Below are 57,671 nucleotides of genomic sequence, written 5' to 3'. Positions count from 1 at the left end.
CAAGCAGCCCATAAAGAAACTTTATCTCCTGAACAAATATATAGGTTACACATATGCCCGCCCAAGCAGCCATTAGCTGAAATATAAAATTGTCCTTTAGCAATGGGAGCCCTTGATAGTTACCATTTAAAATGTTCATAAACAAAAAGGTAAGAGCGATAACCCACATAATCAATAAACAAGTAGGCTCAAGCAGCGTGCGCGGCACTGTGATTTTCGATGGCTCGGCTATGTCCACTGTTCTTGCTTTATCAGCATGTTTTGTTGGCTTAGCAGTTACAACTGTACCTAACTGCATTTTTAACTGTTGATAACTCACTATCCCCAACAAAAAAACAATCGCGGGCTCAAAATCAGGACTGACGAGGAACCAAACAGCACTCAAAGTCACAGCTATTAACAAAATACCCATTAGATTTGATATTATTTGTTTATTATGATGGCTCACAAACTCCCTCCTTTGCTTTACATGTCAGTTTCTTCAATTAAATCAAACTTAACGATGGCAAGTTACACAGTCGTTTCTGTGCACAATATAAACTACATTAAATATTCAATCTTTGTACACTTACTCAAGTGCGTGCAGCTTACTCAAAGATTGTATAATCTTTGAGTAAGCTGAGCTTTTAATTGATAAATATCGACTTGAGGCCAATTATCCATTTTAAGCCACTTGCAAAGGGACTGTTAACAAAGCGGCTATATGAATTACCTATCAATTAATAAAATACAGGCCTATGGGTAACTTACACTTTTTCCGTGTCTTTTCTATGCTGCGATACGGTTTTTCCGTATTCAGCTTTAAAACAGTGACTAAAATAACTTGGAGATGAAAATCCAACATCTTCAGCAATCTGTGCTATCTGTAACCCAGAATGTATAAGGTTCAATGATTGTCTTAGTCGATATTTTCTTAAATATTCTGAGAAGTTATGATCCAGAAGGTGTGCCAGCTTTCTGTTTAACTGTCGCTCACTAATATGCATCTCAGAGGCAGCCATAGTCCGGCTAAATGCTTCATCTTGATAATGCTGCTCTATCACTTTCTCAAACTTTAATATAAATTCATTATCAAGCTTCATCAGATCATTTTCAGCATCCAATACGGGCTTAGCGGTTCCCAACCCTCTACCTAAGCTTTGGCGCAACATTTTTCGGATAGAAATTAAGTTCTCAATCCGCACAATCAGTTCATGGTTGTCAAATGGCTTACCAATATAGTCGTCTGCATGATGTTTCCAGCCTTCCAACCTGCTTTCACTGTCACTTTTTGCTGTCAACATAATGATCGGAATATGGCAGGTCAGTTGGTTCCCCCTCAAAGCATGGGTAACTTCATAACCGTTTAACTTAGGCATCATGATGTCGGTAATGATCAGGTCAGGGATTGAATCTGTCGCTTTTTCAACGCCTTCCAGTCCATCACTTGCGGATAAGCAATTATATGATGGCGCCAAGAGTTGCTGTAAAAACCCGCTTAATTCTGAATTGTCTTCAATAATTAATACGTTAGATTTGCCTTCCTGATATGCGTATGGCGCTGAATAAGTTTCATTAGGCATGTCATGCATTAATGAAGACATATTTAAGTATGGTTTGGCTCTTTGAGTTTCCTCTTCAATGACACAGTCTCTCGATACTTCACATTCGACTGGAAATTCCAGTGAAAACTGACTGCCTTTACCCTTGGTGCTACGCACTTTAACTTGTCCATGGTTTGCAAGCATGAGCTCTTGTACTATTGATAAACCAATGCCAGAGCCACTAATGAGCTCTTTATTGTCAAACGGTGGCAAACGGTGAAATTTTTCGAAAATGACTGCCTGATCATGCTCATTGATACCAACGCCTTCATCAGATACGGTAAGCACAAATAATGTGTCGTTTTTTTCAAAGCTCACTCGCACCTCACTCCCCTTTGGTGAAAACTTAACTGCATTGGAGAGCAAATTACTCACACAAATTTCCAAACTGTCAGACACCAAACGTAAGTAGACACCACTTATACCCGAACGGGATATTGTCATAGCACGAGCACTAAGTGCCGATGTATAAGTGGCAATAATCTCATCTAAGCTTTTATTGACGTCATATGCATGAAATGTATGTTGTGGCTTAGACTCTAATTTAACCAGCTGTAATAATTGATCTACGAGATTTTGTAAAATCAAAACGTTTCGCTTTGCAATGGACAGTATTGCTGTGTGCTGAGTTTTGTGCATTTGCCCCATCAACTGCTCTATGGGACTTAATATTAAAGTTAATGGCGTCCTCAGCTCATGAGAAATCTGCGTAAACATATTGTTTTTTTCTTTGAGCAAAGACGCTATTACATGGTGCTTTTGCGCTAATTGTTCATTGGCTTCTTTGAGCTGCACTGTTTTTAAATCGACAGCTTGAGATAACTCGTTTGCTTTTAACTTAAGCGCTCTTTGCTTTAAAAATACAATTATCCAAATTAAGCTCAGGCCAATGCCAAAATAAATGGCATATGCTGGCCAAGTTCGCCAGATAGGTGGTAGCATTTTTATATCGAATGAGTGCTCCTCCACTGAATTTGTTGGCGTGACCTCGAATGCATAAATGCCATACTCTGGCCAGTTTTTAAAAGGAGATGGCAGCACTTGTTCATCAGAGCCCTCTTGTTTATCTTCAACTCGCTGAGTGTCAGTTTTATAATGATTCAGTCTACTCAATCGGATCGAAAACCAATCATCTTGATATGTGAGCTCTAAGTCATTAGATTCTTTAAAAGGGAGCTGTTCTTGAACTTCACGATCTGCATTCGTCATTTTATGCTCAGTTAAAACAGATCGAGATTGAATACCAGACTCAATATGTGTTTTTAGTCTGCTCGGGTTGAAATAAGGAACGCCACTATGTGCAGTAAGATAAATACGTTTCTGGCCATCAACCTCAACGGTCTCTGCTCCTTTATCAATATACCCTTGCATTTTTAATATCTCGAGTAAATCAAGGATATCAGGTGATATAAAACGCGGCTCATTAAGTCGAGTATCTTGCACAATCACGCCTTGGTCTGTGCCATACCAAAGTTTATCGCCGCTATCTTGAAATGCTGAACGTGTAAGTGACTGATTTTCGGTTTTCCAATCCTGATGACTAATCAAAGAAGCCGCCGAAGCAGCGGGCAAGGCAGATAGGCATAACAGCCATCTATGGATTATTTTCTTCATATTATTCTTCTTGTTATTTAATTATATTGGGGTAGCCCCACAACAACTTAAACTATCAAATAAATCAAAAAATCCAACCCCTCTAAGCTGATGATTTTAATGTAAAGAAATATCAGTGTCTCGAATCTGCTATTCACAGTCTCAAAATTTATAACTAAATTTCTTTTTCTTCGATAGCTTTATTCCATGCAAACAAGGTGAGTAAGTTCAGCCTCCTTCTGTAAAAGTTAATTTTTCAGACAGTGTGTAGAATTTTAAAATATTGAAAATTTATATTTCACCCTTGTTTTCTAAAAAATCACATGTCAATTTTTATTAAAAAATTGGCTAACATCACCTACAAATTAAAGGTACCAAAAAACCTTTATTAACGTAGATAAAATTAAACCATTAAATATATAAGGCACTATTATGAAACTTAAAATAAAGAAAAAGGCCATTAAATCTCTGTCTAGCAATGCTCGTCTTCAAAATGTACAGACACCGAATGTAGGTGGCGGTGCTGGAGATGCTGTGAACTCAATTTTAAGCGAGTTAAGCTGTTACTGCGACTCACATGACCTAAATGTTTGTTCATACACTTGCTGGTAAGAAATAGATTTTTCATACGCTAAAAAGTTGGGCTTAGGCCCAACTTTTAAATCTGGTGAGGTTTTATTAGCAGGGAATGCTAACGTGAGTCTATTTCGATATATTAAAAATATCTTCTTGGTATAAAAACCTCATCTATATTTTTAACCGCAAACTATTAATGACAATAATTATCTACAAACGTTAAATCATTAATATGCTCCGGTGCATCCATAACATAGGTAGCTGCTGCTGTTTGTGGATCAACGCTATAAATTTTTGCGTTTTCACCTGAAACTCTTCCCGACACATACAATGTACCGTCATCTGAAATAGCTAAACCAGATGCCCAATTAATCCCATGATCTCCTATCCAAGTTAGCGCCATTGAACCATCATCGATTGTATACAAAGATTTACCCGTTAATACGTAAAGAGTGTTGTTATCAGCAGAGTAAGCAATGTCACCATGAGAGAAAGAATCGCCTGAGTAACGCATCTTGCCCAACACGGTTTTTTCACCCGTTTGTAAGTCGTAGTCATACATGTAGGTTTTGCTCGTAGCACGCAAAGTTTGCCCATTGGCTGTGACGGTAGAACGATAAATTGGCCAAGATTTGGCATCAGCCTCAGCAACCTGCACACCGGTTTCTAAATCCAGTGACCAAAGCTTTGAGGCTTTTGTGCCTGAATCTAGCTGCTCCATGAAATACAGTTTGCCATTATGGCTCGCAATATTGGACGCCGTATTTTGGGCACCCGCAACGACACTATACGTGTTTGTCTCTAAATCAAACTTATAGACATACCCCGTTTGGGCAGAGCCATAATTATTAATGCCAAAAATACCCGTGTGGCAAGCTTGCTTTTCGGTTACGGCGACGTCGTCAATAAAGCCCCCTAAACTATCGTTAGTACCGGTGCCCGTGAAACGGATCTCTGAACTGCTTGAAGTCGCTTCTACAGACAAGGTGAAAGATTGCCAACCTCTTTGCGTCGCGTTTAAACTTAATACAGTTGTGCCATTCCACTTAACATCCACCTTATTTGTTTGGCTATTCCCTTTAACTCGTGGTGAGTAGTAAAATGACACTTCATATGTTTTTCCAGCTTCAGTCGCAAGCGATTGAAATACACTGTGATTAGCCGTCGAGTCTAGCTCGATATATTGCTTACCGTTAGCAGCAGTAATGATCCCAAGGCGAGATGTTTGAATTTCAAATTTCGCCCCTTCACTTTGCCACCCTGTCACTGAATCGAGTAATGTCCATTTTGACTTCACGACATCCTGCTCAAACGACCCATTTGTTACTAAATTGCCTGCATTTGCAATTTGCGAAGCAAACAGCGTAGATATTGCAAAAAGAGATAATTTCATAAAGTAGTTCTCCAATTTTTAGCTACATTTAAAACACAATTTAAAGTTAATTTATCTATTAAATTCATAATCTTAAAGTCATAAATAAAGTTCAGTTAAAGCTAGGTTGATATCTTCACTTATAATCAAATTGCACAAATGATGCCTAAACTGAAAGAGGTGTTTATCAATCTGGAGGTTGCCACAAAAGAACAAGATATTGTCTGCAGCCTTGTAATCGCTTTCTCACTTGCAAAAAAGTGCACAGGCCCAGCGAATGTTGACGGTTTTGATATTTAAAAACTGAATAAATATTGGGGGGGCTAAAAATAGGTCAGCGACTTTACAGTCGCTGACCCATCGAGAAAACCGAGCAGATAAAAGAGTCAGCTCTAGTAGCTTGATTTTCCATATTCTTGAAAGTTGATTTCCGTATCAGTTAGATTTACAGAAATAATTGTAATAACATACGTATGCCAGTGATAAGCAACACAATAGAAAATACTTTCTTAAGTTTTACTGCGTCTAATTTAGCTGCGAGTGATGCACCAACTGGCGCAAACAGCACAGTTAAAGGCACAATGCATAGGAACGCGACAAGGTTAACAAGCCCAAACGTACCGATAGGTGCATCAGCAGGTGATTGGCCTAAAATGAGCATGGTCGCAGCGCCTGGCAAAGAGATAATTAACCCGATGGCAGCGGCTGTCCCCACCGCTTTATGAGCTGGATAGTTATAAAGCGTGAGCAATGGCACAGAAATAGTCCCCCCACCAATACCCACCATTGAACTGAATAATCCAATTGAGGTACCCATTGTCGCTTGTCCTGCTTTACCGGGCAGGGATTGAAATAAAGCTGATTTGCCTGTTCGAAACATCATATTCAGCGCTGACAAGGTCGCGATAATACCAAATAATCCAGTCAACCAAGTACCATTGACGCGTGTTACCAACCAACTTCCTACCAAAACACCGATAAAGATAAACACAGCCCAGCGCTTTAACAGATCAAAATCTACATTGCCTTTTTTATTGTGCGAGCGAATTGAGCTGATAGAAGTTGGAATGATTGTCGCTAACGAGGTCGCAGTTGCAATGACCATGGCTGACTCAGGCGATACGCCAAAGCCTTGAAAAACAAAAAATAGTACGGGCACAATAACAATACCGCCGCCTACACCCAGCAAGCCAGCCAAAACCCCTGCAAATGCACCTGTTGCAACCAGCGCGATAAGTGTTGAAATATTATTGCTTAAAAACTCTATCATAGTGTAAATCAACAACGTTTAATTAAAATAAATAAAACCAACAAACGGAGAACCCATTTGTTGGTTATGTGTAAGACAAACGAAAAATTTATGCAGAGAGCTCTTTTCTTACTATTTCTGCTCCAGCGGCTAAAGCCTGTAGTTTACCTCTCGCCACTTCTCGTGATAGCGGTGCCATACCACAGTTAGTACTAGGGTAAAGTTTGTCAGCATCAACATATTTAAGCGCTTCGCGAATGGTATCAGCGACTTCTTCAGGCGTTTCGATGTCATTGGTAGCCACATCAATAGCGCCAACCATCACCTTCTTCCCTTTCAGAAGTGACAACACTTCAAGCGGCACTCGACCGTTATGACATTCTAAAGAAATAATATCGATACTAGATTGCTGAATGGCTGGGAATGTTCTTTCATAGTGACGCCACTCATTGCCTAAGGTTTTCTTCCAGTCGGTATTTGCTTTGATGCCATAGCCATAGCAAATGTGTACAGCTGTTTCGCACTTAAGCCCTTGGGTTGCAATTTCAAGTGCCTCAATGCCCCATTCATTCACTTCATCAAGGAACACATTGAACGCAGGTTCATCAAACTGAATAATATTAACGCCCGCAGCTTCTAGCTCTTTTGCTTCTTCATTCAATGCTTTAGCAAATTCAAACGCAAGGGTTTTACGATCTTGATAATAATCATCATAAAGCGTATCGACCATGGTCATCGGCCCAGGTAGCGCCCATTTGATTGGCTGACTTGTTTGCGATCGCAAAAACTTCGCATCATCAACAAATACTGGCTTTTGACGACTTACTGGACCAATAATACCCGGTACACTGGCGTCGTAGCGGTCACGAATTCTAACGGTCTTTTTATTTTCAAAATCAACACCGCTCAAGTTTTCGATGAATGTGGTGACAAAGTGCTGGCGAGTTTGTTCGCCGTCACTCACGATTTCAATACCCGCATTGTCTTGTTCTTGTAATGTGACTCTCAGTGCGTCTTTTTTACCGGCAATCAGTTCATCGCCTTCTAGTTTCCAAGGTGACCAAAGCTGTTCAGGTTGTGCCAACCAAGACGGTTTTGGCAAGCTGCCAGCGGTAGAAGTTGGGAATAATTTTTTCATAATTAATACATCTATACCTTAAAATCAGAATGACGGCTGAACAAAGTTAGCTGCCCACTTTTCCAGTGTTGACTGGTGTCGCTGAATGAAGTTATCTTCACACCACTTACCTTGCTCAATCGCAAGGCGGGCACGCTCTTCTCGGTCGTAAACCACTTGTGTTAGAGAGCAATCTAAGTTTTTCAGGCTTGGCTTATAAGTTTCACCAGCCGTAGAATTAGCGTTATAAATTTCTGGACGATAAATCTTCTGGAATGTTTCCATGGTGCTCAGCGTGCTGATCAGCTCCAGTGTGCTGTAATCATTTAACAAGTCACCGAAGAAAAAGAATGCATACGGAGCAACACTGTTTTCAGGCATAAAGTAACGTACTTCCATACCCATTGTTTTGAAATACTGCTCTGTCAATGATGATTCATTTGGCGTGTATTCAACACCTAAAATAGGATGTGTATTACTTGTGCGGTGATAAGTTTTGTTGTCTGATACACTTAAGCAAATCACTGGCGGCTTACTGAAGTTCTCTTTGTAAGCACTTGAACTAATGAAGTCTTGGAACATTTTACCGTGTAATTCGCCATAATTTTCTGGCACAGAAAAGTGATCTTTTCCTTCATTGTGTTTACGCAGTAGCACGCTAAAGTCGTAGTCACGGACATACGATGAAAAGTTATTACCCACAATACCTTCGATACGTCTGTTTGTATGATGATCAACAATGTACGTCTTTAGTACTTCGATTGTAGGGAAGGTTTCACCATTGCCCTCAACGTCAATATCAACATGCACAATATCAATTTCAACAGAGTAACGGTCTTTGTTTGGGTTATCCCAATTTGCCAGACTGTTAAAGCAGTTGTTGATCATATTAATTGCTTTACGAAGGTTTTCCTGACGTACTTCACCACGCGCCAAGTTAGCAAAGTTTGTAGTAAGGCGCGTATCGTTTGAAGGTGAATAATGCTCATCAAATCGAATAGTCTTAATTGAATAGGTGAAATCGCTGCTCATAATATTGTGGGTCCTTAGCTTAAAATTAAATCTGACCTGAATGTCTTGAAGCCATTCTATGACGAATGACTTATGATTAATATTGATTTAATTTTATGATTCTATGAGTTTTGCTCATAGTGCTATGTTAACGATTCGAATACAAAAATGCGCAAGAATTGTTAATTACTTTGCGTAATGGACTAAGATGGTAATAAATTCCATGTTTATAGATGCTGTTTTATGAGCAAATAGCATTGATTAGTTGATGTATTTATAAAGCAGTATTTCGAAGTAGCGTATTGTCACTGAAAACGGTTAACTGGGTGATGGGACGTAGCCTAAGCGCATAGAAAAACACCGCGTTTAAGCCACCTATCATTTATCTAATACAGGTAAAGCGAACGCTTTGACCTTTTTGTGCATTTTATTTTGTAGACAAATATAAAAAACAACTTTAGCCATTAGGAAGTGCTAATGGCTGTTGATTTACTCCGGGCTAGTTGCCACCGGATGCTCATAACACTGCGCCATTTTGATAAAGGCGCTGAGGTAGTCAATATTACTATCCCCTTCTCGAGTACCTAAATAAATCTGCTTCGCGATGCCATTTTTACCTAAACGTACAACCGATAATGGCAGTTTTGTGCTGTACTCTTCTGCCAACCAGCGGGGTAATGCAGCAACACCTCGGCCACAGGCAACCATTTGCAACATGATGTCGGTGGTTTCGACCGTTTTGTGTTGCTTAGGGATCACTTGGTCTGGATTGAGGAACTGCGTGTAAATATCAAGGCGATCTTTTGATACAGGATAGGTAAACAACACTTGGTCCCTGAGATCTTCAGCCTGAGCAAATTTTTTAGCCGTTAATTTATGATCTTTAGGAACGACGAGTACTTGCTCATAATCAAATACTGGCTCAAAGACTAAACCACTTTTAAAATAGGGATCAGGTGTTACCAGCAAATCTATTTCATAATCTAGCAAAGCCCCTACTCCGCCAAATTGAAATTTTTGTTTAACATCGACGTCAACACCCGGCCAAGTCTCTAAAAAAGGCGATACCACTTTTAACAGCCATTGATAGCAAGGGTGGCATTCCATACCTATCCGCAATGTCCCGCGCTCGCCCATAGCGATTTGTTTAAGCCTTTCTTCAGCACCGCTTAATAGCGGAAGCGCACGGTTTGCAATATTAAGTAGATAGTGCCCTGCTTGTGTTAGTCTTAAGCTTCTTCCGTCCCTTACCCAAACGGCAGTACCTAGGTTATCTTCCAGTTTACGCATTGTATGGCTTAATGCCGATTGTGTTACACAGAGCTCTTTTGCCGCAGCAGTGAGAGATCCTTGCTGATGGACAGCATGAATGATACGAAGGTGGATGCGTTCTAACATTTTTAATTATGAGTAAAATTAATAGATTGTTTATAATATATCATTTTCTCTCATCGATAAACTCACCTAAACTAGTGTCAATTAAATAATCCATACGATTAAGTGTAAGTTTATAAAATGAAAAACGAAGTTAAAACGTCCTCTACGGCACATTATGATGTGTGTGTAACCAAGATCGAATCACTCAATAAACATACCTTTGAAATTGAGCTGTTTGCCCCAGAGGGAACAGTACTGAACTATAAGTCTGGGCAATATTTGAAGCTCGAACTGGATGTTAATAATGATGGCCAACCATTGTGGCTTTCATATACGATTTCTAGCAGTTTAGATGCTGATAAACCCAATAAAGTGTGCTTAATTATCCAAGTTGCGAGTGACTTTTCAGGCAAAGTGGTTGACTGCTTGTTTGCTGCTAAAGCCAGTAACCAGCCAGTCAAGATCATGCTTGCAATGGGCAAAGCATTTTTACAAACGAACCTCGACCAGCCTCATTTGTTTGTCGCCGCGGGCTCTGGCATATCCAAAATTAAGTGTATAACGGAAGAGGTTTTGCACCGCAACCCTGATGCGAATATCAATATTTACTGGTCTAATCGTCATAGCGATGACTTTTTTCTTTTAGAACAGTTTCAGAATTGGGCGACTACGCATAAAAACGTGAATTTCCATACGGTATTAGAGTCGGCTCAGTCTGATTGGACAGGAAGAACAGGCTTTCTCTACGAAGTCATACAGCAAGACCATGCCGATCTTAAAGAGACACATGCTTATTTATGTGGCTCACCAAAAATGGTTTATGGCACGATTGACCAGCTCAACGCCATAGGCTTAGAAGAGCGAAATTGCTATTCAGATGTTTTTGAGTTTTCACCAAGAGCCGAAGAGCTTGAAGCCTAAAGCTATTCAGATAATTTAAAGATAAATGCCCTTTTAGGCCACCGCCAAATATATTTTTGGCGGTAACTTGAAGCGATGAATACTGGTTAACTGTCATACGCAGCAACGCGTAATCGAGCCAAAGGTTATGGTTCTGACTTTAACGCCTTTTTATATTCAATTAAATAGTCAAAAACCTTATTTGAAATAGCTTCTAACTTTGGTTGAGTATTTTCCTCTGCCAAATTGGTTACAACGAAAATACCAATTTTTTTCTTCGGATAAATGACCAGCCAACTAGATGTGCCCATTGAGCCGCCACTTTGATAGAGCATTAACTCATTCGAGTCATCTTTAGCTGTATACCAATAAAATGCTTTGCCATGACCCGTCCAACTCTCTTCTAAAAGTTGATGAGAAATTGCCACCTCAGGCTCTGAAGAAAATTGATGTCGAATATAGCGCGTAACAGACTCAACGTTTGAAGTTAACCCTCCACCAGCAAACCAATATGGACTCGCCAAGGGCATCTGGTTGCCATTCCCGTCTGAGCCGACTGTCACTTTGCTTACTTCAGACTTTGTACGTCTGAATTTCGTGCTGCGCTCTCCAGACTTACTTGTGATCATTTCAGAAATCAGTAATTCAAAAGGTTTTTGGTAAACAGATTCCAGAATATATCCAGCTAAATTGGTGCCAACACTAGAATATAGATAGTCCTCGCCTGGTGTAGAATTAAGCTTTACGTTTTTAAGATCATCAAAATAGTCATCTCTAGAGTATTTTGATATTTTTTCAAAATATCTGCCTTGCTCAATATCTTCGCGACTGGCAGCAAAATTGCCAGGCAGGCCACTGGTATGCGTCAAAAGGTGTCGTAAAGTTATAAACTGATTGGATAGTTCTAAATTTTTATATTCGTTATTTTTAAGGTAATGGCGGATATCTTTATCAAGCTCAACTTTCCCATCGTGAATAGCCTTAGCGACCGCTAACCCTGTGTAAGTTTTGGTTAACGAGCCAATTTCGTATATTGTTTGGTTGTTAGGCTTATCGCCATTCCTTAAAGTCCCTAAATGATATTGGTAGGTATTTTCTGAATCTACAACCGAAATTGAAACAACTTGCCCAGCATTTCCATCAATAAATTCAATGAGTTCGTTTTTCGTATTAGATTCAAAATTAGTTGCATCATGACTTTTGCAAGAAGCAAGAACTGTTATTAATGAAATAGCCAATACCGATGATATAGTTTGAGTTATTAATCGGCTCATTATTTTCCTTTTAAAATCACTAAAATCATTCTTTAGACGATAATATTGATTAAAAGGTTTAAAGGCTGGTTCAAATAAGGTGCTTAAAGTTGTAAATAAATGACTAAAAATAGTTAGCTATAATTTGTGAGGCAAAGGAAAATTTAACAAATTTTTATCTGCGCTTTTTATATTTAGCTAACTACAACTGATTGGATGTTAAAGTTACACTATAGTTAGTCTGTGTCTAAACAATAACATACGCTGTTAAATCTAAACCAATTAGTCATTCGATACACTTTGCATCGAAATCCAAGTTATTAATCGTTGAACCAGATAACTCAATAAAAGTTAATAAAAGCACAAAGGTAAAAGCTGTTGGTTGAACATAAAATACAATGTTTAAGCGCTTAATTTCATAAAACAATCGATTAATTTATCATGTCCAGATTAACTGGAAATATATTTTCTGATTAGAGTCACAGCAGGCATCTAACACATTTGTGTCAGTACAATATTACCTTTAAAATCAGAAAGAGGGATGCTGATTATAGTGACCAGCCATGATAACAGGAAATACGGCCTTTTCGACCAAACTCTCATTCTCAAGAATGGAAGTTTACTAAGCCACACTATAAATCACAAACAAAATACTGGAATAAATAATGACCCCTGAACACCTAGCGAAATTACTCTCAATGGTAATTATTTTGTTTCTAACAACCAGCAAGGTGCAAAGCTGCGAGTTTGAAGCAGAAAATAATCTGTGTATCCACCAGCAGACAATATCATTACCTTTAAAGCAACCCGTTGGAACCTTTGTTGTTCACCTAGAAGATCACAGTCGCAACAGCCATAGAACGCTTGATTTACGCCCCAGACAGCTAGGCGTTAGGTTTTTTTACCCCGCAGCAGTAATCGATAATAACGATCATAAGGAAACTAAGCTGGCGACTTTGCCAGACAAGTTTGCTCGGGTTAACCAACTTATTTTCGATGAAGCCATAGAGCCATCAGCAGTGGAAAAGTTAAAGTCGTTGAGCTGGGACATCGCTGAAGGAGCCAAAATAGATGACTCTTCGGGCGCTTTACCCCTGATAATTTTATCTCACGGGTATTATCTCAATCCGGAACTGTTTGTCATCACTGCTTCGTATATTGCCAGTAGAGGCTATCTCGTCGCTTCTATCAACCATACTTTTGGCTCATCTCACTACACTTCCCCTAATGCAGAGACTAAGCTGACCATAGAATTGCCCCATGATGACCTAGGAAGTGACTTGGCGATGTGGAGCGCCGATCAGCTCTTTGTTATTGAACACTTACAGCAACAAAACCAAAAATCAGAAAGTGCTTTTTACAACAAAATCTCCGATAAAGTGGGCATTATTGGTCATTCTTATGGTGGTGCAGCAGCTTTTCACAGCGCAGCACAATCGGACAAAGTCGATGCCATCATTAACCTCGACGGCACGGTTTTCAATAGAAAAGGCCTGACTATTAAGCAACCCTTTATGTATGTGCACGCCTACGAGGAATACTTCAGCGAAATTTTCGTCAACGTAAAAAACAAGGGCTATGTTGCCATTTTTGAAGACCTCAATCACGTGTCTTTCACCGACTTTGTCGTCTTCAAGGAAATGATTCAGCAACCGCAATCAACACAGCAAATAGATAATAACTTCAAAGCGATTGTGGATGTGGCCAACCTGAGCACGGGTTTCTTTGAGCATCACCTTGATAACAATAAAGGCTATTTTAGGCCACCAGCAAATTTGTCCAGAGATGATTTTAGCTTCAAAGTTTTTGACTGCAATTCTAAGGAGTCATCGCCACAACCGTTCATGCTCTGTACCTACTATGAATTGAAGGACTGGTTAATACAGAGATTTTGAATCCGGTTTCAAGCGTTTGTTATGTCGGCTACATCTGTGGCTGCGAAATAAACCTTAGAAATTCATCACCAAACTCCGTAGTCAATTTACTTGATAAGCTCTCTGCGCTAGTTGTTCGAGTTTTCCGGTATCGTGTGCTTAACAAACCATTGCTGTAAAGGTTTTCTAAAATTATATTACATAGCTCTTTTTGATCCTTTAGCTCTGGATATGCGCATTCTATTACTGACGCAATCCCTCTAGATCTTCCTCCGGTATCAAATTGTTTTCCCTCTTTAGCCATTTGCACTTTGGGATCTTTAAAAAATTTCAGCAATATTATATGCAAGGAAGTAAATGAATCTATAAAGTTAAGAAATAATCCCTGTTTGGTATCATTTGGGGCTGTTGATAAGGGCGAGTTCAAAACAGCGTTTTTAAAGAATCTAATTTCTCTTTTTCGTGTGTACGTAAAGCCGTATTACTTGCATTTACCAGTGTGGTAAAAAACGTTTCATTCTTTTGCAGCTCTTTTTCAGTCACAATACCTTTTTTATATAGTTCATTTATGGCTTCAGTCACTTGAAGCATCCATTTTTCCTGCCTTTTTTCCATAGGTGGCTGAATAAGGGTGTTGAAGCATTCAAATGCGACTGGACCGAATGCAGGTATGCTTGCGACCGTTGCTCCAATAACCCTATGCAACTTTTCTGAACTGGGCTCAATGGTGGGGTCTATTAACTCCCTATCAACTTTACTCATAAATTCCTCTGGCTTACATTGATACTGATATTACTCACCAAAAATAGACACCGTATTTATGCATGCCTGCTTTCATATTCCGTTGGACTTAATACTATAATGCTGAATGCAATCATACGCGGTTACATTATATTTCTATGTACTCAAATATACTCGCTTTAACTTCCTCAAGCGACTGATATTTCTCGTAACACACTAACCCCCTTTAACCTCAAATAAAAAATTAACAAATAGGACAGGCACTGTTCTTTTGCTTTTCTTGTGTACGTATAACGCCGCCCAAAGTGGTGAGTAATTATTAGCTAAAATGTTTAGAGAAGTGGAACTAAGCCAAGCTTTAGCAGTCCCGCACTTAATTGGCTTGTGATATAGGGTTGGCACTAATCACAGCCCCCTCCACTATTAGAGCCACCACCACACCTATTTGGTGGAACATCAACAGTGACTGTAGAATTATCAACGCCTTTTGATGCAGAACCAATATACCCCAAGCGATTATGAGCTAAAGTTGCGCCAATAATTGGAACAGCCCAAGTCAATAATAACAACCCAAGCTTTTCAGAGCCAAACCTAAAAGGGCAAGTCACAATTGACATTGAGACAACAAATGAAATTAATAAATGAATAGCTAACCGTATTAAATGTATTGCCGAGGTTTCCATACGCTTCCTTAGGAATATAATGCCTTGTTAAGTAGCAGCTAACTACTACTAAACCTAAACAGAGCACCGTACTTAATGAGCTCACATCAAACCAAAGTCGTCGGCTGTCCGCATAAACAATTTATTAGGTATTTTCACACCTCAATAGACGTATTCCGCCAACCTCTGCGGTAAAACCAAACTGCTCATAAAATGGTTCCATATCAGGCAAGCAATAGAGTTCAAAATGACGAACCTTGTTCAGCTTAGGATGATGTTTTATCAACTCCATTAACTTAATTCCAAGACCCTTCCCGCGCTCATCTGGCGCTACAATGACATCAAAAATGACAGCTTTATAGATAAAGTCACTCAATACACGTGCAAAGCCAACTAGTTCACCTTGGTCATTTACGATACCAACACAAACCTGTGAACCAGATACACATGCTTTTGTTTCTGCTAATGTGCGAGTTTTCCCCCACCATACCTGTTGGTACAGCATATGAACTTGTTTTACATGTTCACTCGAAAATTGATCAATTACTTCCATGCTGCCTCTTGATCCCTAAAGCTTGCCTAACCGGCGTAAAATAGCAGGCTAAAATGAGCGACGAAGGAGCGCAAGCCTGCTGTTTTGCGTCCTTTGATTAAAGCGGTTTGTTAGCTGCTATTACACCAAAGCTAATTTGAGATCTTCTAGAAATGAAGGCAAACAAGTTTGGTCCGTTTTAAACTCTACAGCCAAATTTTGAGAATGTTCACTGTACTCTACGAAACAAGCACTGACAATTAAATGCCCTAAGTGATTAAGCTCAAATTTAAGGAAGTGATCGTTATAATCCTCTTTCAATTCAGCAGAACCTTTCATTGTAGAGTTCATAATCTCAAGATCACTAAGAAACTTCTTAGGGTTGTCAAAGTAAACAGCCCCATGAAACCCAAAACCTCGCGAACTTAAAGTTACAGAGCATTTGAAGCCACTGCCTAGAAGTTCAAATTCACTTAACTTTAAAATGACTCGATCATCAATTGTTTTTAATTGGACTGTTTGAGCAAGTTTAGATTTCGTATACATGATTTTATTGGGCAGCTATCGCCTTGATAACTGGCAAATTTATCTGGGGCAATTTTTATGCGCGAAACACAATGCATAAAGCGACACAGCAAATTTAGCCAGTTATCGGATTGTTAGCTATGCCGCGCGTTCAACTCTGAAACTGTAACAACCATAAGCAGCATATCTTGCAATTACAAAGCTTACCTTTTCGTTGCTTAAAAACTCTTCAAGATCTGACTCTGCTTGTTCTGGTGATGTCAATTTTGCGTCTAATATGCGCTCGTTTTCACAGTATGCTCTTAATACAAATGTGTGACCTAAATAATCGGTTGCTGATCCATTTGGCAATGGCAACTTGTTAACATCAAATTCCTGACTATTCGAGTTAGCCAATAAAAAAATGGGACCATACTCTTTATACGGGCCTGCTTTCGTGAAAGGACAATAACTGGCTAATATTAGCTTTTCACCAGGCTTTGCGCCACGAAGCACATCTCGACATGGTTCACCACCTGTAGCTTCCAATACTTCTACAGGTTGGTTTTGATCGTCAATACCTACATTTCTAACTTTATCTAAGAAATCCGATCTTACATGTACAATTTTATATTTCATTTGACTCCCTCAATAGCTGACATTTTTATCAACGAAAAATGCCGCATAACAATGGTTACTCATACACGCACTCTATTACTATCAACCATAACAATAACTTAATTAGATGTCACCAAATCAGAAATGGTAAAAGTAGTAAACAAATAGGGCAGGCACATATTCTCATAGCATGTTGGCTTCCATGTACTCAAGTAACAGTTGGCAAGCAAACGTAATGCGGTTCATCCATGGCAAACTTTTAATGTGCGATTGGCTTATAACGTAATCAAGTAAGGGATCAAATACACCATATTCGCTAAGCAACACTGGTACTTCAATCAATAAGCCTGAATTATCTGTTTTAACTTGCGCAAGAACTTTGACTAACACGGTAACTAAACCAATTAGTGTTGTAGAGTTTTAGTAGATTAGTATAAGAAGTACTATTGATCTAATGAACTGAGAATTAGTTTTTAATTGGGTTTATAAGGGAATTAGTATGTTTTAGTATAGTTTTGAGTACTATTAATAAGACTTACACTTCAAACAATAAATGATGGAGTTTGTAGTAACTTACAAATTTATAGTGGGAAGTATACTAATTACATAATGTATATTAAAAACAAAGGGATATAGTGGTAAAAAGTTGGTAATCTAATAAAAAGGTCAACAACATTTTTATTAGATTACGATGTGACAATCACTTATAATTCCTTATTCAAGGGCAAATTAGGCGCGCAACGAATAATTTATCCGTGCGCAGCAACTTGTTATACAACACCCTCTGAATCAATCTAAATTTACATGCACGCAGTTATCAAAATAGTTCGATATATTCCTCACTTCGTCTAACTCCTCGATAAGCCGTACACAGCGCAAATTTTTCTTTGCTCTTGAGCATGCTACATAAAGTAGTTTTCTAGTTAAGGCTTGCCTAGACGGGTTATCGTCTTCCGCTCTAAAACAACTTCCAAAATCGTATTTATTCCAATTAAACTCATCTAAAACCACAATGACATTTTCGATGCCAGTTCCTTTGGTTTTATGCATTGTCATAAAATTGCTATCGTCATTCTCATATTTGAAAAATGCCATTACCTCTTTAAACTTTATATTTTTACCAAATAGCCCCATAAAGAACGCTTCGCTTTGTACATCCTTTTTGAGCTGTTCGTATTTTTCCTCTACCACCACAGAAGCTAAGTCAATGTCATCATTTTCAGCAAGATAATCACACATCCGCTTTTTCGTATTACATCCATGATCTAGTAATTTTTTGAAAGCATCAAAACTAGTATCTTCAGCAAACCGCTCAAGCTCTCTATCCCTCCGTATAAGAAAAGATTTATGGCTATCTGATAATGAGATCAACCCTGCTTTAATGGCGTGTTCCATAACAACATATGCCGCCTCATCAGACACAGAAAACTCTTCGAGCATGCTGTAAAGTTCTCTTTTATCTTGTTTGTTTTTAATAACAAATCCTTGTTTTTTCAACAATCCAATGAGCTTATTATATGACCGATTATCATTAGAAGATCTATCGAAAAGTTGGAGTATCTCGGTAAGCTGCCCAAATTGCAGTCTATCTAGCTGTTTTCTTATTTCCTCTCTTGTATCGCGAAACCTGCCATCAAAGAGATCATACAAATTACCAAAATTGGCATCGCGCGCAATCGATTTGTTTGGGAGTTTTAGTAATACATGTTCCCCAATATCGGCCTGAGCAAAAGCTGTCAAATTCTCCAATCTACGAGACAAATCAAGCTTATACTCCTTTAATTTAACATCATATTTAGCCTTGGCAATCTTATACGCACTCTTAAGATCATCCGAATCTCTTTTTTTGGGTGATACTGGCTTTTCTGGTGGTAACGGCTTAATTGAATAATAAAAGGTAGCTTCTCCTTCCCGTTCTTCTGGTTCTTCCAATTTTCCATTAACTTCCTTTAACCCTACTTTTTGGACCAAACCATCAGAACGAAATTTATTAGCGACATCAATTACTTGTGGTGAGCATCGATAATTATCTTCCTTTTCAATTAATTTTAATCGCCCATCGTCAATAAATCTTATTGCCGAGCCAATGCCATCATCGTAAATTGCTTGCTCACTATCACCAAATAGACCGATAGTAAGCCCATGTTCAGGAGTAAAGTTAATTAGGGAATCAATGATCTTTTCATCTGTATCCTGATACTCATCGATAAATATACAGTCATATTTATCGCGAACTATTTTTCCGATATTGGAATAGTTTGAGAATAATAGTGCCGCTATTTTAATTAAGCCATCATGCCCAAAAGTGGCATTATTAAAACTATCAAATGGTGTGTCATTATAAGCAACATCTTTGAAATGATGATGCCTGAAAGACTCTCGTACCACGTCATTCAACTCTTCAATTCCAGCGTTTAATGCCGCATTAAACGAACTAGGGGCTTTGTCGTATTCGCGCTTACCTGTAACTTTCTCAGTACTCTCCTGAAGTACAATTAAACGTCTGCTTGCCCAAGTTTCGTGCAATGCTTTGTATCTGTTGTGCTCTTCTGTTTTTCTTACCTTATCATCTCCCCCATAATGCTCGATACATAATTCCTCGAATAAAGGAAGACAGAACAACTCAGGTAGATACTTAAGTAGATTACGCTTATACGGCTTGACAAGACCGCCAACAAACGAATGAATAGTAGATACTTCGACTCCTGTGCCAACACGATCAATTATTTCATCAACGGCCTTATTGGTATGAGTAATACAAACGATTTTCTTGTTAGGAAACCTTTCAGTACAATAATTAACCGCCCGTTTCAATGTCTCTGTCTTACCACTGCCAGCACCGCCCTGTAAAACAAAGGATTGTTCACTCTCTATACATTTTTTTATTTTGTCTAAAGGAGTACTTAGAGGCTGATCCATATTAGCCCCTCTTTGATATATTCAGGTGAAACCCAATTGGCTTTTCCTATCAGGGCCAAATATAGAACAGAAGCGGCAAAGTCTGACTTTTTATCAAGGACATGTTTTGTTAATCCATATATTTCAGATGTTTCTATTTCTTCCAGCACAGATTTATTCTTTAGCCCAAGAAGTTCGTCGTTTAGCTTTTTAATTTCAGATTTATTTGAATTAAAAAATGCATCCTCGAAAGATCTTGCTTGATAACCATGCTCTTTCGTTTGATACACGACTTTAACACCGCTTTTAATATCCTCATGGTTTCCGCTCTTTAGCTTACTAAACCAGTCTATGAAATCTGCGTCATTTATATCAGGAGCAGAAAAAAAGTGTTTCAACGTTTCATTACTAGTATGAGTAGATTCGGAAACAGGACACGCAACATATGAAGACCTATCATTACCGGATTTATCCTCTTTTACTTCTTTTTTAGTTGAATCCAAATCAGTAATAATTAAAGATTTGATACCAATAAAATCCAAGAATGGGGCAAACGCTTTTGCATTGGCACCAGCTTCAATTATTGATATATTTTGAGAGGATATTGGGCTGCCACCGTCACCGCAATTCTCATCGTGATTTCTTATAAACCACGGAAGGAGAATTCTCTCCGTTGTACCTTCAATGAAAATTGCTTTGTCTGCAAAGAATAACTCCGCATTCTGTATTTTTAGATATTGCTCTAAAAACTGATATAATTTTGCACCCTCCTCGCCCTGCGAGGATTTGTATCTAGTGGCAAGTTCAGTATGAAAATTCTTAAACTTAACACTTGGCTCTTCGCCCTTAAAAAGATATCGAATATCTTCGAAATCTGAATTGGCAACGATATAAGAAGAATGGGTAGTAATTACAGCTTGCAAACCTTGTATATCGTTAACCACTTCTCGAATCTTTTTTGAAAAAACCGATTGCATTTGAGGATGAGTATGTGCCTCTGGCTCCTCAATAAAAAGTAAATTAATATCCGCCGAGGAAGCTTCAAATTCCTGCTTTACCATTTCAATTTTAAGCAATAGGTACAAAATATTTAAGTAGCCAAGACCATTAAGGTTTTCAGGAAGGTGATCCTCTGATGTTCCATATATAACCTTTGAAGAAGAGCCAATAAGAGAGCTCGCCTCAATGTCTGAAATCACTTTTAAACCATTTAGATCAAGAAAATTTGCTGCACTTGCCAGAAAGCCACTGAACACCTCCGAGTACCGCGACTCTAAACTTTCATCTATATCGGTCAGTGCAGATCTAATACGATCTAAACGTTCATCATCCGTGTCACTCAATTTCTTAAAGAAATGAGTCGTAACCAAGGATAACGGGCTTTTACCAGCTTCATCAGAACTGGCAACATTTCGCTTGGCGTGTATTACCTGAAAATTAATAAAATTTGCAACAACTTTGAATTCTTTTTCCTCTAATTCATCCCTTTTCTCAAGGTAATACGGGCTTTCCCCCACATAACCAGAGTCATCGTAAGCATATATTGTTGTCTTTACAAACTTACTTAGATTCCTTTCGATAAAGCTTCTTTTTTCTGCAAGGTACTTGTCTTCCTCAGCACCGTCTTTTTTAGTTGGCATCCGACTCAGCAAACTATCACGATCAATTCGTGCTTCAAACATAATATTGACAATAGATTTGTCTGGGTCCAAATCCAGCATGAAGTCAGAAATATTCTTTAGATTGTCTTCATCTGTATATTCCACTGCAATACATAATCTTATGCTTAACGCATCTACATCCGTTTCCTCAGAAATTCTGTAAAGCTGGCCCCGAACAGCAACTGGCAAATCACTAAAACTAAAAGAAGGGTTTGGCTTAGATAGAAATTTCTCTAGCAAGACTACAAATGATGTTTTCCCCGTATTATTTTTTCCGACAACCAAAGTAAGGCCATCAGTCATATCCAACACGCTATTTTGCAGCAGTCGAAAATTTTCAACCTTTATACTTTTTATTCTCATTGTTCCCTCAAAATTAAGTTATTGCTTATCTGCAACTACGTTATTGTTTTGGTTCTAAGCCGACCCTAAATCATCACTCAACGAACAATGTGGGCTTTAAACCAAGTCTAGCGCGGTACTTTATAGCAATTTGATTGAGTGACTGGGCATTCTTCTACTCAAAGTCACTTTCTTCTTACAATCCCATGTTAACACCAAGTTAATCAACTCCAGCTAACTTTAAACGTTGTTCAAATGAGATAAAATACTAATAGGTAATAAATAACTCAATTGGTCGTTTTTCTAACTCTGATAGAAAGCTTACAGCTAAGGATATAAAAGCTGTGTTTTTACTGAATAGATGAGAGTCATTTCATGCCTATTAATGTCATCGCTATCTACTTTGAAGCCTATTCACTATCCACCTATAACTGCATGGTTTGAGTTCACTTAAATCTTCCCTCTTCCTTTCGGCGTTAAGCGTATCAAGCTGTTCAAGAAACTGGTCATAGACCTTCTGATACCTCACCACCGTATGAGTACGCAGGTATTCGTTGATCACGTCATCAATTAGGTCATGTACTTCTTGAGGCAATTGCTTGGTCCGGTTGCCTTTGGCTTTATGCCTTGGCATCAGAGCGTGTTTATCCCAGCCGCTTTCCACAAATGCTTTGTTCCAATGAGCCAGCGTGCGCCACGAAGGTGGGCTGCTGTCGTTTATCTCCGACGCCTTTTGAGTAATAAACGGGGTTAACCATTTCTCTGTATAGGCTGGAACGCTTTGTTCAATTGCACCTTGCACATACTTATAACGTCGCTCCATTTCTTTTTTGGATGCAAGGTCTTCAACAGCCTCAGCTTTTGGTTTTTTAACGTTACAGAGTGGCTTAAAGGTTAGCTTGGTTGGCAATTCACGCCGAGTGATAGTTCTGAGCTGGCCGTTTAGCACCAGTTGTTCAAGTCTTGGCTTTTCAAAATTAAACCGCCCACCACTTTCAATATCCGTCAACACCACATCGGATCCCGCAATTCTTTCAACCACAAAGTAAGAGCATGAATGTTCTGACAGGCGCTTGACTAAAATCAGGTCGGGGTTTTGCAAATCCATTGTGGTGGTGTTTCCTAAAGCTACAGCAAAGCATATGTTCAATTAGCGTATACCCTAGTTGATCATCACCGATGCCGATAAAAAGTGTTCATTTAGGGTGGTTTAAGGCGTTAGTTCGCACTATGTTTATTTAGTCTAGATGCTAAATGAACAATTGCCATGAGTAAGATTGGATATGCGCGAGTTTCAACCACAGATCAGTCTTTAGATTTACAAATAGCCAAACTTGAGGAGGCAGGTTGTGACAAGGTGTTTACCGATATGGCATCAGCATCGAATACCAAACGCGATGGGTTTCAAGCCCTACTTGCCTACCTTCGTGCCGGTGATACCTTAATCGTGACTCGAATCGACCGTATCGCTCGTTCCGTACTCGACCTACAAACCTTAGTGAACCTCCTAAAATCCAACGATATTCAGCTACAAGCGCTAGAGCAGCCCATCTCAACCGACTCGGCCTCGGGCAAAGCCTTTTTAGATATGCTCTCCGTGTTCGCAGAATTTGAACTTAATATTAGAAAAGAGCGCCAGCTCGAGGGCATTGCAGCTGCTAAAAAAGCGGGGAAATACAAGGGCCGCAAGCCAATATCCGACAACATCAAACAAAGCATTTTATCGCTACGCGCAAAAGCTACACCAGTCAGCCAAATAGCAAGCACTGTAAACGTTTCAAGAAACACGGTTTATAAAGTTATCAATCAAGATATTAACAAATGAGTTGACTAGGTATAACATATTGAACTTGGCTATCTGCTTGTGAAAAGGAATAACAGTGGAAGTATTGATACCATTTGCTAAAGATAAAAATGGCTCGCTCGCGTTTGTCGATGAAGTGGACAGCGGTTTAGAGTGCAATTGTTTTTGCATCAGCTGCGATATGCCTCTTTCCGCGCACAAGTATAAAACGAACATAAGACGCGATCACTTCAAGCATGCACCGAAGGTAAACTCCAAAGATAAGCCATGTGAGATAAGTTATAAACGCGCTATTTTTTGGTTGTGCCGTAATATACTTGCTACCAATTCTAGCATTCGTCTTCCTAGATATATAGGTTATCCAAGCAGGGATAAATCCGATGAAGGCGTACTGGTCACTGATGAAAAGGTATACGAATATCAATCTAAAGTAACATTGAATCCAGCCATTGAAAGCGCTCAAAACGAAATTGCTATCCTACATACCAATGACTTCGACATTACCCTTATTTTAACGCTAGAGATTAGTACTTACCAATTTAGCCCTACATACAACCAAAAGTCCGCCATTGTAGTTGTCGACGTAGAGGATTTTAGAAAATATGTTGAAGGCAAAGTAAATGGCTATAGAGATCAAGTTGAGTCTGAATTACTTGAGAAGCTGGGCATCAAGTATTGGCATTATCACCCTAAACAAGAGCAAAGGTTTACAGAATTTTACCGTAGTAGAAGTCAAAAAATACTATTCGCTAAAAAGGAACAAGCTCAACGTCAGAGGGAGGAACAAGACCAGTTGGCTGAAGAGAGCGAACCGTTATATAACCCAGTTTATGGATTTCAGCACAACCCTCAATATAAAAGAAAACCAACACGTGCTTTTAGGGAGATTATTGACCTAAATCCTGCACCAAAACAATACGAAACAAGGTGGTTTAGGTGTTGCTATTGTACGAATATGTGGCAACGCTCAAGTACAGATGTTCCTTACTCTGTTACTGAAACGCCGTGTCCATCTTGCAATCACCTAATCAGAATAGGCTAAGGAAAACAATATAATTAGCGACAAGTCAAAAGCACTTCTTGCACAAATGAGAATTGACGCTGATGAATACTTTAAAAGCTTACGTAATAAGTTTGGTGGTGATTATAGGGTATTCGCAGATGTTTTAGGTAACTTTGATTGCAAGTCAAAAACTGAGCCAACATCCGCTTTTAGAGATTTTTGGCAGCAAAAGTACGCTTCTTATCCCATAGAATCAGAACTGTGTAATTGGGCTTTTGAGCTTTTTAACAATTTAAAACGATTTTACTCAGGAGGTGTATTTGAACTATTCAAAACCAAACAGGTTGAGTGGGGAGCACCACCAGTCAGAATTAAGCGCGAAGACGTACCAACTAACTCAGATATTGAGCAGCTTGAAGAAGATAAAGTAACGATATACCGTGGTTTATCACCCGATGAGTTTGAAAGTAAAAACTTCGAACAGTCTTGGACTATTGACTTAGAAATAGCTAGACGATTTGCGCATAAAATATATAAAGATAAGATTAAAGGCATTGTTGTGAAGGCTGTTGTTCCTAGGAGCAAAGTTATCTATTTTGATGCTTCTGACAATGAGCAAGAAGTAATTATAGAGTATGGCGCATTAAGAAAGGCAGAGATCTTAATTTAAGCCCGTTTTTGCTCACATTTTAATTTCTGTGATGTTAAATAGTTTTATAAATACAGCTTTAACATTACCTGTTTTTTAGACAAAGGAGTTGGATAATTTTGGAAGAGTTTGAAATACAATATAAAGAGTGTTTTGTAGCATTTTTGGACGTTCTAGGTTTTCAAGAAATGCTCAATGAACATAAAAAAGAAAAATTAGAAAAGTACTTTAAAATTGTAGAAAAAGAGATACACAATCTAAAAAGCGCTGACACTATTATCAAAAGATATATAAAATCTATCGTGATCAGTGACTCTATCATTTTGTGTGTTGAGCCAAATAATGACCAAAACAAAATTCAATACCTTAGAGAGTTATGCATTGCAATTGCCAAAATACAATATGAGTTGATGTCTGAGAATATCTTTCTAAGGGGTGCAATTACATTTGGAAATGTTCATTTTGATGTGGAGCGACATCAGATCGTAGGGCCTGCTTATGTCAAGGCTTACAAGATGGAAGAAGATTTGGCTAAATTTCCAAGGGTTATTTTAGATACAGAATTAGTGGTTTTGCTTGAAGAGGATAAAAGATCTTTTCAAGAGCTGATTTCACGAGTCAATACAAGCCTTTCAACTGAAAAGCTTTACCGTGCAGATGTGTTATACTGCCAAATAACACCACAGATTACTGCAGATCAACCTTTATTCGTGGATTATTTTTCGGGCCTTCTGAGAACAAATGATTGCGATAAAATCGAACGTGCACTGAACAATATTCATCGAAACCTTTTCAAGAGTTCTTACCAGTTTCCAAAGTACTGCTGGCTTCGGGATTATGTACTCACTCTAAGCAATTCAAACCCAAATCAATGTCTGAGTACCCAAAAGTCTAAAATAATACTAAAAAATTTAAGGGGCTACTAGCTGTAGTTTAATTTAGAGAGGGTTGATTTCCTGTATTAGATAGACTGAGGTATTAAATGTCATTTTTTACAGACTTCCTCAACCCATTCACATACCCGCGCTTATAGATCTCGTTTCCCTCAGCATCTTTGACTTGTCCTGTGGGCATAACTTCCCAGCCTTGTTTATTGAAAAACGCATCAGAAATTGCCGCTTTAATGGCTTCGATTTCCAGCGGTACCAGTTGTTTGTTTTCAAGTGTGCTATTGGTTTTATCGCCTTTGGTTCTGTCTATAAACAAGTCTGAGTTGGCTTTTAGTGTATTGAGTTGGTCACGGTATTTGTTTCGTTCGGCAATCAATGACCCTACTACGGCTCTAATCACTGGGTCGTCGATAGCATCGAGAATATGTTGGTCGTTGCTGTTCAATAACTGCTTTTGACGCACTGAGAGCGGCTTTTTACACGTTGTGCCTGCATAGGCTGCCCAAGCTTCAATTAATTGCTGAAAATGCTTACCTGTGCGATTACGGATGGTTTGTGTTGATGGGCCGCCTAGCTCTTTAGACAGCCGCCCGATCGTTGCCATGGAAAAATCAAGAGGTGTTATTTTACTTTGTTGCTCCAGCACAGCATTCAATACCGTTAACGCATTGGCGGTTCTTGTGGTGGCGCTTGCACAAAGCTCTTGCAGCACTAGGGTTGGGTCAATTGCTTTAGCCATTTTTCTTCACTCCTAAAGTGGCTGTTGCCATGTTTACTAATGTTCTGATGCTAATACCTGCATTACTTTCAATAGCTTGTACACCTTGCTCGAGCAGACCTGCATCTTTTAAGTAAGCTTCAGTATCAAGGTAAGTAGAAAGCATTGTCATAGCTTTGCTTTTGTCTGGCTCTTTTGTGGCATTTAGCATGGCGTTGACCATCACATTGCCAACCTCAAGCTGTGCTTCGTCATCAAGCTGCATCAAGATTGGCTGATAGCCCATGCGCATCAGCATGGTATTTAGCATGTTTGATCTATGATTGATGGCCGTGGTTTTCTTTAAATCATCTTTTAAGTCTGCAAATACTTCTGCGTCATCGCAGATTTGGATCAGCTGCCTAAATTCAGATTTTGTGTCTAAAAAACTAAAAAATGGTGATATGTCTTGTGCCGAGCCAAGCGCAATTACTTTGTCTTTGCGGTCGTGCTCTTCACGATTTTGCTCAATGCTTAGTACCTTACGGATCACCTGAAAACATGCCACTAAGTCTTTGCAGTATTCATCGGCTTCGGTTTTTTGTCGCTCAATACGCCTATCTATGCTGTTTAACTGGTCTCGCTTGCTAAATGGGGTGCCATTTACCTCGCAAAAGTATTCTTCATCCAATAAGCTCGCTTGCTCGCCCTCTAGTTCCGCAGCAATTTTAGCGGCTTCCGTGGCATGGTAGCTTAAGTTGTTAAAATGAGCTGTAAGCGATTGAATGTATCGAATGCTGGTAATAAACCAGCGGCAGCGAATACAGTTCTCAATCCCATGGGGTACTGGCGCGTGTAAATCGGCTTGGTTTCGATTCGCCTTTTTTAGTTTATCGCCGCCATTCCAGCACCCTGAAATAGAGGCATGTTCAACCAAAGGCGAGGTGTTGCCTCCCGCTAAACAAATGCCTATCGACTTTTCTTGCCACCCAGCAGGGTTGCGCACTCTCAATGCAGTTTGTAGCGATTCGATGTCTTTGAACGCCGCTTGCAGGCCGATTTCTTCAATGGACTTATTGGCCAAGAATGACTGCAAGCTATCGTCTTCTTTGTCAATTATTTTGCCTTCAGCCTCGCGCATTTTCTTGGCCATCATCACAGGTGTGAGTTTGGTGTAGTGCAAAGTCATGATCAAACGACTGTGGCCAACCAAAAGTTTTGACAATATCGGTGTGGGTATTTCCCCCTCAATGGCGTAGCAAGTGATCAAAGAAACGCGTAATGCATGCAAAGGGAATAGCGGCCTTCTGGCATTTTTAGGGTCAACAAAATGCACTTTGGCACCATCTCTTAAAGTATGCTCTTTTTTCGCCACATCGTGCTCAAGTTGGGCAAGCAAAGCCACCCAAAGCGCATTAACATAACCGTCAGTTATTGGCATACAACGTTCGCGCTTGCGATACGCTGCGGCATTGCGAAACAAAAAACAAATATCACCAATTTCACTGCGCTGAATTTTGGTTTTAGTGCTACCAAAGTGCTTGTAATCTAAGTCGTAAATAGAGGTAGGTTTGCTGATTGGGTTGTACTTTTCTTGCCAGTTTCTTAGCTTTTCTAACCAATACAACACCTCTTCGTGTTGCCATGGGATCACGTATCCCCGAGTTAATTCGTCTTTGTTCCTATCTGCGGTCTTATTGGTATTGATATACATGCCCGCCATTACATCACCAATATCTGGTGTAATAATGCGGTGGAACACGCCCTTTTGCCACGGGCGCTTATCGCTACCTTCAGCAAAAGGGTGTTCCGTATTCATTTGCCATTCGCCGTTGCTGTACCGCCATGTATCAGCCTCACCCGAATCCAGCATTCGCACCTGAAAGGTTCGCAAAGGTAGCTGCAACTTAAGGTATAAAGCCATGGAACGAACAGGCGACCAAATTAAGTAAATGCTGTCACCCTTTTCTAGGGTTCTAAGTGCACCATCGATTCTTATTTGCCGCTGTTTGCCTAGTGTGTGTTTCTGCCAAACACAATCAGGATCTGCTGTGTCTATCACCGACTTATCAACTAAAATCCAGTCTTTTAAAAAACGAGCATTGGTAAAGAAGATCTCACTGTAGTCGATGGCCCACTGCCATTGCTTAAAGTGACCTCGAGGCGCGGGGCATAATATGCTGCGCAATTGCTTTATATAGGCGTAGGGTAAAGCGTTGTAGACTGTCTCCTGCCTTCTTACAGGGTTTTGCTCTTTTTCAAAGGGGTTTTGAAAAAGTGGCACAGGGTCGCCATTATCATCTGGTTCTGAGTAGTAGGTATCAATTATCCAATCAATAAAGCGGCATACATCGTTGTTTTGCCTAACACGATACCCTTCGTTCAGCTCAAACGGCATAAGAAATTTATTATAGTCTTGATCTGCCAGTGTAAATAGCTCAATGGGATCGGTAATAAATCGCGGTACCAAGTATTCATCTAAAAAGCGAGCGATTGCGGCGCGTGAATGATCAATTCCGTATTGCTTTTGTTCAAGCCAAGTTGAGGCCAGCTCCCGCCATGTCTCCCAGCCGGATCCGTTTTTCTTGATAAACCAATTAAACTCATAATCCTGTGTTTTCATGGTTTATACCTCCTTAATTTGGGGTATTTACCGCTAAGTAGCCCATCAGGATCAATATCTTCAAAGCCTGATTCCATCACGCTTTGCCAGCTCATGCTGACGTCTTCTTTAAACTCGGCATAGTGTTGGCCATCAAGGTTTTTTGACGCTCTTTCACATGCCAACGTCACGTCTCTAATACTGGGTTGGGTATAAACGGCTTGCGATAATAACGAAGCATGGTGTAGTGCCTTTTTGATCAGTCGTGGATCAATGCTCGCGCTCGACATGCGTCTGCCATAAGCATGACGATGGGCATGTGGGGTTCGTCCTTCAGATTTTGACACGACAAGGTTGATACGGGCCATGGCCGCTTTATAACTTTGGTTAAACGCGTTTAGGGTGAGTGATTGGCCTTCGTGAGCTTGTGAAAACGACACAAATGCATAGGGGTGCATTCTTGGCAACGGTAATAGGTAAAGTAAGTATTGCTGCCACAACTTGGCAAATAGCTCACCGTAAAAGGCAGGAAACCAGTGCAGTTGAATGTAATTTTCGTCATCATCAACCACTTTGGTTTTCCAGCCGATTCGGGCGGTACCCGTCATACGGTTGCGAGGAATTAGGTTAAAGTTCTCAGCCAAATACGCTGCGCGTGTTTTTTGTCGTTTGCGGCCAGTCCAATTATTTGGTGCTCTGCCATCTTCAGGATGGTACAAGCGTACTATTACACTGCTTGGGTTTTCTGGGTCGTAAAACACATCATCCACCCAAAGGTGCAAAGCATCACTTTCTCGTACACCGGTACCATGCATCAGCAACACGATAAGCTGATCACGCAATGCTACGCGTTTATCTCTGGCTTTGCCCACGCCTTGAATAAAAAAAAGTTTAAAGAGCTTTTCTGGAAATGAAATGGCATCCCCATCAACCTTGAGCACATCCTTTTTACCACGTACCTTGCGCACGCTTTTAAGTACACTAGGTAAAGGGTTACTTTTGATATGGCCCAAAAAGTTATACTGGTTACGTTTGTACCATGCAGCATAGTTAAGGCGTTCTTGATGAGAGCTGGCTTGTTCAAACGGGTTTAAGCTAGTTGTATTTCTGTTATTGGCGAGCCAATCCGTTAAACCATTTAGCGCAGATAAAAGTTGATTTACGTTTGCAGTAGAGCGAGGTAACCAATATAAACCCGATGGATCATTCCCCTCTGGGCTAATGGTACCCAACGATAAACGCATAACAAATGATTGAAATAACTTACTGGCGTCTGAAAATAACCCTGTGTTGGCTTCCATGTACTCAAGTAACAGTTGGCAAGCAAACGTAATGCGGTTCATCCATGGCAAACTTTTGATGTGCGACTGACTTATAACGTAATCAAGTAAGGGCTCAAATACACCATACTCGCTAAGCAACACAGGTACTTCAATCAATAAACCAGAGTTATCTGTTTTAACTTGCGCAAGAACTTTGACTAACACGGTAACTAAACCAATTAGTACGGACGAGTTTTAGTAGATTAGTATATGAAGTGCTATTGATCTAATTGCTAATACGCTATTTTTCAAACAAACGATGTACATTGTAATTAACTAATTTAGTATGTAAGCGCTAAACTTGATAATTGAATCAAAAGGACAGTACGTGAGCTCGAAACTAGAACAATTATTTCTTAACATTGAAAAGGTCAATAAAATAATAAATCAACCTAACCTCGGGGCAACTTTAGAGCTTCATCGTTCATCTCACATAACTTCAACGTTGGAAAGTGTCTCAAGGCTAACCCCAATAAGTACATACAAAAGCGCAATACATTTCTCGACAGTATATACCGAATTACAAGCATCTATCTCTCAACTTCCCTTTCAGTCACAAGTTGGTACGGCGTTAATTGAAGCGTCAAAAACTGTAAATTTAATTGCGCAAGCAAGAGCAGCGCTAGGCAATAACTTTGAGCTAACCAATGTAGGTCAATTAATGAACTCCATGCATTCTAAGGTCCTACAGCCAATAGAAAGTCTAGGAATTATCGGCCAAGTTGCACATAGTTCAATATTAGGAAAAACAGTTTCATCCAAGGTCTTTTCTGCGGTAAAAGTTTTAAACTCTAGTTCAGTAAATTTCAATCCAGTTACAAATCACTCACTTTCAGAACTAACGGAAATGTTATCTAGACAGAGCTGGATACATTCTGAAGTACTTAGTTCAGCAAAACAGCTTTCCGAATATATAGAAGAGCCTGAGCAATTAGTCGAACTTGCAGATCAGATTTCGTCAGAAATTGAATCAAGTGATGCCAATACGATAGCCAAATGGCCTGCCAAGATAAAATCAGGTTTAATGTTTATATTAACTTCAGCACTTGTGCACATCACCTTTGGAATACCTACAGGGGTATTATCGGCACACGTTGATAGATATTTAAGTGAGTCTCACGAGAGTTCATCTGGCAAAGAACATGTTAGAGTCGTCATCGGAAGTGGAGTTCGTTTACGTACTGAACCGAACATGAAGTCCAATGTAATAGGTTCTCCACCTCTTGGGTATAGCGTCAAAGTTTTACACAAACAGAAAAACTGGTGCCTAATTAAATATACATATAAAGAAGTTGAGTATCGAGGCTGGATAAATACTCGATATGTTAAAAGAAAGTACAACGGCCAATAACTTCTTGAAGAAAGCCATGCATGTAGTAATCTGAGTATTAGTAGATTTAGTATAGAAAGTACTATTGATCTAACAAATGAAGAATTAGTTTTTAATTTTAAAAAGATAGGAATTAGTATGTTTTAGTATAGTTTTGAGTACTATTAATAAGACTTACACTTCAAACAACAAATGAAGAAATTTGGGTGGTAGTCTTACCAGCCACATCCCGGCACACAAGTCATCCGCTGTGGCTGCTTCCTTCCGGACCTGACCAGGTTCACGAACTATTGTTGCGAGAGGACCAATAAGACTACCATTGAGGGCCTTGTTTGGCGCGGGATGAATTATGGCGATTTTCTTACTGGGATGCAAGCGAAAACTAAAAAAGCTTGCTCGTTTGCTGTTTGTTTAAGCAAGTAAGCAAGCTTTTGATTATTTAAGTATTAAATTTGTACTAGTTAGCAATTGCGCGCTGAAAAGCTTGTAAGCGCTTCTTCGCTTTTTTCATGTTTTCAGGGCCCATACGTAAAAACAGTTTTTGCGCATCCGAAAGCTGTTCCCACTCTGCATAGGCGTACTTATAGGTCACAGATTCTTGAATAAGCGGTAGGTTTGACTCAGGAATAGGTGTTTCAAGTAGTTCACCTAGGGCTTCTTGTAGTGTGTAGTCAAACTCGTTGCCGTTATAGCCGATTTCTTCATATGCTTCGCTGATAAGTGGCTTGTATTGCTCATATAAACGAACAAGCTGCGCCGTGCTCATTGAGTTAAGCATATTCACGTATGGCGTATAGCGCTCAAAGCTATTTGGATCTGTGATGATCAAATCATCTTCAATGACCATGAAGTTATCAGCAGGCTTACTCACTGGATAGTGCTTTTTAGCCACTTTACCCTGCGCAAGGTTATCGATAAATACAACACTGCGTCTGACCATGTCTTCTGTGACCAATAGCTCCATCGCTTGCTTGCTCAAGTAACTTGCCACTGAATCGCGCACACTGGTGTCACTGTCATCTAGGCTCGGCAGTACAGGTTCAACAGGCTCAGCAGGTCTAGACTCTGGCTCGGTGACGGTCACAACAGGCTCTTCAATTGTATCTGTTGTTGATTCAGGTTCGGCCGTTGCACTCACTTGCGCTTTTTTGGTTTCTTCAGTTTCTTGACGTGCGGTGTTAACTACGGTTTTAGGGGTTTCTTCAGGCACGACGACATCCTGTCGAAATTTTGTATTTTCTGCGGGCTTATTTTCTTTGTTCGCTAATACAAATACAGCCACAATGATCAAGGCCACCGCTGCGATTGCCGCAAGAAGTAACTGACTGTTAGAAGGCTTTTTATTTGTCCTTGGTTCTGCTGAACTGTGCTCTGACATGGAGGCTCCGTAAAATTCGCTTAAAAAACTTGGCAACTAAGGGAAATTCCCTAGCAACACCTAGTAATTAAAACACAAACTAAAAGATATCTCATCTGCGTCAACGCGCATTAACGAGAGTTTATCTCAAACTCGCATCTGTTTGCTGACAATTACATGAACATAAGTACAAACAAGCGTCATATCGACAAAAAACCACATATTGATGACACATTTTTACCAAATTAAATTTGTCAAAATTACGTAACTGGCTGATATTTATAAGAGATGTAAAATATACATTCACTCTTAATTGAGTATAGTATAAGTAAGCCGAATGCTTTTACCTTTGTGACTAACAGCTAATTTTCGAAGGAACAGATATGAAAAAAGCACAATGTAAAATTGGCAAACCGCATATTGCGCTGTTACTCACCGGTGGCGGTGCTCGAGCAGCTTATCAAGTTGGGGTACTCAAAGCCATCGCCCTTAGCTTGCCCCGAAGCGCGCCCCTACCGTTTAAAATTATCAACGGCACTTCGGCTGGCGCAATCAACTCAACAGGCCTTGCTTGTTATTCATCCAACATGCATTTGGCGATTCGAAAAATTGAGTGGATCTGGAAAAACTTTCACACCAACATGGTGTATAAAAGTAGCTTGTTTGGTGCTTTTGGGCATCTGACCAATAATGTTATGCGCAGCTTTCAAGCTGACTATTTAAATCACCCACCAGCGAGTTTGCTCGACAATACACCTCTTCGCCAATTGCTTGCAGACGTCATGGATCTGGCACGAATTGACCGTAATATTCATCGTGGCTTTATTGATGCTTTATCTGTAACCGTATCCAGTTATTCCAGTGGCAAGTCAGTGGCTTTTTTTCAAGCCAAAGATGCAAAGCCGTGGCAAAGAGCCAAGCGCGAGGGTATTCAAACTCAGCTAAATATTGATCACCTGATGGCATCCAGTGCCATTCCCATGGTATTTCCAAGTGTAAGGGTTAAACACAATTACTATGGCGATGGCTCTATCCACCAGCTATCACCCCTTAGCCCTTCAATTCACTTAGGTGCCAGTAAAATATTCATCATTGGTGTTGAGCAACCTAAAGTACAAACGCCGCTGGGCTACGAACCCCACTTTCCAGGCATGTCGGTAGTGGCAGGTCACTTGTTAGACAGTATTTTCAGTGACACCTTGCAATCAGATTTAGAGCGCCTTGAACGTGTTAACCGCACCATTAGCTTACTTCCTGCAAGAGAAAAGCATAAAGAACTCAAACGCGTAGATACCTTGATTGTTAACCCATCTCAAAACTTCAATGAGCTGGCCCTCGACTTTTATGATGATTTGCCCATCGCGGTTAAATTATTACTCAGAACCATCGGGGTGAAGAAGCACTCCCAATCAAGTTTAACCAGTTACTTATTATTTGAAAAAAGCTACACCCAAGAATTGATCAAAATTGGCTACGAAGATGGCCTTGCACGATTAGACGAGATAAAGGCGTTTTTGGAGTTGGACTAGGGTAAGCCATCTAAAATAAATTGCTCAGCACGCTCTACCCGTCTGGGCTTGCCTTTTAGTAGTAATACATCGCTTGCTTGCAAAATAATGTCTTCATCCGGCATAGGGATTTCCGTGCCATCGCGCCTAAGTGCCTTAACGACAACTTTATGACGCACCAATTCAAGCTCAGAAATTGTTTTTTCAACCGCGTAAGCGTCCTCAGGTAACGCCACTGCATGCAAGTATTCAAGCCTATCCGTCACAAAACTTGAGTGAGAGTGACTGTGACCATATTCATTCATCTCATCACTGCTGCCAGTGAAAAAGCCGTGCAAGTACTCATAGCGATTCTGTCGCTCTTTACTAACCCGTTTAAAGATCCGCCTCATTGGTACCCCTGACATATACAGTACATGGGATACCAACATTAAGCTGGCCTCTAATGACTCTGGTACAACTTCTGTCACACCAAGCTGTTTTAAATCTTCTAGGTGCGTATCATCTTGCATCCTCACCAGTATTTTTACCTCTGGCGCATAATGTTTAAGTGCATCGATGACAATTTGGCTTTGTTCAAAATCATCCATAGTCACAATAACCAACCTTGCTTTACTGACGCATGCTGACTTTAAAATGGCTTTTTGCCCTGCGTGACCAAAAATGACAGGCTCCCCCGCAGTTTGCGCTTCCTGCACAATGATAGGATTACGCTCAATCGCAACATAAGGAATAGCCTCTGGTTTTAAGAAGCGTGCAATAGTTTGTCCAACCCGCGCATAACCAAATATCACCACGTGATCTTTCACAGAATCATCTTTTATACCTGCATATGTAAAATCAGGTTTGTGCTCAACATCAAGCTTAAACAGCTTTAATAACCTGTCTGTCTCACTCATCAAGTAAGGTGTGAGAGCCATAGATAAAACACCCAGCGCGATTAAAAATGAGGCGGTATCTGGCGCTAATAAATGGTGCTGCCCGGCAAGCGCAACCAATACAAAACCAAATTCCCCCATTTGCCATAACATAATGCCCGAAGAGAGCGCATCACGCTTTCGCTCTCCCATGACTTGTGCACTAACATAAATGATGGAGACTTTAACGACGAGTAAGACCGCCATTGCAGCGACAATATACCCAAAAGTACTAATTACATAAGCGACATCGAGCTGCATACCGACGGTAACAAAAAACAACCCCATTAGGATGTCTCGAAAGGGCCTTATCTCTGCCTCTAGTTGGTGTCGGTACTGACTCTCACCAAGCATCATACCCGCTAAAAATGCGCCTAACGCCATAGAAAGTCCAAATGCATACGTTAGCGCCCCCGCACACAAAGCGACGACCAGCGTGGTCAATACAAAGAGCTCATCCGTTCTGGCTAAGGCGACTTCATTAAATACTTTTGGCAGAACCCATTTACCGATAGCCCAAAGCAATAAGCACACAAAGGCACCTTTAGCCAACGCCAATATTAAGGCACCGACTAAAAATTGGTTATCTGTACTGGCCATTAAAGGAAAAACTATTAGCATGGGTACCACGGCAATGTCTTGAAAAAGCAGCACGCCAATAGATAACTGCCCTTTGCGCATATTCAGCATGCCAGACTCTTTCATGATCTTAACGACCACAGCGGTTGATGATAGCGATACAATGCAAGCAATGATCAAAGATTCAGACCAGCCAAATCCGAAGAAAGACACTAAACAGGTCCCAACTAGGATTGACAATAATACCTGAGTACTACCAAGCCCAAATACGACACTGCGCATTGCCATCAGTTTTGGTATAGAAAATTCCAAACCAAGACTAAAAAGTAAAAATACAATTCCAACTTCTGCGATTAAATGGATCTCATGACTATTATCCATTAAACCGTAACCCGCCGCGACTAAACCAGTTAATAAATAGGCTAGAATGGGCGGCAAGCCTACCCTTTTGAAAGACCAGACTAAGATCACGGCACACAGCAGCAGTGCAACAACATCTGTAAAATGACCATGCATTGCGGTCATAAAGACGGTTACGATTCTATCGGAAATAAATCCGGCAAAATTTTGCTGCAAATGGCCCCCTAGGCGTCAAAGAAATGTTTTGGTTTATTTTTCACACAATTTAACTATAGCAACCAACTGTTTTTCAGCCAGTTTAATTTTTTGGCACGAAACTAGCTTATATGTTCGGGAATGTTGTAATTAGGGGAATTACCAGATGGAAAATGTCCATATTTTGTCACAGCGAACGCCTTCGCGCGGTGATTACGTTCCGTTCACGACTGAACAATACGTAACACAGGCGCCTGAACAACCGAATGTGCTCGTTGAAAAACTGCAAACAACACTAGACGTCAACGGTATTTTAGATATCTTTGCATCTTATGTTAAACGCATCACTGATCTTGCAGGGCTGCAGTTTCATTCAAATCAAGGACTGTTTCAAACTCACCAAGGTGATAACCAACTCAAGCCGTATACATTTGACCTCGATTTAGAAGGTCAACATTTAGGTCAATTAGTCTATTTTAGCAAATACAGCTTTAGTGGCACGATCCGGGCGCGCTTAATGCAATTGCATACTTGCTTATTGTATCCACTTAGAAATGCGCTGATGTATCACCGAGTACTGCAACTGGCCACTAAGGACACACTCACAGGACTGTATAATCGTAGCCAGTTTAATGAATATCTTGAGACTAAGTTAGAGCGCAGCCGTAGGCAGCATAGAAACTTTAGTTTGATGTTATTGGACTTAGACAACTTCAAACAAGTCAACGATGAGTTTGGGCACAAACAAGGCGATGAAGTGCTTATCGGCTTTGCCAACATCCTAACCTCCAGCATACGAGCGACAGATGCGGTGTTTAGGTTTGGTGGTGACGAATTTGCGATCCTGATTGACGATCCTGCGTTTACAACCAATAAAGTTATCGCAGAGCGCATTATGGAGCGTGTTAATAACAATAGCTTGTTACTTAAGCATGCTGTCACAACCAGCATTGGCTTTACGCTGGCATCAAGCCAAGATTGCGCCAATGAAATTTTTGCCAGAGCCGATAGAGGCTTATATCAAGCCAAAGAAGCGGGTAGAAATTGCGCACGCGCAGTCTAGTTTTACAGGTACTTATCATCCCCTAATGATAAGTACCCCTTTTCAATCCTGACTATTTTTTAGCATAAATAGCCAGAGTAAAATGGCAAAACCACAAAAGAAGCCATTGATCACCCAGCCTAACGCCCAAAAATCAGGAAGCTCACTAAACAATATGGACAACATGGGCGCAGCCAATCCTAATATAAAATAACTTCCGCCCCTACCATGCCAATATGCCAGCAATAATACCGCTGATAAGACGCCAACACTCAGAGCGAGCAACAGATTCGCTAAGTTGATGGCGGAGCACAAAAATAATAACAAAAATATGACGGCACATATCAGAACAGCCATCGGTGCTTTACTCGCCAAAGACATACCTATTTGTTTGTTATTCTGCATCTTTTACCTGCCATAATATGCCTGAGGGTGCCATATAGTCGGCGTTAACAAAAAAACCAACCACTGTAACTAAGGCATCATTGTAATAAATCATAGGAATTGAGGGCCTTTCCCAACTCGGCACTTTGGCCTCTTTAAGCCAATGTTTTACTGTATTTCGACCGGGCTTACCTATCGGTTTTAATTTCTCATTTAGCTGTCCAAAGCGAATAGTCACTCGCTCATCAGCGAGAGGGCGACGCACTCCCTTCCCTTCAACTAGGATTAAAATTCTGCCATCAGCCAATTCGACATCTGATGTTAACTCAGCACATGGCATCTCAGCCAAAGTAACGGTTGTGTTTGCCACCCAGTATATAAGCCCGTTGTAGCACTTTATCGAGCCCGCTTGGAGCTGAACATTAACTTGTGCATCTTCTTTGGAATTCAGCGCTTGATTTAGAATTTGAGCTAACTGCTTTTGCGAAGGCATATTAACGCCTTTACTGCCAAGCCATAACCTAACTACATTACTTTGCCTAAGCTCAGATAACGCAGCCAAGTCCATCACATTGAGATTTTTATCGCGTCGGCACACAGCTATATCACTCTGAGCAATTTCGTCTATCAAGGCTTGTTGTGCTTGCAGTAAAGATATTGACCTTAAAACACTGGATACAAACCCTTTAAAGCGGGATTTTAAAAGCGGGATCACTTGATTACGCAAAAAGTTACGATCAAATTCATCACTCTTGTTGGACTCATCTTCTATATGCGACAAACCAAAGATCTGCGCAAATGCTTCGATATCTTTTCGCTCTACGTCAATTAAAGGTCTTGCGCAATGTCGTCCGCTGCTCAATCGCATTGATGAGTGCATTGCACCTAACCCCTGTAAGCCTGATCCTCGTTTTAAGCGAATAAAAAATGTTTCTACTTGATCATCAGCATGTTGGCCTAGTACCAGCGTGGAGCTTGCCATCGCGTGTCTATCTAGCGCCTCATAGCGTGCGTCTCTTGCTTGTGCTTCTAGGCTCGTTCTAGTTTTCGCTTCAATACTTACACCAACCGCTTGAAAAGGGATAGTTAACTGTGTACACAGCTCCGCACAAAACTGCTGCCACATATCTGCATTATCAGATAAGCCATGATTCACATAAATGGCTTCAAGCTTTATTCCTGTATGTAATTGGGAGAATTGCTGGCACAGATGCAGTAATACCACCGAATCAACGCCACCAGATAAAGCGACGGTTAACCCCTGCCCGATACGTTCACCACACTGCTTCTCAAGCGCACTGGCAAATTTTTTAAATACGCCTGTCGATTCCATATTCTTTCCTCATGCAATTATCTGGCGTTATACCCGATCCTGCTTAAAATGCAACGTGCGCTTGGTCAATTGCACACTAATCGTGAGCGAGATCACCTCGGGATAAAAAATTTTCTCAGTCAGTCGCATTTAGTTAATTCTCAAAATTGCCACTAAAAACCATTAAAAAGTGTCAATAATTTGCACTAAATAAGCAAAAACCAATAAATAAAACAATTTTAATCACTTACCGTGACTTGCCATTGAATTATCACAAAAGTCATTTGCAAGTTTTACATTGATAAAACAAACCCGAAATTAATTGACATTAGTGCTAAAATCTAGGTAAATCCCTACTTATGTTTAAAAAGTCACATTATCTTGCTGGTCTGTTTTCCAGATCCAGTTCGGGGCAGTATAATGTGCGTAAAATTGTATGTGATAACAGAGAACGCGCCTTCACGAAGGAAAAACAGTTAAAAAATGAAGAAGAAAAATGTCGCTAAAGTGCGTCATCTTCTGCAAAAACTGACTTAAATAAGCAATATTAACACTTAGTTTAAGCTCCATTTAGCAAAATAGACTACGCTAAATAATATGCTAAAAATAACTGAGTCATGGCATTTTAAATCTGTACTCTATACATAAAACCGAGACAAACTTTAAAAAATTATCAGATAGGTTAGAAAATGAGCTTAAATTATCTAGAATTTGAACTTCCAGTAGCTGAATTAGAGCAAAAAATTAAAGAGCTACAAGCTGTTAGTCGCTCAGGTTCTTTGGACCTAAGTCTGGAAGAAGAGATCAGTAAGTTAAAAGAGAAAAGTGTACAGCTTACTGAAAAAATTTACTCAGAACTTAACCCTTGGCAGCTACTTCAATTAGCTCGTCACCCAATGCGCCCTCATGCAAGTGACTATATCAAGCGCATGTTTACAGAATTCGATGAGTTTGCAGGCGATCGCGCATTTGCAAACGACCCAGCAATTATCGGCGGTACTGCAAGACTAGACGGTAAGCCTGTAATGGTTATCGGCCAAGAAAAAGGCCGTGATACTGCAGAAAAAATTAAGCGTAACTTCGGTATGCCACGTCCAGAAGGTTACCGTAAAGCTAAGCGTCTTATGGAAATGGCTGAGCGTTTTAAAATGCCAGTGATCACATTAATCGATACGCAAGGTGCATACCCTGGGATCGGCGCTGAAGAGCGCGGTCAAAGTGAAGCGATCGCGATGAACTTAAAAGTCATGGCGTCTCTAAAAGTACCTACAATTTGTAGCGTTATCGGTGAAGGTGGTTCAGGTGGTGCACTTGCAATTGGTGTAGGCGACCGCGTAAACATGTTACGTTACAGTACTTACTCAGTTATCACACCTGAAGGATGTGCTTCAATCCTTTGGAAAAGTGCTGAAAAAGCACCTCTTGCAGCTGAAGCTATGGGCGTATCTGCACAACGTATCAAAGACAACAACCTAATCAACGAAATTGTTGCTGAGCCATTAGGTGGCGCACACCGTGATTACGATACCGCAGCAAGAAACCTAAAAGCACAGATCATCAAAGATCTAGATAGCGTGTCTCAGCTTAGCCAAGAAGAAATGCTTGAGCAAAGATACCAGCGTCTAATGTCTTTTGGTTACTGTAACTAATTGAAGTTTTAATAAAAAGGCCACTCAATGAGTGGCCTTTTTTGTATCTGCTGTTTTTGTAGACTTAGTCAAAGATTAACTCTACATCTTGGCCAGTTAACTTTTTCAAAGATCTGATCAGCTCATCGCTTGGTGTCACGCACCACTGTGTCCCGAGTGTTAACTCGGCTGTGGCATCTGGACGCTGATATTCAATGATCACCTCACAAGTACCAAACTTATAAGGCTCTAATACTCGCTTTAAGTTCTCACCAAAGTTCGCATCTATTTGCGCCATATTTAGTGACATCTTAAGAGCGCTAACCCGCTTCTCTCGCGCTTGCGCTATCGTATTGACGTCTCTGGCAGTCATAGTGATACCGCCTGAGAAGTTATCAAAGCTTACCTGCCCAGATATAATCAGGATCTGGTTAACCTGAAGGAGCTCTTCATACATTTCAAATTGTTCAGGGAAGAAACGTACATCAATCCGCGCACTCTTATCGTCTAGCGTGATGAGTCCCCAACGGTTACCTTTTTTATTTATCAAGGTACGGGCGTTGATCACCAAACCAGCTGCTGTCGACTGCATATCTCGGTTAGTTGGCTGTAAGTCGACTAATTTACCCGAGGTATAATGCTTCAGCTCTTTACGGTACTGGTTAATTGGGTGTCCGGTCAGGTATAAACCCAACGTTTCCTTTTCTCCGTTGAGCCACTCATTGTCACTCAATGGTGGTGCCTGAATAAAGGCTTGTGCCACTTCTTCAGGTTCAACGGCAAGTAAGCCAAATAAATCCGATTGCCCTAACTGTTCCGCTTTATGATGCTGTTCAGCCGACTTCATAGCATCTTTTAAGCTTGCAAGTAATGTCGCACGTCCGCCTTGTTTCTTTTCTGGGCCTAATTTGTCTAAGGCGCCTGCATAAATCAGCTTTTCAATAACACGACGATTAAGACGCTTCAAATCAACACGGGCACAAAAATCGAATAAGTCTTTAAACTCTCCGCCTTGCTCACGTGCTTCAAGAATGGCTTCAACTGGGCCTTCACCTACCCCCTTGATGGCACCAATACCGTAGACAATCTCACCTTGTAAGTTTACCGCAAACTTATAAACACCCGCATTCACATCCGGTGGTAGCAAGGTCAACTTCATGTTCTCACACTCATCAACCAAGGTGACAATCTTATCGGTGTTATCCATATCCGCAGACATTACCGCAGCCATAAATTCTGCTGGGAAATGCGTTTTCATCCAAAGCGTTTGGTAAGAAACCAGTGCGTATGCTGCCGAGTGAGATTTGTTAAAACCATAACCAGCGAACTTTTCTACAAGATCGAAGATCTTCATGGCAAGTTCACCGTCGACACCGTTATTTATCGACCCTTCTTCAAAGGTTGAACGCTGCTTTGCCATCTCTTCCGGTTTTTTCTTACCCATCGCACGACGAAGTAAGTCAGCGCCGCCTAGGCTATAACCTGCTAGGACCTGCGCGATCTGCATGACCTGCTCCTGATACAGGATGATCCCGTAAGTCGGCTCTAGGATAGGAGCTAGGCTCTCATGCTGATACTGAGCATCAGGGAAAGAGATCTCTTCTCGACCATGCTTACGGTCGATAAAGTTATCTACCATGCCCGATTGCAACGGTCCCGGTCTAAATAGTGCAACCAGTGCGATCATATCTTCGAAGCAGTCCGGTTTAAGACGGCGGATAAGGTCTTTCATACCACGCGATTCTAGCTGGAATACCGCTGTAGTCTCGGCTCTTAGTAGCACCTCAAAGCTGGCATGATCATCAAGTGGAATGGCATTGATATCTACAAATGGTTTTTGTTCACGCGCTAAACGCTCATTGGCCATATCCAGTGCCCACTGCAAGATTGTCAGTGTTCTCAGACCTAGGAAGTCAAACTTAACCAGACCGGCCGTTTCAACGTCGTTTTTATCGAATTGAGTAACTGGGAATTTACCCTCTTCGTCACAGTACAAGGCTGCAAAGTCTGTGATGCTGGTTGGCGAGATAACAACACCACCGGCGTGTTTACCAGCGTTACGAGTACAGCCTTCTAGAATTCGACATTTATCGATGAGTTCTTTTACTTCATCATCGCCATCATAGGCCTCAGGTAGCCTTGGCTCAACTTCAAAAGCTTTAGCCAGTGTCATACCCGGATCGCCCGGCACTAGCTTCGAAATTCTATCAACAAAACCATAGGGGTGACCTAGTACACGACCTACGTCACGAATTACCGCCTTGGCCGCCATGGTACCAAAGGTGATGATCTGGGATACCGCTTGTCGCCCGTACAATTTGGCAACGTGATCAATCACCTCATCTCGTCTATCCATACAGAAGTCGACGTCAAAATCTGGCATCGAGACACGTTCTGGGTTTAAGAATCGCTCAAATAGTAAGTCAAATTCAAGTGGGTCAAGATCGGTGATCTTCAATGCATACGCCACCAATGAACCTGCACCAGAGCCTCGGCCAGGACCAACTGGAATATTATTATCCTTACTCCACTGAATGAACTCCATTACGATCAAGAAGTAGCCCGGGAATCCCATTTGGTTGATTACGTCTAATTCAATTCTTAAACGATCATCGTACTCAACTCGCTTAACTTTTCTGTCTTCTTCATCAGGGAATAAAAACTGCAGACGTTCTTCAAGGCCGTCTTCAGATACCTTGACCAAGAAGTCATCAATTTTTAAATCGCCCGTTGGGTAATCTGGCAAGAAATAAGTACCAAGCTGTACGGTAACGTTACATCGCTTAGCAATTTCAACGGTGTTTTCCAGCGCTTCCGGAATATCACTAAATAGCTCAGCCATCTGCTCAGGCGTTTTGAGGTATTGCTCTTTGGAAAAGCGCTTCGGCCTGTTTTTATCTTCTAACGTGTAACCATCATGAATAGCAACGCGGATCTCATGGGCTTCAAAGTCTTCTTCGTGTAAAAAAACAACTTCATTGGTCGCAACGACGGGTAAATTACGTTCGCCAGCAAGTGCCACTGCCGCATGCAGGTACTCTTCTTCTTGTTCACGCCCTGTACGATGTAATTCAAGGTAATAGTGATTAGCAAAGTGCTCTTCATAAAAAGCCACTGTTTCTAAAGCAAGCTGATGATTGCCCTTTAATAGCGCTTTGCCTACATCGCCATCTTTTGCCCCAGAGAGTAAAATTAACCCCTCTTTGTACTGCGCTAACCATGCTTTATCAACCACTGGTCGATGAAATACGTGGCCTCTTAAAAAGGCTTCTGAGATCAGCAATGTAAGGTTTTTATATCCTTCATTATTTTTAGCAAGTACGACAATTCGACAAGGTTCATCAGGAAACTCATCACTTTTTAGCCATAAATCAGCCCCTACCATGGGCTTTATGCCAGCACCATGAGCACCGCCATAAAACCGCACTAAACCACATAAGTTCATTTGATCTGTAATGGCGAACGCAGGCATCTCAAGCTCTTGCGCTCTGGCGACAATAGGTTTGGTCTTGGCCAAGCCATCAACCATAGAAAAGTCACTATGAACGCGTAAATGTACAAAATTAGGCGTTGGCATGATTACGACTGCTCCGCAATGATTCTTTGTACTGGTTTAAAGCTCTTTCGATGATGTGGCGTGATGCCATGTTGAGCAAGCGCTTCAAAATGCGCTTTGGTTGGATAACCTTTATGACCTGCAAAGCCAAACTGAGGATACTGCGCATCTAATTCAATCATTTCATTGTCACGGGTAACTTTAGCTAAAATTGATGCGGCGCTGATCTCTTCCACTAAGCTATCGCCTTTCACAACCGCTTGTGCCGGAATACTAATATCCGGTACACGATTACCATCAATAAAAACAAATTCAGCAGGAATTGAGAGACCTTCAACGGCGCGCTTCATAGCCAACATAGTAGCATGCAAAATATTCAGCTCATCGATTTCATCTACCGTAGCACGAGCAATGCAGTAACACAGCGCTTTCTCTTTAATTTCTTCCGCCAGCACATTGCGTTTTTTCTCTGACAGTTTTTTTGAATCTGTTAAACCTGCTATTGGCTTGCTTGGATCTAAAATCACTGCTGCCGTTACAACATCACCCACCAAGGGCCCACGACCAACCTCATCTACACCTGCAATGTAGTTTACTTTAGGGCGTTCAATTTGCATCTATCACCTCCGCAACAGCAATTGCTGCCTGTTCACTGGCATTTAAGCGAATACCTTTATGAATTTCGTAAAAACGTTCTATGAGTGCGGAATTGTCCCCTCTGAGCAAGGGGAGCAGTGCATCCGTCAACGCATCTGGATTACAATCTTCTTGCAAAAATTCGGCTACAAGCGGTGCATCCGCAAGTAAATTTGGCAATGAAAAGTGTTTGATGTTGAAGGTAAAAAACGTGCTAAATATTTTATAGCTCAAGGTTTTTAAGCGATATCCCACAACCATTGGTTTTTTATATAACATCGCTTCTAACGTCGCCGTACCTGAGGCTAGTAATACAGCATCTGACGCTGTCATTGCCAATGAAGACTGGCCATCTAATATAATCGGGCGAAGATCTGGCGCCACTTTATTTAGAATTTGTGTGAACTGCTTTTTGCGCTTTTCATTGACCAAAGGCACAACAATTTTGAGATCTGGCATTTTATCTACTAATTGCTTAGCAGTTTGCAAGTAAGTTTCACTTAGCAACCCAACTTCAGATCCTCTGCTGCCTGGCAACAAGGCCAAAACTGTATCTGACTCTTTTAAACCAATTTCTTTTCGCGCAGCCAAGGTATCTGACTCTAACGGTATTTCGTCTGCAAGGGTGTGACCTACAAAAGTACAGGGTACATCATACTTATCGTAAAAGGCTTTTTCGAACGGTAGCAAAGATAACACCAAATTTGTCGCCTCTGCGATGGTATGAATACGCTTTGGTCGCCACGCCCAAACAGAGGGGCTTACATATTGAATTGTCTTAATGCCAGCCGCTTTCAACGGTTTTTCAACACGTAAATTGAAGTCTGGTGCATCAACACCAATAAACACATCTGGTGGATTTTGTATAAAATAATTGACTAATTGTTTTCGAATTTTAAGTAAGCGAGGAAGTCTGCCTAACACTTCCACAAGGCCCATCACAGCAAGCTCTTCCATATCAAAAAGGCTTTTACACCCCTGAGCTTGCATTTTAGGACCTGCAATGCCAACAAACTGTGCATTTGGAAAGCGCTGTTTCAGTGCTTTAATAAGACCTGCGCCAAGAATGTCACCAGATAGCTCACCTGCAACAATCCCGACAGTAATAGATTTTTCGTTTGCCATTTTTGTTCTTCTAGAAAATAAAAAAACGCCATACTAAGTATGGCGTTATTATATCAGAACCCGCTCTTTGTTATTCGATAAATTACGATAAGGCGACAAAGAGCCAGATTAAGTTAGCGTACCAGTCCACGCTCTGACGTTGCGATAAAATCAAGCATCTGCTGTACCGCTGGGAACTGTTGCGCTTCATCTTGTAAAGCTGCAATGGCTTCATCTAGTTTTAGGCCTTTACGGAAGAGCGTTTTGTAAGCTCTGCGTGTTGCCATAATTTCATCAGACTCAAAACCACGACGCTTCAGACCTTCGGTGTTAATTGCAACAGGACGCGCAGGTGTGCCCGTAGTTGTTACAAATGGCGGTACATCTTGGTTCACACCAGAGTACATGCCTACAAAAGCATGCGAACCGACCTTACAAAACTGATGTACGCCTGAGTTACCCGCTAAGATAACCCAATCGCCGATATGAACATGCCCAGCAACACTTGCATTGTTAGCAAAAATAACATTGCTACCAATTACTGCATCGTGTGCAACATGGGTGTAAGCCATAAAAAGATTGTTACTACCAATAATGGTAACGCCTTGATCTTGAATAGTACCACGGTGGATCGTCGCACACTCTCTGATCACATTATTGTCGCCAATAATGAGCTTCGTTGGTTCATCCTTGTACTTTTTATCTTGGCAGGCCTCGCCTACAGACGCAAACTGAAATATGTGATTACCAGAACCAATTTCACTTGGTCCTTTAATAACAACATGTGATTCAATTTTACAATCGTCCCCGATAACTACATCGTTACCGATATAACTGTATGGTCCAACTGAGACGTTATTTCCTAATTTAGCGCCTGGTTCAATAATTGCGGTAGGATGGATCACGCTTAAAACTCTCTTCTAGCACACATTATTTCTGCACTACACACGACATTGCCGTCTACTTTCGCTTCAGCTGAAAACTTCCAGATATTGCGACGCTCTTTGACGAACTGCACGTGTAAATGCATCGTATCGCCAGGGACAACTGGCTGCTTGAACCTTGCATTGTCAATGGCTGCAAACAAGTATAGCTCATTGTCACTGCGATTCTCGACCGTTTTAAAACCAAGCAAACCTGTCGCCTGTGCCATTGCTTCTAAAATCATTACACCAGGAAAAATAGGTTGGTCTGGAAAATGACCTGTAAAGATAGGCTCATTTGCCGTCACATTCTTCACTGCATGCAAATACTCTCCAGGCTTGTGATCGACAACTTTATCGACAAGCAACATAGGGTAACGATGAGGAAGTAACTTCAAGATCTCTTGAATATCAAAGCTGTTTAATTCGTTGGCCAAAATAGTACCTTTTATTTATCCGTATGTTGTAACTGCTCGGTAAGATTTTCAAGCGCTTTAATGCGCGCTTTAAAATCAGAGAGATTGCGCAAGTGAGCGATATTCTTACGCCACTCTTTATTCGTTGTGTGAGGCATACCTGATGAGTATATACCTGGCTTTGAAATGCCCTTAGTAACCATGCTCATACCAGTGATAACAACGCCGTCACACACTTCATTGTGGCCATTTACTGCCACCATACCACCGATTTGACAGTACTTTCCAATTTTTACACTACCCGCAAGCACACTGCAGCCTGCGATGGCAGTGCCGTAACCAATTTCAACATTATGCGCTATTTGAATTTGGTTATCTAAAATGACATTATCATGAATTATGGTGTTATCTATTGCGCCTCGATCAATAGACGTACAAGCGCCTACTTCAACTCGATTTCCGATAATCACAGTGCCGATCTGTGGAATTTTAACCCACTCGCCTGACTCATTAGCGTAACCGAAGCCATCACTACCGATTACACTGCCTGATTGAAACAAACAATGCTCACCAATTTCAACTTCGTGATAAATTGTCACATTAGCCCATAGCTTTGTGCCTGCACCAATGCGTGCATATTTACCAACAAAACACCCAGCACCAATTTCAACATTGTCACCAATCATTGCGCCGGCCTCGATAACAGCATTGGCTCCAACTTTAACGTTTTGACCTAAAGACGCGCTCTCATCAACCACGGCGGTGCTATGCACTGAGCTCGCTGCTGCTGGGGTTGTATCCATATATTGTGCAAGTTTTGCGTATGCAACATATGGATTATCACAAACTAATTTGTTACCAGAAAAATAATCCGCATCCTCTGCGGATAAGATAACAGCGCCAGCTTGAGTAGACTCAAGCTGGCTGCGGTATTTTTTATTTGCCAAAAAAGCGACTTCTTGGTCATTCGCATTTAATAAAGTGGCAATGTTAACAATTGGCTGTTCAGGGTTCCCTTCAAGGGTTGCACCCAAGTGTTCAGCCAATTGCGACAACGTATAGTGTTTAGTCATTACTTTTTGCTAACTGCTTCAACAATATCATCCGACAGATCGCTAACTTTATCAGGGTTGAAGTAGATTGTCGTTTCTTTTAATCTAACTTCGTCAAACTTTCCTTTTTTGGCAACATTTTCAATTGCATCTAGGATCATTTTTTGTACTTTTGCTAATTCTTGATTCTGACGCTGCTTAATTTCCTGCTCTAGTGGACGACCTTTTTCAGCAAGTGATTTTTGCATACCTTGAATTTTTTCACGTAATTGCGTTTTTTGCTCTTCGCTCATAGTTGCACTTTCGCGCTTGAACTTTTCAGCTTCAAAACGGATGTCACCTTGTAGTTTTTCAAGTTCTTGGCGACGCTCTGAGAATTCACTTTTTAAAGCTTGCTCAATTTTAGCCATTTGTGGCAATTGAGAATAAACAGTCTGCATATCAACGATACCCACTTTGTGTGCAAATGCGTTGATAGAGTTACCCATTAATAAAGCTGCTAAGATACCCATAGCAGAGGTTTTAAAAATCTTTTTCACAATAAACTCCTTAGAATGTATTACTGATGTTGAAGCTGATGTTCTTAGTATCATCGTCATCTTCTTTTTTCAGCGGATACGCAAAACTAATTAACATTGGTCCCATCGGGGATATCCATTGAATAGACATACCTGTAGAAACCCTAAAACGACTTGGGTCAGAGAAATCTGAAAGTTGTTTGTATTGATACTCTGGTAGGTTTGAATAACGATCTACGTCGAATTCAGTATCCCAAACGTTTGCTGCGTCGACGAAGAAACTAGTACGCACTGAACTCGTATTCTCTTCATCTAAAAATGGCGTTGGTACAATCATTTCAGCACCAAAAACAGCCTTGGCATTACCACCAATTCGACCGCCAGTGATAATCTGGTCAAATGCTGGATCGCCACTAATCGAACCACTTTCCGTACCATCAGGTAGAGAAGAGCCAATGATAGACTGCGGTCTACGCTGAATAGCCAGTGGTAGAATGGTATTTCTTTCGAAGCCTCTTAGCTCCATTTCTGTAATACGGTAAAACTCCTGGAACGGCAGTACTTGGTCAAAACCATTTTCTTCTCCATACCCGTTACCATATGCAAGCGCAGCACGTGTCGAGAACACCCAACGATGATCATTACTGATAGGCCAATAGAAGCGAGAATCATAACTCATCTTAAAGTAATTTAAGTCAGAGTTAGGCGTGGTAATTGTAAAGTTCGCATTTTGACGCGAACCATCTGTTGGGAACATACCACGGTTAACAGTAATGCGAGACCAGCCAAGACCCAATTCATACTTAGTAAAGTCATAGCCTTCATCCGGATCATCTGGATCTTGGAAAGTTAACCTTAATACTCGTGTCTGCTCGTAATCGGCGATGCGATCTAATTCTTCTTCAACCCAACGGAAGCTGAAGTTAAGTCGGTTAACTGGGTTGATTGGAATACCAAAATGAGTACCAATACCATAGCTTCGAGAATCGTAATCAATTAGACCTATCTCTGAACCATCGAACTTACTGAAGAAGATACTGCTACCTTGAGATATACCATCAGGCGTAAAATATGGGTCTGTGTAAGAAACACTATATCGTGTTGATGCTTTTGACGTGTTGATATTGAATGCAACTTGGTCACCAGAGCCTAAGAAATTCGACTCACTCACACCAACATTAAATTGCAGACCAGCATAAGAGCCATATGCAACACCGGCTTGGAAACTGCCTGCTGGTTGCTCTTTAACGTTAAAATCTACGTCAACCTGATCGTCTACACCTGGGATTGGCTTCACTTCAAAATCAACAGATTCCATATATGGTAAACGTTGAATTTGCAGCTTAGAGCGCTCAAGGCTTTGGTTTGACAACCAAGCACCTTCTAACTGAGTCATTTCTCTTCGAACAACATGATCTGCAGTACTTTGGTTTCCGTTAACTAAAATACGGCGCACATAAACACGTTGGCCAGGATCAACAGAAAGTGTTAATTGTACTTCTTTATTCTCGTCGTCTATGTCAGGAATGGTACGGACTTCAGCATTCGCATAACCAAAACGTGCTAAATAACTTTTGATAAACTCTTCGGATGACGTCACGAGTGAACCGTTGTATAGCTCACCTGACTTCAAAGGGATCACACTTCTAATTAACTCTTCGCGGCCAAGTAAATCACCGATGAAGTCAAACCCTTTAACTGTGTATTTTTCACCTTCCGAGATATTTGCAGTAACATAAACCGATTCACGCTCAGGGCTCACAGACACCTGCGTCGAATCGATGTTAAATCGTAAATAACCTCTATCCAGGTAATAACTTCGGATTTTCTCTAAATCACCTTCAATTGTTTGCTTTTGATAACGGTCACTCGATAAGAACTTCCACCAAGGCAAATCTTGCTGAGACTCAACTAGACGCAATAATTGCTCATCAGAAAATAACTCATTACCAACGAGGTTAATCTGTCGAACAGAAGCTGCGTCGCCTTCATCAAAGTCAAATTTGAGCTTTACTCGGTTACGCGGTAACTCAACAATACTCACTTCAATTTTGGCATTATATTTACCGATACTGTGAAAGAACTCGATAAGTCCCTTTTCAACACCATCAATGACCGTTCTATCCAGCGTTTCGCCAGTTCGAATGTCTTTGCCATCTAAGCTTTCTTGTAATTGCTCATCTTTAATATCTTTATTGCCATCAAACTCAATTGAAGCAATCGTGGCACGTTCTTTTACTTTAAAAACAATCTGATTGCCATCTCTGTAGGCAGAAATATCGTCAAAATGACCTGACGAGAATAATGCCTTGATGGTTTTAGAGACCGTGTAGTTATCAACTTCATCGCCAACGTTAATTGGAATATGAGTTAAGGCTGCACCTAGTGCAACACGTTGTAACCCTTCAACTTTTAAATCTTCTACGATAAAGGAGTTTTGCCCTAAAGCGGCAAAACTAGCGCCAAGTAAACTCGTTACAGCTAAATGTTTTTTTATAGGCATTTTTTTATCTTTATCCTTTACAGCTTACGGCGAACAAAGCGCCACGTGCGCTATCACCCTTATTTTAAGAGCCTAGAGCCTCGATACATCATTAAACAATGCAAAACAGGTCAATGCTAACAGCATCATGGCTCCCAGCTTATAACCTAACTCTTGTGTCTTTTCAGAGACCGGTTTTTTTCGAATTAGTTCAATTAAGTAATACATCAAATGCCCACCATCCAACATGGGCAGTGGTAAAAGGTTGAAAACCCCCAAGTTGACGCTAATAAGAGCTAAAAAGCTCAAAAAGGCAACTAATCCATAACTAACACTATCTCCAGCCCCTACAGCAATTCCTACCGGCCCACTGATATTTTTTACAGAGACTTGCCCTGTTATCAGATTGCCAATCATTTCGAAGCTCAATTTGGTAAGAGCATAGGTTTTCTGAACGCCAAGCAAGATACTATCGAATACACCATACTGTCTAGTCTCAATGTACCCTTCAGGCCAACTTTTCTGCCTCGGCACAACCCCTAAATACCCTATCTCTATTCCCTGAGCAGTTTCACGTGCATCTGGTGTTATATTCAAGGTCACTTCTTGAGCATTTCTTAATACAGTTAAAGTGCTTTGCTTATTAGGTGATTGCTGAACGAGCTCGACAAATTGTGTCCAACTTGAGATTTTCTCTTGGTTGAACGAAATGATTAGATCACCGGCTTTAACGCCTGCACGGGATGCTGCTGAGTCTTCAGCAACCACAGCAAGCTCTGTTGTGATATTAGGTCTATAAGGCGTAATACCTATCGAAGTTAATGGGGCTACATCTCGTTTGTCTAGCTTCCAACCATCTACATCTAACGCGCGAATTGCGATTTGCCCATTTACGTCAGTGACCTTAATTTCAAGCCTTTGCTCACCCAAACCGGACATCACGGCAAAGTTCACTTCTTGCCAAGAGGACACATCCTCATCACCTATGCGCTTTATTAAGTCTCCTGACTGCATTCCTGCACTATGAGCAATAGAATTAGGCGCTACAGAGCCAACAACTGGTTTAACATTTTGAACGCCAACAATATACATGATGGCGAGAGCAAACACAGCGAATATAAAATTTGCAAGTGGTCCAGCAGCTGCAACTGCCATGCGGGCGTAGACTGATTTACTATCCAGAGTTTTGTTTCTATCTTGCTCTGAGACATCATCCACTCTTGAATCAAGCATTCTGACATAACCACCGAGTGGGACAGCGGAAATCGCATATTCGGTACCAAGCTTGTCATACCAAGTAAAAAGAGGCTTACCAAACCCAATAGAGAAGCGTAGTACCTTCACACCAGCTTTTCTGGCAACCCAAAAGTGTCCATATTCATGTACCGCGACAAGTATACTCAACGCGACGACAAACGACCCAAGATTCCAGAAAAAGTCAAACATTAGCGTGCCTGCCCTGCTATAAGCTCATTTGCAACTCGGCGAGCTTGTTGATCCATATCCATGATTTCGTCCAATGTTGTTAGCTCTCCTAACGCACTGGCTGTTAGTACTTGCTCATTGATTTTATAAATCTCCATAAAACCAACCTTTCCTTGTAAGAACGCAGCAACGGATACTTCATTAGCCGCATTGAGCGTCGTTGTCGCAGCTTGTCCTAAACGGCAAGCTTCAATCGCTAACTTAAGATTTGGATAACGATTAAAATCTGGCTCAGTGAATGTAAAATCTTTCATGCGGGAAAAATCAAGCGGCTGAACCCCTGCATCAATACGCTCAGGGTAAGCCAAGCCATACGCGATGGGGGTTCGCATATCTGGTTGCCCCATTTGCGCGATCACAGAGCCATCTTGGTATTGAACCATAGAGTGGATCATGCTCTGGGGATGAATGACGACTTCTATGTCATCAGGTTGACAGTCAAACAGCCATTTGGCTTCTATAAATTCAAGCCCTTTGTTCATCATTGTTGCAGAGTCAACGGAGATCTTCTGGCCCATTGACCAATTTGGATGTGCGACAGCTTCGGCGACACTAACTTGAGATAAGGTATTGATATCACGTTTAAGGAACGGGCCACCTGAGCCTGTTAGCAGTATTTTGTGAATACCTAGAGGAGAAAAATCTGTCGTGGTCCCTTGTTGCATCTCGCGAGGCATGCACTGGAAAATCGCGTTATGTTCACTGTCGATGGGTAGTAAAGTTGCACCATGCTTTTTAACCTTGTCCATGAATAATTTACCAGACATGACCAAAGACTCTTTGTTAGCAAGCAGGACTTTTTTACCTGCTTCCACTGCCGAAAGCGTTGGCAAGAGACCTGCGGCACCTACGATAGCTGACATTACAATATCTACGTCATCATGTGAGGCTACGTCACACATAGCTTGAGTGCCACAGAGCACTTCTGTCTTAAATCCGCTTAAACGTGCTCTGAGCGACTGTGCGGCCGCCTCATCGTTCATCACAACATATCTCGGGCTATGCGTTACGATTTGTTGATATACAACATCAACGTTTTTTCCTGCGACCAAAGCAAATACACTGTATCTCGATTGATTGCGACCAATAACATCTAGCGTCGAGGTACCAATAGAACCGCTTGAGCCCAGTATCACAACTTGTTCTGGTCGCAGTGTGGCTACGCTCATAGTGTTACCGTCCAAGCATAAAACAGGGCAAACATGGGCGCTGCAGCTGTCAAACTATCAATACGATCTAATATGCCACCATGTCCTGGTAAACAACTTCCAGAATCTTTTAATCCAGCTTCGCGCTTAAACATGCTTTCAAGCAAATCACCAATAGCTGAAAACAATGCAATCACCACGGTTAACAAACCGTACATTAACCAGTGTTTATGCTCAACGTCAGAACAGTAGCAAAAAATTAATACAAACACGACCGCTGTGATCAATCCGCCAATTAAGCCTTCAATAGTTTTATTTGGGCTTACATTTGGCATTAGCTTTCTCTTACCTAGATTTTTACCCGCAAAGTATGCGCCTATGTCTGCGCTCCATACAATACCAAGGACTACCATAATCAGTATCGAGCCGAATTGTTCTGATGATTGATAATCAGCACTTCTCAAGACATTTAAAGCAAGCCACAGTGGAATGAGTGTTAAAAAGCCTGCAATCGCTGGCATAACGATGCCCTGGCTCCATGACTTTGCCATTTTTGGATAACGGGTCACTAGTAAAGTAGCAACAATCCACCAAGCGGCTGCGAGTGTAAAGACGTAATTTGCATCTGCTACCAACTTACCAGACTGCCAAAGGCTCTCGATAGGCCAGTGGAAGTGCAGAGTGGCAATGAATACACCAGTTACTGCAACATACACCAAACGGTACAACGGCCTTGAGATCCCCATTAGCGAGGCCCACTCCCAAGCACCTAGCAGTACGATTGATGCTGCAATGACGCTAAACAAGTTTAGCGGTGTATAAAATACTAAAATCAGCGCCAACGGTGCAAGCACAGCTGACGTCATAATACGTTGTTTTAACAAACTGAATACCTTTAACTTGTTGTATTGCTCTCGGCGAGTAGTTGTTGTATTTGTTCACCTGTGCAGCCAAAGCGTCTCTCTCTAGAAATATAGCAAGCGATTGCTTCTGAGAAAGCCTCTTCGTTAAAATCAGGCCAAAGAGTTTCTGTGAAATATAACTCAGCATAAGCTGCTTGCCATAGCAAGAAATTACTAATCCGATAATCACCGCCTGTACGTATAAGTAGATCAAGCGGGCTCTGCTCTGCCATTGACATCTTATTTGTCAACGCGTCTTCGGTAATATCTGCCACGTCTAACTCACCGGTTTTTACTTTTTCTGCGAGTGTCTGAGCGGCATTAACAATATCCCAGCGACCACCATAGTTTGCAGCAACATTTAACTGCAACCCTGTATTTTGGCCAGTTAAAGCATGCGCGTCATGCACTTTATCCTGCAAACTTGTAGGAAACTTTGATATATCACCAATGATGTTTAATTTGACATTATTTTTATGTAACTTTTTTACTTCTTTACTCAAGACGAAAAGGAACAATTCCATTAGAGTACTTACTTCGTCTTCAGGCCTACGCCAGTTTTCACTGCTAAAAGCAAATAGTGTAAGTGACTCAATACCTAATTTTGAGCAAAACTGTACCGCGCTGCGAACAGAGTCGACACCTTTTTTATGACCATAAGCTCTCGGGCGCTTACGGGCTTGAGCCCAGCGCCCATTGCCATCCATAATTATGGCAACATGCTTAGGTAGTGATTGTTGAGAAATCGCGTCAGCGTTTAAAACCATAGTACTATTTTAAATAAAAAAAACGCCGCCTAGTATAGCGCAGTCATCGCTGCAAACCTAATAAAATTCTTTATCTTCAAATTCAAGGTAAAGCGTTTGATTTTTACACTTAATTATAAAATATTTGTAAATTCATGAAGCTACAATCTACAAAGCGCAGGTTAGTTGGGCTTAAAACAACAAAAAGCCGCAATAAAGCGGCTTTTAGGTCAAAAAACAGATCAATAGAAAATTAAATTTCCATTAACTCTGCTTCTTTTGCACTCAATTGAGTGTCCATTTCTTTGATGTGTGCATCAGTGATCTTCTGGATTTGATCTTCTGCTTGACGCGCTTCATCTTCAGAAATGTCTTTATCTTTTAATAGTGCTTTAATGTCACCGTTCGCATCACGACGAATATTACGAACTGCAACACGACCGCCTTCAACTTCACCACGTACAATTTTAATTAAATCTTTACGACGCTCTTCAGTTAATGGAGGTAGAGGTACACGAATAACTGTGCCAGCTGACATTGGGTTCAGACCTAAATCTGAAGCCATGATCGCTTTTTCTACAGCTTGCGCCAATGACTTATCAAACACATTAATAGCAAGTGTACGTGAATCTTCTACAGTTACGTTTGCAACCTGGTTCAGTGGCGTATCAGCACCGTAGTAAGATACTGAAATACCATCTAATAATGCAGGGTGTGCACGGCCTGTACGAATTTTAGAAAGTTGGCTAGCAAGTGCTGCCACACTTTTTTTCATGCGCTCTTGAGCGTCTTTTTGGATATCATTAATCACAGTTGCAATCCTATTTTTACTGTTCCAGTCTCAGCTAAAACATGTTAGCAGGCTGGGTTATTCTATAAGAATGGGGCCTCAAGCCCCATTCTCAATTGCTATTTATTCTGCTGCTTTTTTTGACGTGATCAGGGTACCTTCGTCCTCACCCATAATAACACGCTTTAATGCACCTGGTTTGTTCATGTTAAATACGCTCAAAGGCATATTATGGTCACGAGCCAGAGTAAATGCAGCTAAATCCATTACTTTTAATTCTTTATCAATAATTTCGTCATGCGTAAGCTGGCTGTACAAAGTTGCTTCTGGGTTTTTAACAGGATCATCACTGTAAACACCATCTACTTTTGTCGCTTTGATTACTGTATCAGCTTCGATTTCAATGCCACGCAAACACGCTGCAGAATCAGTTGTAAAGAATGGATTACCAGTACCAGCTGAAAAGATAAC

Annotated in this window: 49 protein-coding genes and 1 other RNA gene (2 of these 50 running past the window's edge); 11 read left to right on the top strand and 39 right to left on the bottom strand. The window is 40.8% G+C overall.

From position 1 onward, the window contains the following. Together L1077_RS13655 and L1077_RS13650 are read right to left on the bottom strand one after the other, a co-directional pair. Positions 1–319, bottom strand: partial view of a hypothetical protein gene (locus tag L1077_RS13655; protein ID WP_237137330.1) — the 5' portion only. It extends 260 nt beyond the left edge of the window; the window shows 319 of its 579 coding nt (coding positions 1–319); the start codon lies at positions 317–319; its stop codon lies beyond the left edge, outside the window. Positions 320–746: 427 nt separating this feature from the next. Continuing rightward, complete coding sequence (locus L1077_RS13650) at positions 747–3,197, bottom strand: hybrid sensor histidine kinase/response regulator transcription factor (RefSeq protein WP_237137329.1); 2,451 nt, start codon at positions 3,195–3,197, stop codon at positions 747–749. Between the two features lie 411 nt (positions 3,198–3,608). Here L1077_RS13650 and L1077_RS13645 point away from each other — a divergent pair, with 411 nt between their 5' ends. Then, positions 3,609–3,788, top strand: coding sequence for a hypothetical protein (locus tag L1077_RS13645; RefSeq protein WP_237137328.1), 180 nt, complete (start codon positions 3,609–3,611; stop codon positions 3,786–3,788). Between the two features lie 157 nt (positions 3,789–3,945). Here L1077_RS13645 and L1077_RS13640 read toward each other — a convergent pair whose 3' ends face one another. The 5 genes from L1077_RS13640 to L1077_RS13620 all read right to left on the bottom strand — a co-directional run bounded on the left by L1077_RS13640 (position 3,946) and on the right by L1077_RS13620 (position 9,899). Beyond that, positions 3,946–5,145 carry a DUF642 domain-containing protein gene (locus L1077_RS13640; protein ID WP_237137327.1) on the bottom strand — a complete coding sequence of 400 codons (1,200 nt, stop codon included), beginning with the start codon at positions 5,143–5,145 and terminating at the stop codon, positions 3,946–3,948. 424 nt (positions 5,146–5,569) lie between these two features. Further along, a complete protein-coding gene (locus L1077_RS13635) occupies positions 5,570–6,394 on the bottom strand; it encodes a sulfite exporter TauE/SafE family protein (RefSeq protein ID WP_239032989.1) in 825 nt (274 codons plus the stop codon). Positions 6,395–6,482: 88 nt separating this feature from the next. Next, entirely contained in the window at positions 6,483–7,511 is a 1,029-nt protein-coding gene (locus tag L1077_RS13630; RefSeq protein ID WP_237137326.1) for a methionine synthase, read from the bottom strand. A 24-nt stretch (positions 7,512–7,535) separates the two neighbouring features. After that, positions 7,536–8,522: a DUF1852 domain-containing protein gene (locus L1077_RS13625; protein WP_237137325.1), complete on the bottom strand. Its 987-nt coding sequence runs from the start codon at positions 8,520–8,522 to the stop codon at positions 7,536–7,538. Positions 8,523–8,990: 468 nt separating this feature from the next. Continuing rightward, positions 8,991–9,899 (bottom strand): LysR family transcriptional regulator, encoded by a 909-nt coding sequence (locus L1077_RS13620; protein ID WP_237137324.1) that lies wholly within the window; start codon positions 9,897–9,899, stop codon positions 8,991–8,993. Positions 9,900–10,016: 117 nt separating this feature from the next. Between L1077_RS13620 and L1077_RS13615 the strand changes: the two genes are divergently transcribed. Next, positions 10,017–10,799, top strand: a complete 783-nt coding sequence (locus L1077_RS13615; RefSeq protein ID WP_237137323.1) for a hypothetical protein — start codon at positions 10,017–10,019, stop codon at positions 10,797–10,799. 125 nt (positions 10,800–10,924) lie between these two features. On the opposite strand, the gene L1077_RS13610 is transcribed toward L1077_RS13615, so the two are convergent. Next, complete coding sequence (locus tag L1077_RS13610) at positions 10,925–12,052, bottom strand: serine hydrolase domain-containing protein (protein ID WP_237137322.1); 1,128 nt, start codon at positions 12,050–12,052, stop codon at positions 10,925–10,927. A gap of 644 nt (positions 12,053–12,696) precedes the next feature. On the opposite strand from L1077_RS13610, the gene L1077_RS13605 reads away from it, so the two are divergent. Then, the gene (locus L1077_RS13605) at positions 12,697–13,926 is read left to right on the top strand and encodes an alpha/beta hydrolase family protein (RefSeq protein WP_237137321.1); all 1,230 of its coding nucleotides are present in this window, start codon (positions 12,697–12,699) and stop codon (positions 13,924–13,926) included. A gap of 402 nt (positions 13,927–14,328) precedes the next feature. Here the strand turns inward: L1077_RS13605 and L1077_RS13600 are convergent, their stop codons facing one another. The 9 genes from L1077_RS13600 to L1077_RS13560 form a co-directional block, all read right to left on the bottom strand. After that, positions 14,329–14,667, bottom strand: a complete 339-nt coding sequence (locus tag L1077_RS13600; protein WP_237137320.1) for a hypothetical protein — start codon at positions 14,665–14,667, stop codon at positions 14,329–14,331. Between the two features lie 380 nt (positions 14,668–15,047). Further along, the gene (locus L1077_RS13595; RefSeq protein WP_237137319.1) at positions 15,048–15,329 is read right to left on the bottom strand and encodes a hypothetical protein; all 282 of its coding nucleotides are present in this window, start codon (positions 15,327–15,329) and stop codon (positions 15,048–15,050) included. 124 nt (positions 15,330–15,453) lie between these two features. Beyond that, positions 15,454–15,861: a GNAT family N-acetyltransferase gene (locus tag L1077_RS13590; protein WP_237137318.1), complete on the bottom strand. Its 408-nt coding sequence runs from the start codon at positions 15,859–15,861 to the stop codon at positions 15,454–15,456. Between the two features lie 120 nt (positions 15,862–15,981). After that, entirely contained in the window at positions 15,982–16,386 is a 405-nt protein-coding gene (locus tag L1077_RS13585; RefSeq protein ID WP_237137317.1) for a hypothetical protein, read from the bottom strand. A 117-nt stretch (positions 16,387–16,503) separates the two neighbouring features. Next, positions 16,504–16,983, bottom strand: a complete 480-nt coding sequence (locus L1077_RS13580; RefSeq protein WP_237137316.1) for a DUF1203 domain-containing protein — start codon at positions 16,981–16,983, stop codon at positions 16,504–16,506. Positions 16,984–17,145: 162 nt separating this feature from the next. After that, entirely contained in the window at positions 17,146–17,352 is a 207-nt protein-coding gene (locus tag L1077_RS13575) for a hypothetical protein (RefSeq protein WP_237137315.1), read from the bottom strand. 399 nt (positions 17,353–17,751) lie between these two features. Next, on the bottom strand, positions 17,752–19,881 hold the full coding sequence (locus L1077_RS13570) for an ATP-dependent helicase (protein ID WP_237137314.1): 2,130 nt from the start codon (positions 19,879–19,881) through the stop codon (positions 17,752–17,754). Beyond that, positions 19,866–21,884 (bottom strand): ATP-dependent nuclease, encoded by a 2,019-nt coding sequence (locus L1077_RS13565; RefSeq protein ID WP_237137313.1) that lies wholly within the window; start codon positions 21,882–21,884, stop codon positions 19,866–19,868. The genes L1077_RS13570 and L1077_RS13565 overlap by 16 nt, the downstream gene beginning before the upstream one ends. 373 nt (positions 21,885–22,257) lie before the next feature. Then, entirely contained in the window at positions 22,258–23,013 is a 756-nt protein-coding gene (locus tag L1077_RS13560; protein WP_237137312.1) for a hypothetical protein, read from the bottom strand. 117 nt (positions 23,014–23,130) lie between these two features. On the opposite strand from L1077_RS13560, the gene L1077_RS13555 reads away from it, so the two are divergent. The 4 genes from L1077_RS13555 (at position 23,131) to L1077_RS13540 (ending at position 26,245) form a co-directional block, all read left to right on the top strand. Then, entirely contained in the window at positions 23,131–23,688 is a 558-nt protein-coding gene (locus L1077_RS13555) for a recombinase family protein (RefSeq protein WP_237137311.1), read from the top strand. 55 nt (positions 23,689–23,743) lie between these two features. Then, positions 23,744–24,709 carry a hypothetical protein gene (locus tag L1077_RS13550; protein ID WP_237137310.1) on the top strand — a complete coding sequence of 322 codons (966 nt, stop codon included), beginning with the start codon at positions 23,744–23,746 and terminating at the stop codon, positions 24,707–24,709. 46 nt (positions 24,710–24,755) lie between these two features. Continuing rightward, a complete protein-coding gene (locus L1077_RS13545) occupies positions 24,756–25,340 on the top strand; it encodes a hypothetical protein (protein ID WP_237137309.1) in 585 nt (194 codons plus the stop codon). A 98-nt stretch (positions 25,341–25,438) separates the two neighbouring features. Continuing rightward, positions 25,439–26,245: a hypothetical protein gene (locus tag L1077_RS13540; RefSeq protein ID WP_237137308.1), complete on the top strand. Its 807-nt coding sequence runs from the start codon at positions 25,439–25,441 to the stop codon at positions 26,243–26,245. Between the two features lie 52 nt (positions 26,246–26,297). Here the strand turns inward: L1077_RS13540 and gmtX are convergent, their stop codons facing one another. From gmtX to gmtY, 3 genes are read right to left on the bottom strand one after another with little or no spacing between them, the layout of a single operon-like run. Next, positions 26,298–26,948 carry a gamma-mobile-trio protein GmtX gene (gene gmtX / locus L1077_RS13535; protein ID WP_237137307.1) on the bottom strand — a complete coding sequence of 217 codons (651 nt, stop codon included), beginning with the start codon at positions 26,946–26,948 and terminating at the stop codon, positions 26,298–26,300. Then, the gene (gmtZ, locus tag L1077_RS13530; protein ID WP_237137306.1) at positions 26,941–29,529 is read right to left on the bottom strand and encodes a gamma-mobile-trio integrase GmtZ; all 2,589 of its coding nucleotides are present in this window, start codon (positions 29,527–29,529) and stop codon (positions 26,941–26,943) included. The genes gmtX and gmtZ overlap by 8 nt, the downstream gene beginning before the upstream one ends. Continuing rightward, the gene (gene gmtY, locus L1077_RS13525; protein ID WP_237137305.1) at positions 29,526–30,995 is read right to left on the bottom strand and encodes a gamma-mobile-trio recombinase GmtY; all 1,470 of its coding nucleotides are present in this window, start codon (positions 30,993–30,995) and stop codon (positions 29,526–29,528) included. The genes gmtZ and gmtY overlap by 4 nt, the downstream gene beginning before the upstream one ends. A gap of 163 nt (positions 30,996–31,158) precedes the next feature. On the opposite strand from gmtY, the gene L1077_RS27595 reads away from it, so the two are divergent. Then, complete coding sequence (locus tag L1077_RS27595; protein WP_237137304.1) at positions 31,159–32,181, top strand: SH3 domain-containing protein; 1,023 nt, start codon at positions 31,159–31,161, stop codon at positions 32,179–32,181. A gap of 192 nt (positions 32,182–32,373) precedes the next feature. Here the strand turns inward: L1077_RS27595 and ffs are convergent. Continuing rightward, positions 32,374–32,470: signal recognition particle sRNA small type (gene ffs / locus L1077_RS13515), an RNA gene on the bottom strand. Positions 32,471–32,617: 147 nt separating this feature from the next. Beyond that, positions 32,618–33,538 carry a DUF3014 domain-containing protein gene (locus L1077_RS13510; RefSeq protein ID WP_237137303.1) on the bottom strand — a complete coding sequence of 307 codons (921 nt, stop codon included), beginning with the start codon at positions 33,536–33,538 and terminating at the stop codon, positions 32,618–32,620. A 362-nt stretch (positions 33,539–33,900) separates the two neighbouring features. On the opposite strand from L1077_RS13510, the gene L1077_RS13505 reads away from it, so the two are divergent. Continuing rightward, positions 33,901–35,046, top strand: coding sequence for a patatin-like phospholipase family protein (locus L1077_RS13505; protein WP_237137302.1), 1,146 nt, complete (start codon positions 33,901–33,903; stop codon positions 35,044–35,046). On the opposite strand, the gene L1077_RS13500 is transcribed toward L1077_RS13505, so the two are convergent. Then, positions 35,043–37,037 carry a monovalent cation:proton antiporter family protein gene (locus L1077_RS13500; protein ID WP_237137340.1) on the bottom strand — a complete coding sequence of 665 codons (1,995 nt, stop codon included), beginning with the start codon at positions 37,035–37,037 and terminating at the stop codon, positions 35,043–35,045. The genes L1077_RS13505 and L1077_RS13500 overlap by 4 nt on opposite strands. Before the next feature lie 205 nt (positions 37,038–37,242). On the opposite strand from L1077_RS13500, the gene L1077_RS13495 reads away from it, so the two are divergent. Next, the gene (locus L1077_RS13495) at positions 37,243–38,139 is read left to right on the top strand and encodes a GGDEF domain-containing protein (protein ID WP_063362939.1); all 897 of its coding nucleotides are present in this window, start codon (positions 37,243–37,245) and stop codon (positions 38,137–38,139) included. A 42-nt stretch (positions 38,140–38,181) separates the two neighbouring features. Here the strand turns inward: L1077_RS13495 and L1077_RS13490 are convergent, their stop codons facing one another. Both L1077_RS13490 and tilS read right to left on the bottom strand, forming a co-directional pair. After that, complete coding sequence (locus tag L1077_RS13490) at positions 38,182–38,523, bottom strand: hypothetical protein (RefSeq protein ID WP_237137301.1); 342 nt, start codon at positions 38,521–38,523, stop codon at positions 38,182–38,184. Beyond that, positions 38,513–39,835 (bottom strand): tRNA lysidine(34) synthetase TilS, encoded by a 1,323-nt coding sequence (gene tilS, locus L1077_RS13485; protein WP_237137300.1) that lies wholly within the window; start codon positions 39,833–39,835, stop codon positions 38,513–38,515. The genes L1077_RS13490 and tilS overlap by 11 nt, the downstream gene beginning before the upstream one ends. A gap of 668 nt (positions 39,836–40,503) precedes the next feature. Between tilS and accA the strand changes: the two genes are divergently transcribed. Then, on the top strand, positions 40,504–41,463 hold the full coding sequence (gene accA / locus L1077_RS13480) for an acetyl-CoA carboxylase carboxyl transferase subunit alpha (protein WP_237137299.1): 960 nt from the start codon (positions 40,504–40,506) through the stop codon (positions 41,461–41,463). A 64-nt stretch (positions 41,464–41,527) separates the two neighbouring features. Here the strand turns inward: accA and dnaE are convergent, their stop codons facing one another. The 14 genes from dnaE to pyrH all read right to left on the bottom strand — a co-directional run. Beyond that, a complete protein-coding gene (dnaE, locus tag L1077_RS13475) occupies positions 41,528–45,019 on the bottom strand; it encodes a DNA polymerase III subunit alpha (RefSeq protein ID WP_237137298.1) in 3,492 nt (1,163 codons plus the stop codon). A 2-nt stretch (positions 45,020–45,021) separates the two neighbouring features. After that, on the bottom strand, positions 45,022–45,615 hold the full coding sequence (gene rnhB / locus L1077_RS13470; RefSeq protein ID WP_237137297.1) for a ribonuclease HII: 594 nt from the start codon (positions 45,613–45,615) through the stop codon (positions 45,022–45,024). Next, positions 45,605–46,759: a lipid-A-disaccharide synthase gene (gene lpxB / locus L1077_RS13465; RefSeq protein ID WP_237137296.1), complete on the bottom strand. Its 1,155-nt coding sequence runs from the start codon at positions 46,757–46,759 to the stop codon at positions 45,605–45,607. The genes rnhB and lpxB overlap by 11 nt, the downstream gene beginning before the upstream one ends. Positions 46,760–46,872: 113 nt before the next feature. Continuing rightward, on the bottom strand, positions 46,873–47,643 hold the full coding sequence (lpxA, locus tag L1077_RS13460; RefSeq protein ID WP_237137295.1) for an acyl-ACP--UDP-N-acetylglucosamine O-acyltransferase: 771 nt from the start codon (positions 47,641–47,643) through the stop codon (positions 46,873–46,875). 2 nt (positions 47,644–47,645) lie between these two features. Then, a complete protein-coding gene (gene fabZ / locus L1077_RS13455; protein ID WP_237137294.1) occupies positions 47,646–48,098 on the bottom strand; it encodes a 3-hydroxyacyl-ACP dehydratase FabZ in 453 nt (150 codons plus the stop codon). A gap of 11 nt (positions 48,099–48,109) precedes the next feature. Next, positions 48,110–49,150, bottom strand: coding sequence for a UDP-3-O-(3-hydroxymyristoyl)glucosamine N-acyltransferase (gene lpxD, locus L1077_RS13450; RefSeq protein ID WP_237137293.1), 1,041 nt, complete (start codon positions 49,148–49,150; stop codon positions 48,110–48,112). Next, a complete protein-coding gene (locus L1077_RS13445) occupies positions 49,150–49,668 on the bottom strand; it encodes an OmpH family outer membrane protein (protein WP_237137292.1) in 519 nt (172 codons plus the stop codon). The genes lpxD and L1077_RS13445 overlap by 1 nt, the downstream gene beginning before the upstream one ends. Before the next feature lie 10 nt (positions 49,669–49,678). Beyond that, positions 49,679–52,150 (bottom strand): outer membrane protein assembly factor BamA, encoded by a 2,472-nt coding sequence (gene bamA, locus L1077_RS13440; protein WP_237137291.1) that lies wholly within the window; start codon positions 52,148–52,150, stop codon positions 49,679–49,681. A 72-nt stretch (positions 52,151–52,222) separates the two neighbouring features. Further along, positions 52,223–53,575: a sigma E protease regulator RseP gene (gene rseP, locus L1077_RS13435; RefSeq protein WP_237137290.1), complete on the bottom strand. Its 1,353-nt coding sequence runs from the start codon at positions 53,573–53,575 to the stop codon at positions 52,223–52,225. Further along, the gene (ispC, locus tag L1077_RS13430) at positions 53,575–54,783 is read right to left on the bottom strand and encodes a 1-deoxy-D-xylulose-5-phosphate reductoisomerase (protein WP_237137289.1); all 1,209 of its coding nucleotides are present in this window, start codon (positions 54,781–54,783) and stop codon (positions 53,575–53,577) included. The genes rseP and ispC overlap by 1 nt, the downstream gene beginning before the upstream one ends. Next, positions 54,780–55,646, bottom strand: a complete 867-nt coding sequence (locus L1077_RS13425; RefSeq protein WP_237137288.1) for a phosphatidate cytidylyltransferase — start codon at positions 55,644–55,646, stop codon at positions 54,780–54,782. Before L1077_RS13425 ends, ispC begins: the two co-directional genes overlap by 4 nt. Positions 55,647–55,657: 11 nt before the next feature. Next, complete coding sequence (locus tag L1077_RS13420) at positions 55,658–56,431, bottom strand: isoprenyl transferase (protein ID WP_237137287.1); 774 nt, start codon at positions 56,429–56,431, stop codon at positions 55,658–55,660. Between the two features lie 232 nt (positions 56,432–56,663). Beyond that, complete coding sequence (gene frr / locus L1077_RS13415; RefSeq protein WP_063362923.1) at positions 56,664–57,221, bottom strand: ribosome recycling factor; 558 nt, start codon at positions 57,219–57,221, stop codon at positions 56,664–56,666. A 102-nt stretch (positions 57,222–57,323) separates the two neighbouring features. After that, on the bottom strand, positions 57,324–57,671 hold the final stretch of the coding sequence (gene pyrH, locus L1077_RS13410; RefSeq protein ID WP_023401852.1) for a UMP kinase. The gene runs 393 nt beyond the window's last position; the window shows 348 of its 741 coding nt (coding positions 394–741); its start codon lies off the right edge, out of view; it ends in the stop codon at positions 57,324–57,326.

The organism is Pseudoalteromonas luteoviolacea, assembly GCF_021654285.1.
In the GTDB taxonomy this organism is placed as follows: Bacteria; Pseudomonadota; Gammaproteobacteria; order Enterobacterales; family Alteromonadaceae; genus Pseudoalteromonas; species Pseudoalteromonas luteoviolacea_J.
Note: the sequence above shows the minus strand (reverse complement) of the source record. Positions and strands in the feature narration are given on the sequence as shown.

Bases quoted from the DNA above. Each gene is read 5' to 3' on its own strand.
- L1077_RS13650 (WP_237137329.1), bottom strand. From the start codon at position 3,197: ATGAAGAAAATAATCCATAGATGGCTGTTATGCCTATCTGCCTTGCCC.
- L1077_RS13625 (WP_237137325.1), bottom strand. From the start codon at position 8,522: ATGAGCAGCGATTTCACCTATTCAATTAAGACTATTCGATTTGATGAG.
- L1077_RS13610 (WP_237137322.1), bottom strand. From the start codon at position 12,052: ATGAGCCGATTAATAACTCAAACTATATCATCGGTATTGGCTATTTCA.
- L1077_RS13600 (WP_237137320.1), bottom strand. From the start codon at position 14,667: ATGAGTAAAGTTGATAGGGAGTTAATAGACCCCACCATTGAGCCCAGT.
- L1077_RS13630 (WP_237137326.1), bottom strand. From the start codon at position 7,511: ATGAAAAAATTATTCCCAACTTCTACCGCTGGCAGCTTGCCAAAACCG.
- lpxD (WP_237137293.1), bottom strand. From the start codon at position 49,150: ATGACTAAACACTATACGTTGTCGCAATTGGCTGAACACTTGGGTGCA.
- bamA (WP_237137291.1), bottom strand. From the start codon at position 52,150: ATGCCTATAAAAAAACATTTAGCTGTAACGAGTTTACTTGGCGCTAGT.
- L1077_RS13555 (WP_237137311.1), top strand. From the start codon at position 23,131: ATGAGTAAGATTGGATATGCGCGAGTTTCAACCACAGATCAGTCTTTA.
- rseP (WP_237137290.1), bottom strand. From the start codon at position 53,575: ATGTTTGACTTTTTCTGGAATCTTGGGTCGTTTGTCGTCGCGTTGAGT.
- L1077_RS13500 (WP_237137340.1), bottom strand. From the start codon at position 37,037: ATGCATGGTCATTTTACAGATGTTGTTGCACTGCTGCTGTGTGCCGTG.
- L1077_RS13545 (WP_237137309.1), top strand. From the start codon at position 24,756: ATGAGAATTGACGCTGATGAATACTTTAAAAGCTTACGTAATAAGTTT.
- L1077_RS13590 (WP_237137318.1), bottom strand. From the start codon at position 15,861: ATGGAAGTAATTGATCAATTTTCGAGTGAACATGTAAAACAAGTTCAT.
- L1077_RS13620 (WP_237137324.1), bottom strand. From the start codon at position 9,899: ATGTTAGAACGCATCCACCTTCGTATCATTCATGCTGTCCATCAGCAA.
- L1077_RS13495 (WP_063362939.1), top strand. From the start codon at position 37,243: ATGGAAAATGTCCATATTTTGTCACAGCGAACGCCTTCGCGCGGTGAT.
- L1077_RS13635 (WP_239032989.1), bottom strand. From the start codon at position 6,394: ATGATAGAGTTTTTAAGCAATAATATTTCAACACTTATCGCGCTGGTT.
- ispC (WP_237137289.1), bottom strand. From the start codon at position 54,783: ATGAGCGTAGCCACACTGCGACCAGAACAAGTTGTGATACTGGGCTCA.
- L1077_RS13595 (WP_237137319.1), bottom strand. From the start codon at position 15,329: ATGGAAACCTCGGCAATACATTTAATACGGTTAGCTATTCATTTATTA.
- L1077_RS13490 (WP_237137301.1), bottom strand. From the start codon at position 38,523: ATGCAGAATAACAAACAAATAGGTATGTCTTTGGCGAGTAAAGCACCG.
- gmtX (WP_237137307.1), bottom strand. From the start codon at position 26,948: ATGGCTAAAGCAATTGACCCAACCCTAGTGCTGCAAGAGCTTTGTGCA.
- dnaE (WP_237137298.1), bottom strand. From the start codon at position 45,019: ATGCCAACGCCTAATTTTGTACATTTACGCGTTCATAGTGACTTTTCT.
- rnhB (WP_237137297.1), bottom strand. From the start codon at position 45,615: ATGCAAATTGAACGCCCTAAAGTAAACTACATTGCAGGTGTAGATGAG.
- L1077_RS13605 (WP_237137321.1), top strand. From the start codon at position 12,697: ATGACCCCTGAACACCTAGCGAAATTACTCTCAATGGTAATTATTTTG.
- L1077_RS13615 (WP_237137323.1), top strand. From the start codon at position 10,017: ATGAAAAACGAAGTTAAAACGTCCTCTACGGCACATTATGATGTGTGT.
- L1077_RS13570 (WP_237137314.1), bottom strand. From the start codon at position 19,881: ATGGATCAGCCTCTAAGTACTCCTTTAGACAAAATAAAAAAATGTATA.
- L1077_RS13645 (WP_237137328.1), top strand. From the start codon at position 3,609: ATGAAACTTAAAATAAAGAAAAAGGCCATTAAATCTCTGTCTAGCAAT.
- L1077_RS13420 (WP_237137287.1), bottom strand. From the start codon at position 56,431: ATGGTTTTAAACGCTGACGCGATTTCTCAACAATCACTACCTAAGCAT.
- tilS (WP_237137300.1), bottom strand. From the start codon at position 39,835: ATGGAATCGACAGGCGTATTTAAAAAATTTGCCAGTGCGCTTGAGAAG.
- L1077_RS13640 (WP_237137327.1), bottom strand. From the start codon at position 5,145: ATGAAATTATCTCTTTTTGCAATATCTACGCTGTTTGCTTCGCAAATT.
- L1077_RS13510 (WP_237137303.1), bottom strand. From the start codon at position 33,538: ATGTCAGAGCACAGTTCAGCAGAACCAAGGACAAATAAAAAGCCTTCT.
- L1077_RS13585 (WP_237137317.1), bottom strand. From the start codon at position 16,386: ATGTATACGAAATCTAAACTTGCTCAAACAGTCCAATTAAAAACAATT.
- gmtZ (WP_237137306.1), bottom strand. From the start codon at position 29,529: ATGAAAACACAGGATTATGAGTTTAATTGGTTTATCAAGAAAAACGGA.
- lpxB (WP_237137296.1), bottom strand. From the start codon at position 46,759: ATGGCAAACGAAAAATCTATTACTGTCGGGATTGTTGCAGGTGAGCTA.
- L1077_RS13565 (WP_237137313.1), bottom strand. From the start codon at position 21,884: ATGAGAATAAAAAGTATAAAGGTTGAAAATTTTCGACTGCTGCAAAAT.
- L1077_RS13580 (WP_237137316.1), bottom strand. From the start codon at position 16,983: ATGAAATATAAAATTGTACATGTAAGATCGGATTTCTTAGATAAAGTT.
- L1077_RS13505 (WP_237137302.1), top strand. From the start codon at position 33,901: ATGAAAAAAGCACAATGTAAAATTGGCAAACCGCATATTGCGCTGTTA.
- accA (WP_237137299.1), top strand. From the start codon at position 40,504: ATGAGCTTAAATTATCTAGAATTTGAACTTCCAGTAGCTGAATTAGAG.